This window comes from Noviherbaspirillum sp. (genome assembly GCF_035254865.1).
In the GTDB taxonomy this organism is placed as follows: Bacteria; Pseudomonadota; Gammaproteobacteria; order Burkholderiales; family Burkholderiaceae_D; genus Noviherbaspirillum.
On record NZ_DATFAF010000022.1, the window covers coordinates 1 to 57,671 of the forward strand.

Annotated in this window: 53 protein-coding genes; 34 read left to right on the top strand and 19 right to left on the bottom strand. The window is 62.7% G+C overall.

Going from position 1 to position 57,671, the window contains the following annotated elements; translation table 11 throughout:
• The 5 genes from VJ651_RS05940 to VJ651_RS05960 form a co-directional block, all read left to right on the top strand.
• On the top strand, positions 1–792 hold a 792-nt coding region (locus VJ651_RS05940), incomplete at its 5' end, for a LysR family transcriptional regulator (protein WP_324106550.1).
• A 70-nt stretch (positions 793–862) separates the two neighbouring features.
• Positions 863–2,155: an HD-GYP domain-containing protein gene (locus VJ651_RS05945; RefSeq protein ID WP_324106551.1), complete on the top strand. Its 1,293-nt coding sequence runs from the start codon at positions 863–865 to the stop codon at positions 2,153–2,155.
• A 247-nt stretch (positions 2,156–2,402) separates the two neighbouring features.
• The gene (locus VJ651_RS05950) at positions 2,403–2,687 is read left to right on the top strand and encodes a hypothetical protein (RefSeq protein WP_324106552.1); all 285 of its coding nucleotides are present in this window, start codon (positions 2,403–2,405) and stop codon (positions 2,685–2,687) included.
• Between the two features lie 324 nt (positions 2,688–3,011).
• A complete protein-coding gene (locus VJ651_RS05955; protein WP_324106553.1) occupies positions 3,012–4,022 on the top strand; it encodes a threonine ammonia-lyase in 1,011 nt (336 codons plus the stop codon).
• A 119-nt stretch (positions 4,023–4,141) separates the two neighbouring features.
• Positions 4,142–4,708 (top strand): NnrU family protein, encoded by a 567-nt coding sequence (locus VJ651_RS05960; RefSeq protein WP_324106554.1) that lies wholly within the window; start codon positions 4,142–4,144, stop codon positions 4,706–4,708.
• A 29-nt stretch (positions 4,709–4,737) separates the two neighbouring features.
• Here VJ651_RS05960 and VJ651_RS05965 read toward each other — a convergent pair whose 3' ends face one another.
• Positions 4,738–5,382, bottom strand: a complete 645-nt coding sequence (locus tag VJ651_RS05965; protein ID WP_324106555.1) for a dihydrofolate reductase family protein — start codon at positions 5,380–5,382, stop codon at positions 4,738–4,740.
• A 73-nt stretch (positions 5,383–5,455) separates the two neighbouring features.
• Positions 5,456–5,878, bottom strand: coding sequence for a VOC family protein (locus tag VJ651_RS05970; RefSeq protein ID WP_324106556.1), 423 nt, complete (start codon positions 5,876–5,878; stop codon positions 5,456–5,458).
• 230 nt (positions 5,879–6,108) lie between these two features.
• Between VJ651_RS05970 and VJ651_RS05975 the strand changes: the two genes are divergently transcribed.
• The 7 genes from VJ651_RS05975 to VJ651_RS06005 all read left to right on the top strand — a co-directional run bounded on the left by VJ651_RS05975 (position 6,109) and on the right by VJ651_RS06005 (position 12,360).
• Positions 6,109–6,495 carry a DUF2946 domain-containing protein gene (locus tag VJ651_RS05975; RefSeq protein WP_324106557.1) on the top strand — a complete coding sequence of 129 codons (387 nt, stop codon included), beginning with the start codon at positions 6,109–6,111 and terminating at the stop codon, positions 6,493–6,495.
• A gap of 156 nt (positions 6,496–6,651) precedes the next feature.
• The gene (locus VJ651_RS05980) at positions 6,652–7,326 is read left to right on the top strand and encodes a TonB family protein (RefSeq protein WP_324106558.1); all 675 of its coding nucleotides are present in this window, start codon (positions 6,652–6,654) and stop codon (positions 7,324–7,326) included.
• A 30-nt stretch (positions 7,327–7,356) separates the two neighbouring features.
• Positions 7,357–9,483, top strand: a complete 2,127-nt coding sequence (locus VJ651_RS05985) for a TonB-dependent receptor (RefSeq protein ID WP_324106559.1) — start codon at positions 7,357–7,359, stop codon at positions 9,481–9,483.
• 18 nt (positions 9,484–9,501) lie between these two features.
• Positions 9,502–10,224 (top strand): MotA/TolQ/ExbB proton channel family protein, encoded by a 723-nt coding sequence (locus VJ651_RS05990; RefSeq protein WP_324106560.1) that lies wholly within the window; start codon positions 9,502–9,504, stop codon positions 10,222–10,224.
• A gap of 9 nt (positions 10,225–10,233) precedes the next feature.
• Entirely contained in the window at positions 10,234–10,662 is a 429-nt protein-coding gene (locus tag VJ651_RS05995; RefSeq protein ID WP_324106561.1) for a biopolymer transporter ExbD, read from the top strand.
• Positions 10,655–11,875 (top strand): sialidase family protein, encoded by a 1,221-nt coding sequence (locus VJ651_RS06000; RefSeq protein ID WP_324106562.1) that lies wholly within the window; start codon positions 10,655–10,657, stop codon positions 11,873–11,875. Before VJ651_RS05995 ends, VJ651_RS06000 begins: the two co-directional genes overlap by 8 nt.
• Positions 11,876–11,877: 2 nt before the next feature.
• Positions 11,878–12,360 (top strand): hypothetical protein, encoded by a 483-nt coding sequence (locus VJ651_RS06005; protein WP_324106563.1) that lies wholly within the window; start codon positions 11,878–11,880, stop codon positions 12,358–12,360.
• Between the two features lie 11 nt (positions 12,361–12,371).
• On the opposite strand, the gene VJ651_RS06010 is transcribed toward VJ651_RS06005, so the two are convergent.
• From VJ651_RS06010 to VJ651_RS06030, 5 genes are all read right to left on the bottom strand, one after another.
• Positions 12,372–12,890, bottom strand: coding sequence for an SRPBCC family protein (locus VJ651_RS06010; protein ID WP_324106564.1), 519 nt, complete (start codon positions 12,888–12,890; stop codon positions 12,372–12,374).
• Between the two features lie 35 nt (positions 12,891–12,925).
• A complete protein-coding gene (locus VJ651_RS06015; protein WP_324106565.1) occupies positions 12,926–13,774 on the bottom strand; it encodes a helix-turn-helix transcriptional regulator in 849 nt (282 codons plus the stop codon).
• 190 nt (positions 13,775–13,964) lie between these two features.
• Complete coding sequence (locus VJ651_RS06020; protein WP_324106642.1) at positions 13,965–14,516, bottom strand: lysozyme inhibitor LprI family protein; 552 nt, start codon at positions 14,514–14,516, stop codon at positions 13,965–13,967.
• Positions 14,482–15,012 (bottom strand): hypothetical protein, encoded by a 531-nt coding sequence (locus VJ651_RS06025; RefSeq protein ID WP_324106566.1) that lies wholly within the window; start codon positions 15,010–15,012, stop codon positions 14,482–14,484. Before VJ651_RS06025 ends, VJ651_RS06020 begins: the two co-directional genes overlap by 35 nt.
• Positions 15,013–15,073: 61 nt before the next feature.
• Positions 15,074–15,271: a YqaE/Pmp3 family membrane protein gene (locus VJ651_RS06030; protein ID WP_324106567.1), complete on the bottom strand. Its 198-nt coding sequence runs from the start codon at positions 15,269–15,271 to the stop codon at positions 15,074–15,076.
• Between the two features lie 352 nt (positions 15,272–15,623).
• On the opposite strand from VJ651_RS06030, the gene VJ651_RS06035 reads away from it, so the two are divergent.
• On the top strand, positions 15,624–17,873 hold the full coding sequence (locus tag VJ651_RS06035; protein ID WP_324106568.1) for a diguanylate cyclase: 2,250 nt from the start codon (positions 15,624–15,626) through the stop codon (positions 17,871–17,873).
• Between the two features lie 15 nt (positions 17,874–17,888).
• Here the strand turns inward: VJ651_RS06035 and VJ651_RS06040 are convergent, their stop codons facing one another.
• Positions 17,889–18,800, bottom strand: a complete 912-nt coding sequence (locus VJ651_RS06040) for a LysR family transcriptional regulator (RefSeq protein ID WP_324106569.1) — start codon at positions 18,798–18,800, stop codon at positions 17,889–17,891.
• Between the two features lie 135 nt (positions 18,801–18,935).
• Here VJ651_RS06040 and VJ651_RS06045 point away from each other — a divergent pair, with 135 nt between their 5' ends.
• The 6 genes from VJ651_RS06045 to maiA all read left to right on the top strand — a co-directional run bounded on the left by VJ651_RS06045 (position 18,936) and on the right by maiA (position 24,183).
• Positions 18,936–19,478: a VOC family protein gene (locus VJ651_RS06045; RefSeq protein WP_324106570.1), complete on the top strand. Its 543-nt coding sequence runs from the start codon at positions 18,936–18,938 to the stop codon at positions 19,476–19,478.
• Positions 19,479–19,548: 70 nt separating this feature from the next.
• Positions 19,549–20,115, top strand: coding sequence for a TRAP transporter small permease (locus VJ651_RS06050; protein WP_324106571.1), 567 nt, complete (start codon positions 19,549–19,551; stop codon positions 20,113–20,115).
• Positions 20,112–21,389, top strand: a complete 1,278-nt coding sequence (locus tag VJ651_RS06055; protein ID WP_324106572.1) for a TRAP transporter large permease subunit — start codon at positions 20,112–20,114, stop codon at positions 21,387–21,389. Before VJ651_RS06050 ends, VJ651_RS06055 begins: the two co-directional genes overlap by 4 nt.
• Before the next feature lie 28 nt (positions 21,390–21,417).
• A complete protein-coding gene (locus VJ651_RS06060) occupies positions 21,418–22,404 on the top strand; it encodes a TRAP transporter substrate-binding protein (protein WP_324106573.1) in 987 nt (328 codons plus the stop codon).
• A 42-nt stretch (positions 22,405–22,446) separates the two neighbouring features.
• Positions 22,447–23,469 carry a fumarylacetoacetate hydrolase family protein gene (locus VJ651_RS06065; RefSeq protein WP_324106574.1) on the top strand — a complete coding sequence of 341 codons (1,023 nt, stop codon included), beginning with the start codon at positions 22,447–22,449 and terminating at the stop codon, positions 23,467–23,469.
• Between the two features lie 60 nt (positions 23,470–23,529).
• On the top strand, positions 23,530–24,183 hold the full coding sequence (gene maiA / locus VJ651_RS06070; RefSeq protein ID WP_324106643.1) for a maleylacetoacetate isomerase: 654 nt from the start codon (positions 23,530–23,532) through the stop codon (positions 24,181–24,183).
• An 11-nt stretch (positions 24,184–24,194) separates the two neighbouring features.
• Here the strand turns inward: maiA and VJ651_RS06075 are convergent, their stop codons facing one another.
• Positions 24,195–25,337 carry a GNAT family N-acetyltransferase gene (locus tag VJ651_RS06075; protein ID WP_324106575.1) on the bottom strand — a complete coding sequence of 381 codons (1,143 nt, stop codon included), beginning with the start codon at positions 25,335–25,337 and terminating at the stop codon, positions 24,195–24,197.
• Between the two features lie 505 nt (positions 25,338–25,842).
• Here VJ651_RS06075 and VJ651_RS06080 point away from each other — a divergent pair.
• The 6 genes from VJ651_RS06080 to VJ651_RS06105 all read left to right on the top strand — a co-directional run bounded on the left by VJ651_RS06080 (position 25,843) and on the right by VJ651_RS06105 (position 34,249).
• Complete coding sequence (locus tag VJ651_RS06080; RefSeq protein WP_324106576.1) at positions 25,843–26,190, top strand: hypothetical protein; 348 nt, start codon at positions 25,843–25,845, stop codon at positions 26,188–26,190.
• 62 nt (positions 26,191–26,252) lie between these two features.
• Positions 26,253–29,417: a PAS domain S-box protein gene (locus tag VJ651_RS06085; protein WP_324106577.1), complete on the top strand. Its 3,165-nt coding sequence runs from the start codon at positions 26,253–26,255 to the stop codon at positions 29,415–29,417.
• Positions 29,418–29,427: 10 nt separating this feature from the next.
• Positions 29,428–29,826 carry a response regulator gene (locus tag VJ651_RS06090; RefSeq protein WP_324106578.1) on the top strand — a complete coding sequence of 133 codons (399 nt, stop codon included), beginning with the start codon at positions 29,428–29,430 and terminating at the stop codon, positions 29,824–29,826.
• Positions 29,816–31,471 carry a diguanylate cyclase gene (locus VJ651_RS06095; RefSeq protein ID WP_324106579.1) on the top strand — a complete coding sequence of 552 codons (1,656 nt, stop codon included), beginning with the start codon at positions 29,816–29,818 and terminating at the stop codon, positions 31,469–31,471. Before VJ651_RS06090 ends, VJ651_RS06095 begins: the two co-directional genes overlap by 11 nt.
• A gap of 141 nt (positions 31,472–31,612) precedes the next feature.
• Positions 31,613–32,254 carry a response regulator gene (locus VJ651_RS06100; RefSeq protein WP_324106580.1) on the top strand — a complete coding sequence of 214 codons (642 nt, stop codon included), beginning with the start codon at positions 31,613–31,615 and terminating at the stop codon, positions 32,252–32,254.
• A gap of 303 nt (positions 32,255–32,557) precedes the next feature.
• Positions 32,558–34,249, top strand: a complete 1,692-nt coding sequence (locus VJ651_RS06105; RefSeq protein ID WP_324106581.1) for a methyl-accepting chemotaxis protein — start codon at positions 32,558–32,560, stop codon at positions 34,247–34,249.
• A 1-nt stretch (position 34,250) separates the two neighbouring features.
• Here VJ651_RS06105 and VJ651_RS06110 read toward each other — a convergent pair whose 3' ends face one another.
• The 5 genes from VJ651_RS06110 to VJ651_RS06130 all read right to left on the bottom strand — a co-directional run bounded on the left by VJ651_RS06110 (position 34,251) and on the right by VJ651_RS06130 (position 40,090).
• Complete coding sequence (locus VJ651_RS06110) at positions 34,251–34,976, bottom strand: hypothetical protein (protein WP_324106582.1); 726 nt, start codon at positions 34,974–34,976, stop codon at positions 34,251–34,253.
• Positions 34,976–35,899, bottom strand: coding sequence for an alpha/beta hydrolase (locus VJ651_RS06115; RefSeq protein ID WP_324106583.1), 924 nt, complete (start codon positions 35,897–35,899; stop codon positions 34,976–34,978). The genes VJ651_RS06110 and VJ651_RS06115 overlap by 1 nt, the downstream gene beginning before the upstream one ends.
• 196 nt (positions 35,900–36,095) lie before the next feature.
• Positions 36,096–36,485: a hypothetical protein gene (locus VJ651_RS06120; RefSeq protein ID WP_324106584.1), complete on the bottom strand. Its 390-nt coding sequence runs from the start codon at positions 36,483–36,485 to the stop codon at positions 36,096–36,098.
• Between the two features lie 288 nt (positions 36,486–36,773).
• Positions 36,774–38,411 carry an acyl-CoA synthetase gene (locus VJ651_RS06125; protein ID WP_324106585.1) on the bottom strand — a complete coding sequence of 546 codons (1,638 nt, stop codon included), beginning with the start codon at positions 38,409–38,411 and terminating at the stop codon, positions 36,774–36,776.
• A gap of 158 nt (positions 38,412–38,569) precedes the next feature.
• The gene (locus tag VJ651_RS06130) at positions 38,570–40,090 is read right to left on the bottom strand and encodes a tetratricopeptide repeat protein (RefSeq protein WP_324106586.1); all 1,521 of its coding nucleotides are present in this window, start codon (positions 40,088–40,090) and stop codon (positions 38,570–38,572) included.
• A 432-nt stretch (positions 40,091–40,522) separates the two neighbouring features.
• On the opposite strand from VJ651_RS06130, the gene VJ651_RS06135 reads away from it, so the two are divergent.
• Positions 40,523–42,196 carry a choline dehydrogenase gene (locus VJ651_RS06135; protein WP_324106587.1) on the top strand — a complete coding sequence of 558 codons (1,674 nt, stop codon included), beginning with the start codon at positions 40,523–40,525 and terminating at the stop codon, positions 42,194–42,196.
• Positions 42,197–42,253: 57 nt separating this feature from the next.
• Positions 42,254–44,959, top strand: a complete 2,706-nt coding sequence (locus tag VJ651_RS06140) for a LuxR C-terminal-related transcriptional regulator (RefSeq protein ID WP_324106588.1) — start codon at positions 42,254–42,256, stop codon at positions 44,957–44,959.
• Here VJ651_RS06140 and VJ651_RS06145 read toward each other — a convergent pair whose 3' ends face one another.
• Positions 44,960–46,279, bottom strand: coding sequence for a D-serine ammonia-lyase (locus VJ651_RS06145; protein WP_324106589.1), 1,320 nt, complete (start codon positions 46,277–46,279; stop codon positions 44,960–44,962).
• Between the two features lie 189 nt (positions 46,280–46,468).
• Between VJ651_RS06145 and VJ651_RS06150 the strand changes: the two genes are divergently transcribed.
• Positions 46,469–48,058, top strand: coding sequence for a CHASE domain-containing protein (locus VJ651_RS06150; protein WP_324106590.1), 1,590 nt, complete (start codon positions 46,469–46,471; stop codon positions 48,056–48,058).
• Between the two features lie 35 nt (positions 48,059–48,093).
• On the opposite strand, the gene VJ651_RS06155 is transcribed toward VJ651_RS06150, so the two are convergent.
• The 3 genes from VJ651_RS06155 to VJ651_RS06165 form a co-directional block, all read right to left on the bottom strand.
• Complete coding sequence (locus VJ651_RS06155) at positions 48,094–48,963, bottom strand: hypothetical protein (RefSeq protein ID WP_324106591.1); 870 nt, start codon at positions 48,961–48,963, stop codon at positions 48,094–48,096.
• Positions 48,964–49,224: 261 nt separating this feature from the next.
• A complete protein-coding gene (locus VJ651_RS06160) occupies positions 49,225–49,848 on the bottom strand; it encodes a DUF924 family protein (RefSeq protein ID WP_324106592.1) in 624 nt (207 codons plus the stop codon).
• Positions 49,812–50,042, bottom strand: coding sequence for a hypothetical protein (locus VJ651_RS06165; protein ID WP_324106593.1), 231 nt, complete (start codon positions 50,040–50,042; stop codon positions 49,812–49,814). The genes VJ651_RS06160 and VJ651_RS06165 overlap by 37 nt, the downstream gene beginning before the upstream one ends.
• A 222-nt stretch (positions 50,043–50,264) precedes the next feature.
• Between VJ651_RS06165 and VJ651_RS06170 the strand changes: the two genes are divergently transcribed.
• The 6 genes from VJ651_RS06170 to cysK all read left to right on the top strand — a co-directional run bounded on the left by VJ651_RS06170 (position 50,265) and on the right by cysK (position 56,743).
• Positions 50,265–51,836, top strand: coding sequence for a class I adenylate-forming enzyme family protein (locus VJ651_RS06170; RefSeq protein WP_324106594.1), 1,572 nt, complete (start codon positions 50,265–50,267; stop codon positions 51,834–51,836).
• A gap of 42 nt (positions 51,837–51,878) precedes the next feature.
• Positions 51,879–52,742: an acyl-CoA thioesterase II gene (locus VJ651_RS06175; protein ID WP_324106595.1), complete on the top strand. Its 864-nt coding sequence runs from the start codon at positions 51,879–51,881 to the stop codon at positions 52,740–52,742.
• Between the two features lie 43 nt (positions 52,743–52,785).
• A complete protein-coding gene (locus VJ651_RS06180; RefSeq protein ID WP_324106596.1) occupies positions 52,786–53,559 on the top strand; it encodes a TSUP family transporter in 774 nt (257 codons plus the stop codon).
• Positions 53,560–53,619: 60 nt separating this feature from the next.
• Entirely contained in the window at positions 53,620–53,856 is a 237-nt protein-coding gene (locus tag VJ651_RS06185; RefSeq protein WP_324106597.1) for a hypothetical protein, read from the top strand.
• A gap of 168 nt (positions 53,857–54,024) precedes the next feature.
• On the top strand, positions 54,025–55,746 hold the full coding sequence (locus VJ651_RS06190) for a cation:proton antiporter (protein WP_324106598.1): 1,722 nt from the start codon (positions 54,025–54,027) through the stop codon (positions 55,744–55,746).
• Between the two features lie 64 nt (positions 55,747–55,810).
• Positions 55,811–56,743, top strand: coding sequence for a cysteine synthase A (cysK, locus tag VJ651_RS06195; RefSeq protein WP_136419164.1), 933 nt, complete (start codon positions 55,811–55,813; stop codon positions 56,741–56,743).
• A 40-nt stretch (positions 56,744–56,783) separates the two neighbouring features.
• On the opposite strand, the gene VJ651_RS06200 is transcribed toward cysK, so the two are convergent.
• Positions 56,784–57,656 (bottom strand): response regulator transcription factor, encoded by an 873-nt coding sequence (locus VJ651_RS06200; RefSeq protein WP_324106599.1) that lies wholly within the window; start codon positions 57,654–57,656, stop codon positions 56,784–56,786.
• Positions 57,657–57,671: the final 15 nt, after the last annotated feature.

A 57,671-nucleotide genomic window follows, 5' to 3' on the forward strand; every position in this document is an offset into this window, starting at 1 on the left:
GCCGAGCTGGAAAGCAAGCTCGGCGTGCGCCTGTTCAACCGCACCACGCGGCGCATCCGCCTGACGGACGAAGGGCATCGCTACCTGACAATCTGCAAGACTGCGCTCGCGCAACTGGAGGAAGCGGAAGAAGCGCTGTTCGAAGCCAAGGCCAGGCCGTCCGGCAAGCTGGTGGTCACCGCGCCGGTGCTGTTCGGCCGCCTGCACGTGGCGCCGCTGGTGATGCGCTTTCTGCGCATGCATCCGGAACTGAACGTCGAGTTGCAGCTGCTCGATCGCAGCATCGACCTGATCGAGGAAGGCATTGACGTTGCGGTGCGCATCGGCCACCTGGCCGATTCCACCTTGCATGCGGTGCCTGCCGGGTTTCTGAACCGGGTGATCTGCGCCAGTCCCGCGTACCTGAAAGAACATGGCACGCCGAGGCATCCGTCGCAACTGACTGAACATGCGGCGATTCGCTTCACCGGTCGCAGCGTGCTGAGCGAATGGCAGTTCCGCGAGGATGGACACGACCTGAGCGTTCGCATCGCGCCGCGCATCACGACCAACTCGGTCGACGCCGCGCTGAATGCCTGCCGCGAGGGCATGGGTATCGGCGCCTTCCTGTCCTACATGGTGCAGGCGCCGATCAGGGCAGGCGAGCTCAAGCCCATCCTGCGCAAGTTCGAAGCTGAACCCTTGCCGATCACGATGCTGTATCCGCACTCGAAGCTGATGTCGGCACGGGTGCGCGCCTTCATCGACTTCGCCGCGCCGCTGCTGCGCGCGCAGGATTTCAGGAAATTGTGAAACGGGCTATTGGTTAACTGTTGTGCAAGTCCGGGTGCTAGAATGTTTGCTTACGTTTCGGGCGTCAAACATGAACGTCACCGCCAAGTCTTATCAAATCATCATCGAGCAGCTGCGTGTCGGAATGTTCGTCATTCTCGACCTGAGTTGGCTGCAGCATGATTTCCCGCGCAACAGCTTCAAGATAAAAAACGAAGAGCAGCTGGCCAAGATCCGCGCGCTCGGACTCAAGCGTATCCGTATCGATCCGCTGCGCAGCGACAGTGTGCCGGAACCGCTGGCGCCGGGCGAAACCATTTCCGCGGAGGCTCGTCCGACCGAAGCCGTCGACCTGCCGGAAAGCCCGATGGCCAAGGCCAAGCGCGAGCGCATCGAGCGCATCAACCAGCAGCGCGCGGCGGTGGTCGAATGCGAGTCGCAATTCGTGCGCACCGCGGCCACGCTCAAGCACATCAACAACAATCTCTTCGCCCGGCCGCAGGAAGCCTATCAGCGCGCCAACGAACTGGTCGATCACCTGGTGGATTCCGTGCTGACCGACCGCGACATCGCGATCCACCTGATGAAGGACAAGATCGGCGGCGAGGAAATGTATTTCCACTCGCTGAACGTGTCGGTGCTGGCGATGATGCTCGCCAAGCAGATGAAGCTGCCGAAGGAAGCGGTGAAGGAACTCGGCTTCGGCAGCCTGTTCCATGACATCGGCAAGCTCGACATCCCGGACCGGGTGCTGCACAAGACCACGCCGCTGACGCGCGCCGAGCAGAACCTGTTCGAGCTGCACTGCGCCTATGGCGAGCCGATCGCGAAGAAACTCGGCTTGTCGCGCGCAGCGACCGACATCATTCTCGAGCATCATGAATGCATGGACGGCAGCGGCTATCCGAAACGCCTCAAGGGCGACCAGATCTCGCCGCTGGCGCGCATCGTGGCCGTGGTCAACACCTACGACAATCTGTGCAACCGCCCGAACCCCGCCGACTCGCTGTCGCCGTACGCCGCGCTGGCGCACATGTTCGCGCGGCAGCGCAACCAGCTCGACGGCGACCCGCTCGGCATCTTCATCCGTTGCCTCGGCGTGTACCCGCCGGGAACCATCGTGCGCCTGTCGGACGGCACGCCGGGCATGGTGGTGGCGGTCAACTCGGCCCGGCCGCTGCGTCCCGCGGTGCTGATCTACGATCCGGAAGTGCCGAGCAGCGAAGCCATCATCCTCGACCTGGAACACGAGCCCGACGTCAACATCAGCGAAAGTCTCAAGCCGATGCAGTTGTCGCGCGAAGCGCATGCCTATCTGAATCCGCGCAAGCGCATGAGCTATTACTTCAACCTGCCGAATTCGCGGCCGAAGGCACGCTCCTGAATTGAGCGGCAGAAATGCGCGGCATCCGCGCCGCCGAAGTGCGATTGCATGAAGCGACTTCTCGGTCCACGGAAGTCACGAAACACACGGAAAGAACTTGTGTTGCATTTTTTCCGTGCTTTCCGTGGACGATGTATTGTCTTGCCCGCTCGGCACTAGCCTCCATGCAACTGCCCTGCGCCGCCACAAATCGCTTCTTCCCTCTCTGTGCACAGTCCCTATACTGGATGTTTGCGGAGCGTGCGGAATGAACAAGTACGAAATCATGTCCCTGATGATGCGCGGCGAGAACCAGCGCCTCAACGCCGATCTCTACAGCATCGCCGCCTTGCTCGCCGAGCAACTGGCCAGGGTGAGCGACAAGCTGAGCGCGCAGGAAGTCGATCGCTTCATTCAGATCGGCGGTGCCTTGTACCATGCCGGCGTGAATGAATTCGGCGCAGCCGTGCCGGTCGAAGATCTTTTCCCCGCCGAAGAAAACTGGCCCGACGGACCCTGCCCCGAACGCGGCGGCTTCCGCAAAAGAAACTGACAGCATGACGGCGATGCGCACCTGCACCGCGCAGTCCTTGTCAATTGCGCAAAGTTTCGGCATCATCCTCGCATGACCTCCCTGCGCCATTCCATTCCAACCCGTTCCCGTCGCGCCGCCCGGCGTGCGAACGCGTGCGCGGATGTCGGTGGCCGTCATTCGCGCATCGGCGCTCCTGTCTCCCTCTCCATCATTCGAATTATCCAGGGTCGTTAAGCTGCGGCAATGGCCGGTGCTTGGCGCCCCTCAACGAGATCGCTGCGCTTTCAAACGTTTGTGAACGTTTGCGAACGCACCCCTTTTCGACATTCACTGGAGAACCTCATGTCCTATCCCATGCCGAGCCTGGAGGCAGGCGCCTATCCGTCCCTGCGCGAGATCGCAGCCACCGCCGGACGCTTGTCCGGCAAGATCCTGCGCACGCCTGTATGGCGCTGGCAAACTGGGGCCGCCGACGCACTGCTCGGCGCCGACACGGAAGTCTGGCTCAAGCTGGAACTGTTCCAGGCCACCGGCAGTTTCAAATTGCGCGGCGCGCTCAATGCGCTGCTGGCACTCGACGCGCCGGCCAGGCAGCGCGGCGTGGTTGCGGTCAGCGCCGGCAACCACGCGATCGCGGCGGCGTACAGCGCCCGCGCCTGCAACGTCGATGCGAAAGTCGTGATGCCCGAGCAGGCCAGCCCCGCGCGCATCGCCGCCTGCAAGGCGCTCGGGGCGCAAGTGATCCTGATGCCGGACGTGCATGCCGCCTTCAGCCACGGACGGCAAATCGAGATGGACGAAGGACGCACAATGATCCACCCCTTCGACGGCCCGATGATCGCGCAGAGCACGGCGACGGTCGGCATGGAATTGATGGAACAGGTGCCGCGGCTGGATGCGGTCGTCGTGCCGATGGGCGGAGGCGGACTGTGCGCGGGCATCGCCTCTGCGGTCAAGCAGACTGCGCCGCATTGCGCGGTGATCGGCGTCGAACCGATGGGCGCGGATGCGTTGTATCGCAGCTTCCGGTCGGGCCGGCCGGAACGCCTGGAGCGCGTCGATACCGTGGCCGACAGCCTCGGCGCACCATATGCGCTGGACTACAGCTTCCAGGTGTGCCAACGCTTCGTCGACGATGTGGTGCGTGTGACAGATGACGAAATCTGCCGCGCCATGTTCTATCTCTACCGCGACATGAAGCTGGTGGCCGAACCGGCCGCCGCCACCGCGAGCGCGGCGCTGTTCGGCCCCTTGCGCGACAGGCTGCGCGGCAAGCGTATCGGCGTCATCGTGTGCGGCTCGAACATCGACCCGGCACGCTTTGCCGAACTGGTCCAGCGCGGCGCAGCTTGAGGAGCTCGGACAGCATCGTTGAGGCCGCGCAAACGGCAGCGCTGGACTTGGCGCAAAACACGAACGATCATGCGACATCATGACCAGACCCAGCCAACATCAATAACAAGGAGCGCCCCATGGAAATCTTGATTGCAGGACTCGCGTTGTTTCTCGGCATTCACGTTCTGCCCGCTGCGCCGGGCTTGCGCAATGCGCTGTTCAAGTCCCTGGGCGAGAAGAAGTACAAGGGCTTGTTCTCGCTCCTGTCGGCGATCGGCCTGGTGCTGATCGTGGTCGGCTACGGCCGCGCGCCGAGCGAGCCGAAGCTGTTCGACCCGTTTCCTGCCGCGATCCGGATCGCGCCGCTGGCAATGGTCATCAGCTTCATCCTGCTGGCCGCGGCCAACATGCGCACGCACATCCGCCGCGCGATCAGGCATCCGATGCTGATCGGCGTCGGCATCTGGTCCGCTGTCCACCTGCTGGCCAACGGCGAGCTGAAAGCGACCGTGCTGTTCGGCGCGTTCCTGGCGTATGCGGTGGTCGATCTGATCTCCGCCATGGCGCGCCATGCGACCAAGACCTTCACGCCGGTGGTGCGCCAGGATGTGATGGCGGTCGTGTCGGGCGTGGTGCTGGCGCTGATCGTGATGGCGTTTCATCGCCAGTTGTTCGGCGTGCTGGCGGTGCCGTGGGGACGGTAGGCTGACGCCACGCCGGCGTCAGCCAATGATCATTCTCGCGCAAAGACCACATGCATGGCATCGGGCGTGGTGACATGTTCCTGCCGTCGATACCCGAGCGCGGGTAGATCAATCCCGCTGAAAAGGGCTTCGCCCGCCCCGAGCAACACCGGCGAAAGCGCCAGGTGCATCTCGTCCACCAGTCTGGCTTGCAGATACTGACGGAGAGTGGCAACACCGCCGCCGAGACGAACATCCTTTCCTCCGGCGGCCTCACGCGCCAATGCCAGCGCAGCATGTATGCCGTCGCTCACAAAATGGAACACGGTCCCGCCCTCCATTTCGATGGACGGACGGGCGTGATGCGTGAGCACGAATACCGGCGTGTGATACGGCGGATTGTCGCCCCACCAGCCTTTCCACTGCTCATCCGGCCACGGCCCGCGAATCGGGCCGAACATGTTGCGCCCCAGTATCCAGGCGCCGATATTGTCGAAGCCGCGGACGACGAAATCATCGTCCACGCCACCCTGCCCATCGCCGTTGCCATGCATGCGCTGGAAGGAACGCGTCCCGAACATCCACTTGTGCAAAGCCATTCCGCCTGCGCCAAGCGGATTGTCGATGTCCTGGCCCGCTCCCGCTCCGTAGCCGTCGATCGACACGGCGAAACAGTGAACTCTCAGCTTGCTCATACGACCTCCCTTCTCCAGATCTCGCTGGAGCATAGTAAGGTGAAATTGATCCGTGACGAACCGGCACCCCGAATCAGACTGGAATGAGTTCCCCGTTGACAATCCACGGTGTGCCGAACCGGTCGACCAGCATACCCCATGTCTTTGCCCAAAACGCGGGCTGCATCGCCATGGTGATCGTGCCGCCTTCGGCCAGCGCGCCGAATATCTGCTGTGCCTGCTCGATGCTGTCATAGTTCAGGGTCAGCGACATGCCTTTGATGCCTTCATAAGGCAGGTGCGACGGGCAGTCGCCGGCGTAAAGAATGCCGTTGCCTTCGAGCACCAGACGCGCGTGCACGACGCGCTGAGCCTGATCGGGAGGAACCTGGTTCGCCCAGGGCGAGTCGGCATGGCGGACAATCGTCTCCAGCTTGCCGTGGAGGGCGCGCTCATAGAAGCGCATTGCTTCGGCGCAGTTGCCGTTGAAGGAGAGGTAGGCGATCGGTTGCGGCATGGTCGTTTCCTTGTGTTGGTTGTCCATCATCCCGGAGGCCGGAGGGCCCCCGCATCGACTCGACGTTTGAAGAGGACGGAAATCGACAATGTCTCGACAATTTTTTAGCCAGCCTTAGTTCCTGCAGGTAAGCAGAAACACGTCCGAATGACAGCGTCTCCTTTCGAGCTTGTCATTTGGCCATCATATTGCCCGGCAAGAATTTTGAATGTTAATATCATGCAATGGGAATGAATCTTTTCACGCGCCGGATTGCTGCCTGGATCGCCTGTTTTGCGGTTCTGCTGGCGGCGCTTGCGCCATCGATTTCCCATGCCGTCTCCGCAGCGAAGGAAACCGGTTCGATCTGGAGCGACATCTGCACCCAGACGGGCATCAAGCAGGTCCAGGCGGATGACGGGCACGATCACTCCACGCCCGCCCAGAATGGTCTGCACTTCGAACACTGCCCGTTCTGCTTCACCCATGCCGGTTCGGTCGGCCTTCCGCCGGTTGCAGGTTTTGTGCTGCCGCTGCTGATCGCCACTCAGGCCAAGCCTACCCTCTACTACCAGTCTCCGCGCCCGCTGTTCATCTGGGCCGCCGCGCAATCGCGCGCTCCTCCTGCCATTGCCTGATTTTTGCCCTTGCCGATAGCTCCGCGCACGCGGCGGCTATCGCTTGTTGCATCGGCTTGTCCGATTCCACCGGCGTGCGTCCGCTCGCCGCGGAGTCCGGGCTATTGATGCGTGCGGACTGACCCAGTCCATCCAACGTCTTTCAAAGGCATCGCCTTGAAGCACCTGTCCTACACCTCCGTCGCGGCATCGGCCACGACCAGTGGCGCACGAACGGCCACTTTCCTGCTCGTCCTGGGCCTGCATGTCACGCTCGTCGCATGGGTGTCGCGTGCACCACTCGACAAGCCATCCGAACCGGTTCCGATCCGGATGGCGGTGCGCACCCTTGCGTTGCCCGCGCAGAAGCCGCGGGAAATTCCCAGGCCCGTCGCCCAGCGCGCGAAAGCGCTGCCGCAAGCCGAACGGCCCGTTGTGCGACCTACTGCCCCATTGACGCCATCCGTACTCGCAGCAGTACCCCATGCCGAACAAGCACCGGCGACCGCGCCGCAGCCCTCGGCACCGGTAAAGGAAGAAGCGCCGCCGATGCCTGCGCCCGTGATAGCGACGGCGGCACGTTTCGATGCCGACTACCTGCAAAATACCGCGCCCGTTTTTCCAGCCCTGTCACGCAAGATGCATGAAGAGGGAAAGGTGCTGCTGCTGGTGCAGGTGTCCGCCAGCGGCGAAGCGGAGCACGTCCAGATCAAGCAGGGCAGCGGCTATATCCGCCTCGACGAAGCGGCCGTCAACGCGGTGCGCAAATGGCGATTCATCCCGGCCCGGCGCGGCAGCGAGCCGGTCGCCAGCAGCGTCGTGGTGCCGATCGCGTTCCGCCTCGATAACTAATGCAATGAATTCAAACCAGGGATCACAACAATGAAATCCAGCTACCAACCACTCTGTATCGCCCTGATTGCCGCATTCGCGGAATCGGGCCATGCCGCGCTTGCGGCGGATGACGCACCCGTTCTCGATGAGGTCGTCGTCAGCGGCTCGCGCGCCGCGACCAGACTCGTCGAAACGCCGCAGGCCATCGGCGTCGTGAAAGACGAAGCCCTCAAGCGCGACAAGCCCAAGACGATGGGCGAGGTCATCAACCGCATTCCGGGCGTCTACTGGAACGATCTCGGCAACGAGCAGCACAGCATGGGAATCCGCCAGCCCATCAGCACCAACGCGGTGTATCAGTATCTTGAAGACGGCATTCCGATTCGCCCGCTCGGCGTGTTCAACCACAACTCGCTGAACGAAATGAACCTCGCCGGCACCGAAAGTGTGGAAGTGGTGAAGGGGCCGGCATCCTCGCTGTACGGCAGCAATGCAGTGGGCGGAGCGATCAATTTCCTGACCGCCGCACCGTCGCGCATGCCGACTGCAAGCCTTGGCGTGCGCCATGACGACACCGCGGGCTTCACGCGCTACGACAGCTCGGCAAGCAATACCTGGGACAGGCTGGGCCTGCGCTTCTCGCATTACAGCTCGCGCCGCACGCGCGACAACTGGCAGGAGTACAGCAAGGGCAGCAAGGATTCCTTCTCGCTGCGCGGCGACTATGCCTTGAGCACTTCCTCCCAGCTGCGCGCGACGCTGGTGCATACCGACCTGGATGCCGCAATGACCGGCAGCCTGTTTGAAAACGACTACCGTACGACTCCCGGCAAGAGCCTCAACACCTTCGCCTATCGCAAGGACAAGACCACACGCGCCAACCTGGCATGGGAAGGCGAAACGACGCAGAACGGATTGACCACGGTCACGCTGTTCAGCCGCAGGAACGACCATGGGCAGATACCGAGCTACACGATCGGCAGTTGTGTGGGCGTCACCTGCAAGGGCAGCATCAACAACAACCATGTCGATTCGCTCGGTGTCGATGTGAAGCATCAGCAGGAATTCGACTGGCTGTCCTCACGCCTGATCGCCGGTGTGTATATCGACAAGAGCGACAACCCTTACGTCAGCGACAACCTGAGCATCACGCGCGATCCGGCGAGCGGAAAATATGTCAGCTACACGATGTCGAATGCCACCGATCCGAAGGGCGTGCGCGACTTCCAGGCGGACATCGACAATGTCGCGGCCTTCGCGCAATGGGAGTTCACGCCGCTGGCCAAGACGCGCGTGGTCGCCGGCGGGCGCATCGACACCATCCGCTACGACTATCACAACAAGCTCTCGCCCGCCGGCAGCATCAATTTCGGCGCGCCGGACGAATCGCGCAGCTTCTCGCACTTCAGCCCGAAAGTCGGCGCGACCTATGCGCTCAACAAGGACGCCAGCGTCTACACCAATCTCAGCGAAGGCTTCACGCCGCCCGAGGTGCTCCAGTTGTATGGCAAGACCGGCATTCCGAATCTGAAGCCATCGACCTACGACAACCTTGAGATCGGCCTGCGCATGGCCTTCCTCGACGGCGCGCTCAAGCTCGATTCGGCGCTGTATCGCCTCGACGGCCGCGACACCATCGTGAACTACACGGTCGCCCCGGGAAACACCGAATACCGCAACGCCGGCAGCACGCGCAGTCAGGGACTGGAACTCGGCCTGAGTTATGACGCGGGGGCGGTCGACATGCGCTTCGGCACCACGATTGCCTCGCATCGCTTCCACAAGTACCAGGTATCCGGCACGCTGGATTACAGCGGCAAGGACATGCCGCAGGCGCCGCGCGACATCACGACCGCGGAGATCGGCTACAAGCCGATGCAGGGCGCGCGCATCGCGCTGGAACTGGTGCACCAGGGCGAATACTGGATGGACAACGCCAACACGGTGAAATATCCCGGTCACACGCTGCTGAACCTGCGCGCCCGGTACCAGTTCGCCAAGGGCTGGGAGGCATGGCTGCAGGCGCGCAACTTGACGGACAAGCAGTATGCGGATTCCGCGTCGAGTTCCTATTCCGGCGTCGGCAGCTATTCGCCGAACACGCAAAACCAGTACACGCCCGGCGCACCGCGCAGCATCATGCTCGGTCTGGCCTATACCTTCGATGCACACTAAGCACACAAGGAATTCATCATGAATGAAAAACTCGGAATCGCCCACTTCTGGGCACAAGGCGATGCGGTATCGCACACCGTCGCCATGGCATTGCTGCTGATGTCGGCCTTCAGCTGGACCATCGTGATCGGCAAGCTCGTTGCGCACCTGCGCACCCGCAGCTCGACCATCGCCGCCATGCAGTCGTTCTGGAATGCGCCCTCGCGCACGCAGGCGCTGGACACCATTCGCAAGGAAGACCGCAGCGGCGTGTTTGCCATGGTCGCGACCGATGCGGTGCTGGCCGCGCAAGCCTGGGAAGAAAAGGCGGCCACGGGCGTCGATGCCAGCGAGTTCATCGGACGTACGCTGCAGCAATCGACCCTGCTTGCACAGGCGCGCGTGGAGCGCGGCCTGACCTTCCTCGCTTCGGTGGGATCGACCGCGCCGTTCGTGGGTTTGTTCGGCACCGTGTGGGGCATCTATCACGCGCTGGTCGGGCTCTCCGGTGCCACGCAAGTGGTGCTGGACAAGGTGGCCGGCCCGGTGGGCGAAGCGCTGATCATGACGGCCGCCGGCCTGTTTGTCGCGATTCCCGCCGTGCTTGCCTACAACGCCTTCACGCGCGCCAACCGGCTGGTGCTGGCGCAGCTCGACGGCTTCGCCCACAGCCTGCATGCCTGGCTGGCCGCCGGCGTGCGGCTCGACGGACAGGCACGCGCCGCAACCGTCACCGCGCTGCGTGCAGCGCAATCGCACTAAGGAGCAAGCATGGCATTCAACTACAAGCACAGCAACAGCGGAATGACGCAGCCGATGGCGGAAATCAACACCACGCCGCTGGTGGATGTGATGCTGGTACTGCTGGTGATCTTCATCATCACCGCGCCGCTCTTCAACCAGGCGGTGCCGATCGATCTGCCGAGGGTCGACGCCAGTCGCATGGACGACAAGCCGCGCACGGTGCAGGTGGCGCTGGACGCGCAGGGCAAGGTCTTCGTCGATGGCACGGAGGTGGCGTTCGAATCGCTGGATGCGCGACTGCGCGCCAGCATCAGCGCGGGCATGCCCGCGCCGGAAATGCAGCTGCGCGCCGATCGCGGCACGCGCTATGAGCGCGTCACCGCAGTCATGGCGGTGGCGCAGAAGAACGGGATCAGCAAGATTGCCTTCATGACCGGAGGAGAAGACCATGTTTAAAGTTCTTCATCGCAGCATCGCTGCATGCTGTCTTCTCATCGCAAGCGCCTTGTCGCTCGATGTCCGCGCCCAGGCAGGCCATGCGCAACACAACATGGCCGCAGGCAAACGGGTCGAGCTGGGCACCACGGTTGCGGTTGACGCCGACGGACGCTATTGGGCGGTCAGCAAGGAAAGCGCCGGCGACGCGCAGTACGTCGTCCTGCAGTCGTCGGACGACGGCGGCAAGAGCTGGACCTCGCCCAGGCGCATCCAGAAGGAGCCGGAAGCGATCTCGGCCGATGGAGAGAACCGCCCCAAGCTGGCATTCGGCACGCATGGCCAGCTCTACATCTCCTACACCAAGCCGCTCGCCAAGCCGTACACCGGCGAGATCCGCTTCGTGCGTTCAGATGATGGTGGAAAAACCTTTCTGCCGCCGCTGACGGTGCATGCGAACCGCGACGAGATTACGCATCGCTTCGATTCACTCATCGTCGACCGCAGCGGGCGCATCTACATCGCCTGGATCGACAAGCGCGATGGCGTGGCGGCAGCTGCGCGCAAGGAAAAGTACAGCGGCGCCGCGCTCTATTATGCCGTGTCGGAAGATGGCGGCGCGAGCTTCAAGGGCGACTTCAAGATCGCCGACCATAGCTGCGAATGCTGCCGCATTGCACTCGCGCTGCGCCCGGACGGGCAGCCGGTTGCCATGTGGCGCCATGTCTTTGCGCCAAATGTGCGCGATCACGCGATGGCCGCGTTGACGCCGGACGAAAAAGCACTGCATCTTGAACGTGCGTCGTTCGATCAGTGGCGCATCGACGCCTGTCCTCATCATGGCCCCAGTCTGGCATTCGGCGATGACGGTACCCGCCATCAGGTGTGGTTCAGCATGAAGGGTGAGGATGGCGGCATTTTCTACGCAAACACGAACCCGGCCGGGAAACTGAATACGCCCGTCAAGCTCGGCTCGGCCAATGCGGAACACGCGGACGTGGCGGTGGATGGAAGGCAGGTCGTGCTCGCATGGAAGCAGTTCGACGGGAAAGCGACGGCCATCTTCGGCAAGATCTCGAACGATGGCGGCGCGACGTGGCGCGACGGCGAACTTGCCCGCACCGAAGGCGCGTCGGATCAACCGCGTCTGCTGAAAACCGCATCCGATATCGTGCTGACATGGCGCACGCAGGCTGAGGGCATCCGCATCGTGCACGCGTTCGGGGAGAAGTAATCATGCGTCAATGGATCATATCGTTGCTGGTATCGCTGTCTGCGGTTTTCCCATGCATCGCGCATGCCGGCCAGACGCTTCAGGCCTTCGAGCCCGACAGCCTCGCGCAGATCGTCGAAAGGCAGAAGGGCAAGCCCTTCATTCTGGTCGTGTGGTCGCTGGACTGCGTGTATTGCCAGGCCAGCCTGAAAACGCTCTCGCAGGAAAAACGCAAGCACAAGGAGTTGAGGGTGGTGACAGTGTCCACGGACGCTGTCGATGACGCGGAAGCGACAACGCTCATGCAAGAGCGCCTTGGAGCGCTCGGCATGAAGAGCAATGCCTGGGCATTTGGCATGGCGCCGCCAGAACAATTGCGCTATGCCATCGATCCGAAGTGGCACGGCGAAAAGCCGCGCAGCTACTGGTTCGATGCAAGCGGCAACAGGACTGCGTATTCAGGCGTGATCACGGCCGAGATGATCGGCCGTTTCGTATCGCGCTGATCGGGCATGCCTTAACGCGTAGTTTCCAGCAACTGCTTCAAATTGCCGAGGCCAGCTGCGAATATGCCGCTGATCGTCTTCTTCACCGTGTCGTCATCCACGGGCGCGTCTTCCTTGCGACGGAAGCGCGCCTGCCAGGTCACCAATGAAGTGCCGCCTTCCATCGGGGTGACAGCGAGCGACGCATCGTAGTCGGTGACAGGCAGCGGAGATTCAAGCATGGTGTAATGCTGAACCCGGCGTGCATCATCGTGCACGCGCAGCTGCTCGGTCATCCCCGCCCCGTCTTTCAGCGTGAGCAGGCGGATCGCCTGCGGTTCGTTGTTGCGGCCGGCGGTCAGGCGGGTCGCGGCGACGGCCGGATGCCAGCGCATGTCGTCGAAGTCCTTCACCGCCTTCCAGACGACCTCCGGCACGGCGGCAATGGCGATGCTCTCACGGACATCAAGCAGGGTAGCCGATGCCGCGATGCCGTGAGCGAGCACGCCCATGCCAAGCACGGAAAACTGCAATAGTGCGCGAAACTTCATGAATACGTCCTTTCTCTGATATTGACCGGGCGCTTTCAATCCGGGTGAAAGCTGCCGTCGATTTTTTCAGAGGTGGAACGTGGCGTATTGTAAAAATGCGTCTTGGCGCGCGCCTGCGCGAGGTAGGCCAGCGGCGAGAGGGAAGTGAGCGACTTGAATTCGCGGATGAAATGCGATTGGTCGAAATAGCCGTGTGCGAGCGCGGAATCCGCGCAGCTGGCGGACGGATCCAGCAGGAGCGTCCGCGCGGTCTTCTGGAAGCGGCTCAAGCGCTTCACTTCGACTGGCGTCTGACCTGTTGCCTGCAGAAAGCGTCGCTCCAGCTGGCGCTTGCCGAGGTTCAGATGCGATGCCAATCGCGCGATCGACAGCGTGTCGCAATGGCGGTAGAGATGTGCTGTTGCGACGCTGATCAGCGTGTCGACCGTCTTGTGTTCCAGTTGCCGGAGCAGGAATGTCTGCAGCAATAAAACACGCTTTTCATTGGATCCGGCCTCGATCACACGACCCGCAAGTTCTTTTCCCGGCACACCCCATAAATCCTCCGCGCGCGGCAGCTGGTCGAGCATGTCATTGCCCGGCAGACGGGTAAAGTGATGGATGCCTCCCGCACGGAACCTGACCGCGAGAAACCCCAGCCCTGCTATTGCGCCCAGCTCCACCGGACGGCGGCGCACGCAAAACAGATGCTCATGTGGCAGAGAGAAAGTGCCATCTCCTTGCGAGCGCAGGAAGGGTGTGCGGTAGTGAAAATACATTTCCGCACCGGTGCCGGGCAAAATGGTCGGCAACGAGATCGTTTCACCGGCCTCGGCTTCCCAGCCCCAGAACCGGTCGATATAGGGACTCAGACTTGCGACAGGGAAGCGGGTGAAGACGCGCATGCGGGTTTGTTTATTGTGGGTGCTGCATCAATGTAGCGCAGTCCGGAGTTTGTCGCCGTGAGGGCAATGCGCTGATGCAAACCTGAGGCACAATGATCAAGAAAGGCTTTACGATAAAAATGCCCGGTCTTTACCTTGCGTCAGCGCATGCCGGTCAAAGCCCGCCGTCGCCGGAACTCAACGTCGCGAGTCAAAGTTTGCTGTTCTGACATCCAGAACTGACACATTCACGATATCGGTCTTGAAGGAATTGTGCTCTGTTAATGGTCTGGCCAGTCGCGCAGTCCAAATTTACGAAGAAACCATCACCTTCGCGCCGGCTGCAGCTCGAGTTACGCATGTTGAGCCATGCAAGTTGCCCTTTCTTGAGGGCCGCTGCACCGGCTGCGTCAAGTTTGCCTATCAGCTTTTTGTAGTTTGCGTTCAGTTCCGCGTCGGCCTCTTGATAGACCTTATTCAAGCAGTAAAGGCCGTCGAAATCGTTTCTCGGTTTATCGCATGCTGAGTTAGCAAAAGATGTCGCAGAGAACGTCATTGCTGCGAGAAAGAACCAACCTAATTTCATTTTTTCTCCCTTGTAAAAAACCATTTCGTAATCAATTGCAGCGATGTGCAGACAACGCTGACGGATTTCGACAGCAAGGTGCTGTCGGTATAACTCGGTGCCCCTCTGCAAGCGCTTCGCCCGCAGAGCTACCAGCACTCCCTCATTGAGTCGCAGCCGCCGCCTGTTCTGGCGCACCAAGCGCACAGCCTTGCGATGCACCGACGCCTTTGAGGAAAGCGCGGCGCGCGGAGCCGGCGGCAATCGCGGTGGCCACGTGTTTCGAATGGCGCTCGGCCCCGCTCAGTTTTCTTACCCAGCCTCTGAACGGTACAACGCCTTCGGCGGTGCGCTGGAGTGCGCCGAGCGCGGATTTCCTGACGGTTTCCGCGCCTCGGTCTGCGGTGTTCGGGTTGTCGTCTTCGCCCGGGGCGTCGAGATCGGCACCCAGGACTGCGTCGAGCTCGTGGACCCGCAATGCGATGACCGGGCAGCTGTGGTCTGCCGGCATTTCGTATGGCTTGTCCTGTGCGCTCTGCAGAATTTCCGGTATTTCCGAACGGACGATGTTCAGGTCGCTCAGGGGTGTGGTGGCGGCGGTGCCGATGCTCGATTGCGTCGATGTGGCACAGCCGCCGAGGGAGAAGGCGGCGACAAGGACGAACGCCGCGATGACGGAAGGTGAAGAATGCATGCTCTGGTTACTGGTGTGTGTTGTGACGGGAAATGGAACTTTATTCGCCAGGCGATGGACCTTAGCTTTTTGCAGTGGCCAATGCCTTTTCGATTTTCTGGTCGGTCTTGTACTGGCCCAGCGCATAGACCGCCCAGATCGCGGCAGGCAGCCAGCCGATCAGAGTGATTTGCAGGAAGAGGCAAATGATGCCGGCGACAGGCCGGCCGATGGTGAAGAAGGCGACGAATGGCAAAAAGATGGCGAGCAAAAGACGCATGGTGTTCTCCCTTGTTTGGTGTGGCAACGAATGTGACTTCGTGTGGCCGCCGGCCTGCGCAACCGATTAAACATTGTTTTCATGACAACGGTCGCAGTGTACGAACTATGTGGGCGCCTGTCCACCGGGCACGATGGTATATCCGCGGTCATGCCGTTCGCCATCCCATGGATATGGTGCTCCCGGGATCACGCCTGCGTTCCGGGCACAGTGACTTGCGCGTTTGTGCCGTGCGCCTGCATACCCGTAGTCAATGCCAACGCACGACAAATGGTCCATAATGAACTAATGACCTGTCGTTCATGGATCGTAAAAAAAGACAGGGGGCATCTTTCCTCTTTTTCTCTTGGCGATGCAGATCCGCGCAAAATCGGCCCCGTTCTTCGCGCACTGGCTCATCCTGGGTACGGCACTGCTTGTTCTTGGCGGTGCCGGCATCTTTTATTCCTTGCAGGAGCAACAGCGGACGCAACAGCGTGAAGAAGACCGCTTGCTGGCGCAGGCGCGCGTGGTCCAGGAAAACGTCGGCCAGAACCTGCTTGCCATCAACCAGGCGCTGCACGATGTGCGCGACGAGCTCCCCGCACTGCATGCCGGACGTGACTTCAACCTCTATCTCCGCACACTGACGGATGCCATGCCGGCGATCCGCACCCTGGCCGTGCTCGATGCCCATGGCGAGGTCATCGGCGCCAGCCGGCCGGAACTGATCGGCGGGAATTTCGGACAGCGAGCCTATTTTCAGGAAGGGCAACAACACCCGGATGCCGAGAGTCTCTATATCTCCGCGCCGTTCCGTACATCACTGGGTGTTTTCTCGATCAATGCGACCAAGGTTCTGCTCGACGCAAACGGGAAATTTGCCGGCGTGGCGACCGCGACCCTGGATCCGACGTATTTCGCACCGCTGCTCGAATCGGTGCGCTACACGCCGGACACGATGACTTCCATCGTGCATTGGAACGGGACGCGATTCCTGGTACGGCCGGACCAGCAGGATGCGGCCGGCATCAATCTCTTGCGGCCCGGTACATTTTTTTCCCGGCATCGCGACAGCGGCCGGGAGGCCACGGTGTTTTCCGGCCTGGTTTACGCCAGCGGCGAGGAGCGCATGATCGCGCAACGCACCATCATGCCGGGCGGGCTGAAGATGGACCAGCCGATGGTGATCGCGGTCAGCCGCCGGCTCGATCGCATTTACGCCATCCTGTATCGCGACACCAAGATCCTGGCCGTTATTTACGGAGCGATTGCGCTGCTGTCGGTTGCCGGCTTGTATGCATATCGGCGCAAGCACCTGGAATCCACTGCAAGGGAGGCCGAGGCCTTCAGGCGGGTGGAAGCAAGCGAGCGCTTCATGAAGATGATCGCGGATCATTTGCCGGGCATGGTCGCCTACTGGAACGATGAATTGCGCTGCCGCTTCTCCAATGCCGCCTATCTGGAATGGTTCGGCAAGACACCGGAACAAATGCGCAATATCCGCATTCAGGACCTGATGGGTCCGGAGTTGTTCGCGAAGAACGAGCCGTACATGCGCGCCGCGTTGCGCGGCGCGCCGCAGTTGTTCGAGCGCACGCTGTTCAAACCCGACGGCAGTGTCGGTTATACCTGGGCGCAATATATTCCGGACAAGGAGGGCGACACGGTAAAGGGTTTCGTGGTGCTGGTGTCGGATGTCACGAAACTCAAGCTAGTCGAATTCGCGCTGGCCGAAAGCGAGTCGAAACTGAAGACCATCATCGAGACCGAGCCGGAGTGCGTCACGCTCCTGTCGCTCGATGGCGGCGTGCAACAGATGAATCGCGCCGGGCTCGATATGATCGGCGTCGATGCCGAGGAGCAGATTGCGGGATCGCGGCTATGCGACATGGCCGTTCCCCAATATCAGTCCGCATTGCGCGAACTGAATACGAGTGTCGTCAGCGGCGAGCGCGGCCGGTTCGCTTTCGAGCTGATCGGACGCAAGGGGGCGCATCGCTGGCTCGAAGCGCATGCGGTGCCGATGCGGGACAAGGACGGCAGCATCAACGGATCGCTGTGGGTGATCCGTGACATTAGCGACCGCAAGAAAGCGGAACAGGAGCTGGAGAGGCTGGCCCAAACCGACTTCCTGACCGGCCTTGCCAACCGCCGCCAGTTCCTGTTACTGGCGGGGCAAGAGCTGTCCCACGCCGCGCGCTATGGCGGCCCGCTGTCGGTACTGATGATGGACATCGACCACTTCAAGAAGATCAATGACACCTATGGCCACCAGTGCGGCGATATTGTTCTTCAAACCTTTGCCACCGTGTTTCATGACACCATGAGGACCGTCGATATTACCGGTCGCCTTGGCGGCGAGGAGTTCGCGGCCGTATTGCCGCAGACCGATGGGGAACACGCATTGGAGGTGGCGATGCGCCTGCTGGAAGTTGTCTCGACCACCGAAGTGCGACTCGACGATGGGCGATCGATCCGCTTCACAGTATCGATCGGTCTGGCAAGCCGGGTTGGTACGATCGACAGTGTGGATAGCTTGCTGGCGTGCGCCGACGCCGCGCTCTACGACGCGAAGAATACCGGCCGCAACAAGGTTTGCGTGTACCGGGCCCAGGCATAGTTTCCTCGTGAGGATCTATTTGTAGCTCGCCATGCCTTCCCGCTCCACGAACGCCAGCAGAAACTCCACGAAGCTTTCCGCCGCCGGCAAGGGCGAACGGCCGTGGCGCGAGAACACGAAGAACTTGCGCGTCACTTCCGGTTCATGCAGGCGGCGCATCTGCAACTGGTACAGCTTCACCAGCGATTCCGCATAGGGCAGGCAGGCCGCGACGCCCAGATCGGCGCTCACCATCGACAGCGCCGTCGTCATGAAAGTCACTTCATTGCTCGGGCTGAGCGTCAGGTCGCGGAAGGATGCATGCAGGTCGAGCGCGAGCTTCTCGGAAAACTGTCCCTGCAGGGCGATGAAGGGATAGCGCATGGCGTCCGCCCAGCTCACGCGCCGCTTCTTTTCCAGCGGATGCTTCTTCGGGAAAACCAGCATGAAGGGCATTTCGAACAGGGGCATGGCGTCGACGCCCGACACCAGGTCGCGCTCCGGTCCGACGCCGATATCCACCTCGCCGCTCAGCACGCGCGACACCACGCTTTCCACGCCGCAATCGACCAGCTTCACCTGCACGTTCGGATATTGCAGCCGGTAAGCCTTGATCACCTCGGGCAGCAGCGTGCAGGCCATCAGTTGCGGCACGGCCACGCGCACCAGGCCTTTCTTCAGGGCCTTGAGGTTGTTGATTTCGCCCAGCGCGCCGTCGAGGTCCAGCACCAGCTTGTCGACCAGCGGATAGAACTCCTTGCCGACGTCCGACAGCCCGAGGCGGCGCGTGGTGCGGTCAAAAACCTGCACGCCGAGCGTCTGCTCGAGTTCCTTGATCAGGCCGCTGAGTGCGGATTGGGTCACGTGCAGGCTGTCGGCGGCGCTGGTAAAGCTGCCGGTCCGGACGACGGCGATAAATGCCCGCAATTGGCGCAGGGTCACACTCATCAGATTTGCTGATAAATCCAGTAGAAAATCCCGTTTGAATGATAAACCGGTTTGGACTTTAATGCTCCATGTACATGTTGCGTTCAACGCGGCACTGCACCGCAGGCTTCCGCAAACCACTCAAAGGAGACAGGAATGAAGGTCAAGAAGATTCACCACGTCGCATACCGTTGCAAGGACACCAAGCAGACCATCGAGTGGTATCGCAAATACCTCAACATGGAACTGGTGCTCGCCATCGCCGAAGACCAGGTGCCCTCGACGGGCGCGCCCGATCCCTACATGCACATCTTCCTCGATGCGGGCAACGGCAACATCCTCGCCTTCTTCGAACTGCCGAACCAGGCGCCGATGGGCCGCGACGCGAATACGCCGATCTGGACCCAGCATCTGGCGATGGAAGTCGACACGATGGAAGAAATGCTGGAAGCCAAGAAACGTCTCGAAGCGGACGGCATCGAAGTCATCGGGCCGACCGACCACACCATCTTCAAGTCGATCTATTTCTTCGACCCCAGCGGCCACCGCCTGGAACTCGCCGTCAATACCGGCACGCCGGAGATGATGAAGAAACTCGACGAGGTGAAGTGGGCCATGATCGAGGAATGGGATCGCACCAAGAAGGCGCCCAAGCATGCCGCGTGGATGCATGACGGCAGCTACGCTGCCAAGCAGTAAGAGCACGGCCTTTCCTTCCCGCATGGGCAAGGAAAGGCGCACAAGCATAACAAGCAAAGGAGCAGGAGACATGTTCAGCCGCCTCGGAAGATGGGCGTCACGCGGACTCGAAATCGCGATCGTCGCGTGTTTGTCCATCATGGCCATTCTGGTATTCGGCAACGTCGTGTTGCGTTATGCCTTCAATTCCGGCATTGCGGTATCGGAAGAGCTGGCGAGGCTGCTGTTCGTCTGGCTGATCTTTCTCGGCGCAATTCTCGCGTCGGCGCAGCATGCGCACATCGGCTTCGACACGCTGGTGACCAGACTGCCGACCGCTTGGAAAAAGATCCTGATCGTCGCCACCGGGTCCTTGATGCTGATCGCCTGCGTGATCTTCATCGTCGGCGGCTGGCAACAGGCGGTGATCAATCTCGACAACACGTACCCGGTGCTCGGCATTTCGTATGCGTGGCTGTATGCGGTGGCGATTGCATTCGGCGCCGGCATGGTCCTGACCATCGGCGCCAATCTCTGGAAGGCGCTGGCGCACCGCGACAGTGATGAGGATCTGGTCCTGATCAAGGACATCGGCACGCGCATCGAGGAGAAAATCGGCGACGTGGCCGCGCGCGACAGGCAGGAGAAATCCGAATGAGCGCGTTCATCTTCCTCGGCATCCTGCTGGCGCTGATTACCATCGGCATGCCGATTGCCTTTGCCTTGCTGTTCGCGGGCGTCGGCATCATGCTGCAGCTCGACCAGTTCGATTCGCAGATCGTGGTGCAGAACGCGATCGGCGGCGCCGACAACTTCGTCCTGATGGCCGTGCCCTTCTTCATTCTTGCCGGCGAGTTCATGAATGCCGGCGGCTTGTCCAAGCGCATCGTCGACCTGGCCGGCGCCTTTGTCGGCCACCTGCGCGGCGGGCTCGGTTATGTGGCGATCTTCGCAGCGGTGCTGCTGGCCAGCCTGTCCGGCTCGGCGGTGGCCGACACCGCGGCGCTGGCGGCGATCCTGGTGCCGATGATGCGCCAGGCCGGTTACGACCCGGCGCGCGCATGCGGGCTGATGGCGGCCGGCGGCATCATCGCGCCGGTGATTCCGCCGTCCATCGGCTTCCTGCTGTTTGGCGTGGTGGCCAACATTTCGATCACCCGCCTGTTCCTGGCGGGCATCATGCCGGGCGTGATGATGGGGCTGGCGCTGGTGTTCGCCTGGTGGCTGGTGTCGCGCAAGGCCGATACCAAGCTGGCGCCGAAGATGCCGCTGCGCGAACGCCTGGCCTTGCTGGGCAAGGGCTTCTGGGCGCTGATGCTGCCGGTGATCATCATCGGCGGCTTGAAGTTCGGCATCTTCACGCCGACCGAAGCGGCCGTGGTCGCCGCCGTCTATGCGCTCTTCGTCGGCCTCGTGGTCTACCGCGAGCTGACGCTGGCCACGGTCTACCACTGCCTGCTGGTCACCGCGCGCACCACGGCGGTGGTGCTGCTGCTGGCGGCGCTGGCGATGGTGGCGTCCTACATGATCACCGTCGCCGACATCCCCGGCCAGGTCGGCGCATGGATGCAGGCCTTCGCCGGCAGCCAGTTGCTGCTGGTGATCGCGATGATGGTGGTGGTGTTCTTCGCCGGTATGGTGCTCGACTTCATCCCCATCGTGCTGATCTTCACGCCGGTATTCCTGCCGATCGTGCAGCAGGCCGGCATCGATCCGGTGTATTTCGGCGTGGTGTTTGTGATGAATTGCTCGATCGGCATGATCACCCCGCCGGTCGGCGTCGTGCTGAATGTCGTGAGTTCGATCGGGAAAGTGTCGATGTCCGAAGCGGTGCGCGGCGTCCTGCCCTTCCTGATTGCTGAAACGGTAGTACTGGTTGCCCTGATTGTCGCGCCGTCGCTGGTGACGGTGCCGGCATCGTGGTGGCATTGAAAATAAACGAGAGAAGGAGAAACAAGTCATGAAACCAATGCACACACTGATGGCGTTCGCGATCGCAAGCCTGCTGGCCGGCTCGGCGCTGGCGCAGACGACCGCCAAGTTCGCCGTGACGCTGCCCGAAAAATCGCATCAGGGGCAGGGCGTGGCCAAGTTCGTCGAACTGGTGGAAGCCAAGAGCAAGGGCAAGATCAAGATCAAGCCCTTCTATAACGGCGCGCTCGGCAACGACGTGCAGGTCACGTCCGCGCTGCAGGGCGGCACCATCGAATTCACTGTGCCGCAGACCACCACGCTGACCGGCATGGTGAAGGAATTCGAGATCCTCGATTTCCCCTTCCTCTTCAGCAACGAGCAGGAAGCGGAGAAAGTGCTGGACGGCGCAACCGGCCAAAAACTGCTCGACAAGCTGCCGGCCAAGGGACTGGTCGGCCTCGCGTATTGGGAGAACGGTTTCTTCAATGCGACCAACAGCAAGCATCCGATCGCCAAGGTGGAGGACTTCCAGGGTCTGAAGTTCCGCGCGATCCAGGCCAAGATTTCGCAGGAAACCATCAAGGCGCTGGGCGCCAATCCGGTGCCGCTCGCGGTGCCCGAGCTATACACCGCGCTGGAAACACGCACGGTCGATGGACAGGGCACACCGACCGCGGTGATTGCCGCGCTGAAGCTGAACGAGGTGCAGAAGTACCTGTCGCTGACCAAACATGCCTACGGCGCATTCGTGCCGCTGGTGTCGAAGAAGTTCTGGGACAAGCTGTCCGAGGCCGACCGTGCGGTCCTGCGCGACGCTGCGCTGGAGGCGCGCACTTACCAGCGCAAGGTGGCGCGCGAGCAAGCTGCGTCCGCACAGGCGCAGATGGCTGCGAAGGGCCTGCTGGTCAACGAGGTCGCGCCGGCCGAGCGCGCGCGCATGCGCGACAAGGTCAAGCCGGTGTGGGACATGTTCTCGAAGGAAGTCGGACAGGACATGTTCGCGGAGGTGACCCGTCAGCTCGACACGAAGTGATCTTTCACCAACCCTCCGCCTGAACAAGAAAGACAAGGAACCATGAAACTCGCCACACTCAAGACCGGCGGCCGCGACGGCACGCTGGTGGTGGTCAGCCGCGACCTCACGCAATGCCAGCCCGTGCCGCACATCGCACGCACACTGCAGGCCGCGCTCGACGACTGGGAACGCACCGCGCCGCAATTGCGGGAGGTCTATCTTGCATTGAACAACGGCGCCGCCCGCCACGCGCAGCCCTTCGATGAGACGCAATGCCATTCGCCGCTGCCGCGCGCTTATCAGTGGGCGGACGGATCGGCCTATCTGAATCACGTGGAGCTGGTGCGCCGGGCGCGCAACAGCGAAGTGCCGGCCTCGTTCTGGACCGATCCCCTGATGTACCAGGGCGGCTCCGATTCCTTCGTCGGTCCGCGCGATCCGATGTATGCGCTGAGCGAGGAATGGGGCATCGACCTGGAGGCGGAAGTCGCGGTCATCACCGGCGATGTGCCGATGGGTGCGACGCCCGAACAGTGCGCCAAGGCGATCCGACTGGTCATGCTGGTCAACGATGTGTCCTTGCGCAACCTGATCCCGGCGGAGCTGGCGAAGGGTTTCGGCTTCTTCCAGTCGAAGCCGGCCAGCGCGTTTTCCCCGGTGGCAGTCACGCCGGACGAGCTGGGAGATGACTGGCGCGACAGCAAGCTGCATCTGCCGCTGCTGGTGCAGGTGAATGCCCGGCCCTTCGGCAAGCCGAACGCCGGAGTCGACATGACGTTCAACTTCAGTCAGCTCGTCGCCCATCTCGCGAAAACGCGCGAAATCGAAGCTGGCTCTATCGTCGGTTCCGGCACGGTCTCGAACAAGCACGACAGCCTGCACGGGTCGAGCATCGGCAAGGGCGGCGTCGGCTACTGCTGTATCGCGGAAGTGCGCATGGTCGAGACGATTGAAAGCGGCGCGCCGAAAACCGGTTTTCTGCAGTTCGGCGACACGGTGCGCATCGAAATGGAGGATGCGCGAGGCAACAGCATTTTCGGGGCGATCGAGCAGACGGTGGCGAAATATCCAAAGCCGGCATAGCCCACGCTGTTTATCGCATGGCGATATTTCACATCATTACTTTGAATCATCTCAACAATGCTGAAACTCCATACCTACTTTCGCAGCTCGGCCGCTTACCGCGTGCGCATCGCGCTGAACCTCAAGGGCCTGGCTTATGAGGCGATCCCGGTGCATCTGCTGAAAAACGGCGGTGAGCAGTTGCAGGAATCCTATCTCGCGATCAACCCGGCGGGCCTGGTTCCCAGCCTGGAGGATGGCGGGCACATCCTGACGCAGTCGCTGGCCATCCTGGAATACCTGGACGAAGCCTACCCGGAAGTACCGCTGCTGCCGCGCGATCCCTTCGCGCGGGCCAGGGTCCGGGCATTGGCGCAGACCATCGCGTGCGAAATCCATCCGCTCAACAACCTGCGCGTGCTGAAGTACCTGACAGGGCCCCTGCAGCAGACCGAAGAAGCCAAGACGCAGTGGTACCGGCACTGGACGGAACAGGGTTTGCGCACGCTCGAAGCGCATCTGGCGCGCAATTCGGACCAAGCGGAAACCGCTGCCTTTTGCCATGGCGACACACCGACGATGGCCGATTGCTTTCTGGTACCGCAGGTGTTCAATGCACAACGCTTTCAGGTCGACATGTCGGCCTACCCGACCGTGATGGCCATCCATGCCCGCTGCAGCGCGCTGAAGGCCTTCGCGGCGGCACATCCGTCGCAACAGCAAGACGCAGAGTAAATACCCCGCCCTCAGGAGCGCACCGGCAGCAGGCTGCGTACGCCGCGCAACAAGGCGACAGCCAGCCTGGAGCCGGGATTGCCGCTGCGCCGCACCCTGCGCGCCCACAACCTTGCCCGCCGCAAACCGCGGGCAAGCGCATTGCGCAACAAGGTGTCGGGATGGCCGAACATGTGCAGGCGCGAACGATACAGGACGAGGTCGTCGAGGTTGCGCTGCGTTGCCCGCAAACGGGCCTTGTACTCGTCCTGCCCCCACAGCAGATGGTATTCATTGCCGCCCTTCGCGATGCATTCGCAGGCGGTCAGGTAGCAGCACAGGGTGCCGAGCCGGTAATCGTTGTAGGCCGGTTCATGGGCCAGCACTTCCAGGAAGTAGTTCTCGCCGGCGCGGTAATTGATGGTGCCCGCGCAAACGCGCCCGTCGATGGTGATGACGGCCACCATGCCGCACTCCATCGCAAGCTGGATGATGCGCTGCGTCGCGTCGTCGTCGTTGATCGACACCTTGCCTTTTCCGGCCATGCGGCTGCGATTGAATTGGACGATGGCGCGGATGTGATCGGGGTCGATATGACGCCCTTCGGCCACCTGAAAATGGAAGGTGGGGAAGTCGCGCTTGAGCTTGTTCAGATAGCGGTGGATATAGCTGCGGGTCGCCTTGCCCATGCCGGCAAGGTAATCCTCCGTGCTGGACGGCAGCGTGATCACCATGTCTTCCAGGCAGTTGAAGCGCTCGAAGGGCAAGGGCAGGCGGCTTACCATGGCCTGCACCGCATGGAAGGCAATGACGTCCACTTCGGGGTAGGTGGCAAGAATGTGGCGCGCAAACCGGCTGACCTCGTGATCGTCGAGCAGAATGCCTTCGTTCAGCACCTGCACATGGTTTTTTTCCCGGCGGAACAGCCAGACGGTGACCAGCACGCCATCGTCAAACACCGCGTAGGTGCTGATATTGCTGCTGCGGCCATAGACCCTCAGGTGCGACAGCGACGAGAACAGGTTGCCGTACAGGCGCAGCAGCGCCGCTTCCGCGAAAGGTGGAACCTGGCCTTCATGGCATTGAATGGTAATGCCATACTCCGCCACCGCCCCGAGGGCGGCGCGAGGCTGGTCGGCGTCGATGGCCGTAGCAATGGAACCGCGTGCGCTCATCTTCTTGTCTCCGTATTTTTGTGGCGATTCGTTGTTCGTCATTGATTGAAGGTGCTGTGCTTGCTGGACAGTACCGCGACGTGCATGCCTGCCATCACGCCTTCATGCCATTCATCGCATGCGGCTGGTGCAGGGCTCGTCTAGATTGAACGGTCAGGGGAGGAAGAGTTCATCGCGCTTGCCGATTGCAATGCGCTTGTTTGTGTGAGCGCAAAAGTGCGGGCAGAATCCGCAACCGACGGTAGTCCTGCTCCTATATTTATTGGGATTGCCCGCACACGGCGCCGCTATCGGACCATCAGGCAAGCTCGTCCTCAGGGCCGCCCGCTTTCTGCCCGCGCGATGGCCAACACCCTGCCATTTTCCATGCGGGAATCGGGTCTGCGGCTGTTCCGACAGCGCAAAAACCACATCACCTGTAGGGCTTAATCCGGCGCATCGAAGAGTCGCGTAGAATCTGACCAAAAGAACAGCATTCCTCATCGCCTCCAATCAGAAGAATAAATTGATTCGCCGCCTACACACAGCACTGTGCTCGCCCGCGCACCTCACGCGCCGCTCCGTCCGCGGCCTGTGGGCATTGCAGAACCGGGAACGCGTGCGGCTCTGGGCAGAAATGTCCCAGGTGCGGGGCTTGATGCAGCTGCTGATGAAGCAGCGGAATGGCTATCGATGGGACGACGCGGACCGCCGCACCATCCGCGCGCAGTTGCGCAAGCTGGCGTCGCTCAGTCCCTACATGCTGCTGTTCGTCTCGCCGGGCGGATTTCTGGCTTTGCCGTTGCTGGCCTGGTGGCTGGACCGACGCAGGCAAAGGCGGCATGACGGTGTGCAGCAGCCGACACTCGAATAATTGAATTGAATCCGAAATCATTGCGCCGCAGCGCCGGCGCAATGCGTGTGCCAGGACCCAGCATGCTCGAACAACACAGACCAACGGACCAGACGGCGCAGGCGACAGCGGGCCCCCTCCCCAAGAGCGCCGAGATCGCCGAGATCGAAGAACGGTTCAACCGCATCACGCGCCTCACGCAGCGCGCATTCAACGCGCCGATCGCCTTCGTGCTGCTGGACGAAGCCGGCCAGCGACGGTTCCAGTCGTGCCAGGGATTGGCGGCCGACGACTTGCCCTACTGCCTGCCGTTTTGCGAGAGCGCTTCTTCGGACGGCGGGCCCGGCGTGATCGACGATGCCGTCGCCGATCCGCGCTTCGCGACCAACCCGCTGGTAACGGGTCCGACCCAGGTCCGGTTCTATGCCGGATGGGCGCTGCAGGACCGGGCCGGCAAGCGGATTGGCACGCTCGGCCTGTTCGACCGTGCTCCGCGCCGGCTGAATGCGGGCGATGTCGACGCCTTGCGCGACCTGGCGCAGTGGGCCGAATCGGAAATGAACAACCGTGCCCTGCTGCGCGCGCTGACGGTTGCGGAAGAGAGTGAATCGCGCCTGCATGCGGTGGTCGACAGCGTGGCCGACGGCATCATCACGCTCGACCAGTTCGGCAAGATCGTGTCGATCAATCCGGCCGCCGTGCGCATCTTCGGCTACCAGCCGGAGGAAGTGATCGGGCAGAACATCAAGGTGCTGATGCCGACCGATTATCATCACGCGCACGACGGCTACCTGCGGAATTTCCGCGACACCGGCAGGACCCGCATCATCGGCCAGGACCGCGAAGTGACCGGTCGCCGCAAGGACGGCTCGCTGTTCGCGATGGAACTGACGGTCAATGAAATGTGGCTGGGCGGCCGGCGCGGCTTTGCCGGCATCATCCGCGACATCACCGTGCGCCGCGACAACGAGCGAAAGCTGCGCGAAAGCAGCGCGCTGCTGCAGACGGTGATGAGCAGCACCTCGTCCTTCGTGTACGGGCGCGACATGCATGGCCGCTTCCTGTTCGCCAACAAGGAATACAAGAAGGTGTTCGGCTTCGCGCCCGGCCAGCTGGTGGGCAAGTCCGTGGAAGACGTCTATCCTCCCGAGCTGGCGCGCTACAACCGCGAGAAGGATCAGGCAGTGCTGCAAGGCGGCCCCGGCACGCGGCTGGAAGACGAAATACAGGTCAACGGAGACGGGCCGATCTTCCTGGTGGTGCGTTCGCCGCTGATCAACGAGAAGGGCGAGGTGTATGGCGTGTGCGGCGTCGGCACCGATATCAGCCAGCGCAAGGCAGCCGAAGAGGCCATGTCAGCATTGAATCGGCAGTTGGCCGAGACCACCGGGCTGCAGCAGGCCATCCTCAACAGCGCTAATTTCTCGATCATCGCCACCGACCTGCATGGCACGATCCGGCTGTTCAACATCGGCGCACAGCGCATGCTCGGCTACGAGCCGGACGAACTGATTGGCAAGAGCACGCCGGATGTCTTCCACGATCCGGAGGAAATCGTCGCCCGCGCGCATCTGCTGAGCATCGAGACCGGACGGCATGTCGCGCCCGGCTTCGAAGCGCTGGTGGCGCGCACCCGGCGCGGTCTCGCCGACGAGCATGAGTGGACCTATATCCGCAAGGACGGCAGCCACCTGCCGGTGATGCTGTCGGTGACGGCGGTGCGCGACGAGCACCAGCGCATCACGGGCTTTCTCGGCATCGCCTACGACCTAACCGAACGCAAGCGCGCCGAACACATCAAGGATGAATTCATCTCCACCGTGTCGCATGAATTGCGCACGCCGCTGACCTCGATCCGCGGCTCGCTGGGGCTCCTGACCGGCGGCGTGGCGGGCGACATCCCGGAGCGCGCCCGTCACCTGCTGCAGATCGCGAACAACAATTGCGAACGCCTGGTGCGGCTGATCAACGACATCCTCGACGTCGAAAAGATCGAGTCGGGCAATATGCGCTTCGAGATCGTGCCGCAGCCCATCCTGCCGCTGATCGAGCAGGCACTCGATGCGATGCAGGATTACGCCGCGCAGTACCAGGTCAGCTTCGAGCTGCAGGTGCAGGCGGCGGACGTGCGGGTGGCGGTGGACGCCGACCGCATGGTGCAGGTGATGATCAACCTGCTGTCCAATGCCGCCAAGTTTTCGCCGCAGGGCAGCCATGTGCAGGTGCGCCTGACGCGCCTGCCCAACTGCATGCGCCTGTCGGTGATCGACCAGGGGCCGGGCATCGTGGGGGAATTCCGCGAACGCATCTTCCAGAAATTCGCGCAGGCCGATTCCTCGGATTCGCGCCAGAAGGGCGGCACCGGCCTCGGCTTGAGCATTTCGCGCGCCATCGTGGAAAGGCATCACGGCCGCATCGATTTCGACGGCGTACCGGGCGGAGGCACCGAATTCTTTGTGGAATTGCCGCTGATCGCCGGCGATGGCGAACACTCCGCCATGCGCGCCGGCCATGGCCGCATCCTCATTTGCGAAGACGATCCGGACGTGGCGCAATTGCTCGGCATGATGCTGGCGCAAGCCGGCCTCCGCAGCGATATCGCCTATGACGCGGCACAGGCGCGGCGCCTGCTGGCGGAAGGAAGCTACGAGGCGATGACGCTGGACCTGGCCTTGCCGGGCGAGGACGGCGTTGCGCTGCTGCGCTGGATGCGCCAGCACGAAAGCACGCGCCATCTGCCGGTGGTGGTGGTGTCGGCGCGCGCGGAAGAGGGACGCCGCAGGCTGACCGGCGGCGCGATCGGCATTGTCGACTGGATTCCCAAGCCGATCGACCAGGCGCGCCTGATCGCGGCCTTGCAGAGCGTGATGCACAACTGCAGGAGCGATGCGCCGGCGGTGCTGCATGTGGAAGACGACCATGACCTGGTGAAGGTGGTGACCGCCCTGTTGCATCCCGACGTCGCGGTCCGGCATGCGCGCACGCTGGCCGACGCGCGCGACCATCTCGCGGCCGAGTGCTTCAAGGCGATCCTGCTCGACCTGCAACTGCCCGACGGCCACGGCTCCGAATTGCTCGGCACGCTGCCGCCGCTGAACGCGGCGACGCCGGTCGTGGTGTTCGCAGCCGAAGATGTCGATCAGCCAACCATCGACAATGTGCATGCCGCGCTGGTAAAGTCGCGCACGCCCAATGAACAACTGCTTGCCATCCTGCACGAACTGATTCGTCAGTCGCGCGGAGAATAAAGGACGATCAATGCCGCGTGGATCGCTCAACCAGATTCTTTACGTCGAGGACGACCCGGACATCCGTGTCGTGGCCGGGATCGCGCTCGAACTCCTGGGCGGATTCAAGGTGACCGAATGCACGTCCGGCCGCGAAGCGCTGGACGCGGTGGCCGGCGGCCTGGCGCCGGACCTGATCCTGCTGGACGTGATGATGCCGGACATGGACGGGCCGGCCACGCTGGCAAGATTGCGCGCGCTGCCGCCGGTGGCCGCCACCCCGGTCATCTTCATGACGGCCAAGGTGCAAGCCGGCGAAATCGCGCAGTACCAATCGCTTGGCGCCATCGGCGTGGTCGCCAAGCCCTTCGATCCTATGCAACTGGCGCAGCAGATACGGCGCCTGTGGGAGCAGGCCGATGCCGAATAAGGACGACCCCGAACTGAACGAAGCGCTGCGCGCCATCGAACAGACCTACAGCGCGCGGCTGCCGGAGCGCTTGCGCGAGCTCGGCGACTGCCTGCAGCATTGCCTGGAGGAGCCGGGCGACAACAACCATGTGCAGCAACTGCTGGTGAAGCTGCACAGCCTGGCCGGATCGGCGGGCACCTTCGGTTTTTCCGAACTGGGCCTGCGTGCGACGGAACTGGAGCTGCTGCTGGGCAGCTTCATCGCCGGTACCGCGCCGGGCGGCAAGGATTTTGTGCCGGTCGCCGTGCGTTTGAAGGAATTGCTGCGCTGGGCCGCCGCCAATCCGAAAGGCGACAGACCGGTGCGCTTGTTGCCGCACGCAGCTGCCGCGCCGCACCCGGACAGCAAGGATAGCGAGGACAGGCTGATCTACCTGGTGCATGACAATGCCGAACTCGCACGCGATATCGCCGGCCAGCTGCAGGTGTTCGGCTATCCGGTGACCATCATCAGCGAGCTGCCCAGCCTGGACGCGGCGATTGCGCAACGCGTGCCGGCCGCGGTCGTGATGGACCTCGGCTTTCCTGCCGGGATCCTGGCCGGCGCAGCGGAGGCCGCGCGCATCCGCCGGCGCGGCGAACGGCATTTCGCCTTGATCTTCATCTCCACCCGCAGCAATTTCGCGGCGCGGCTGGCGACGGTGCGCGCCGGCGCCGATGGTTATTTCGCCAAGCCGCTCGACATCGTGGCATTGATCGACCGTCTGGACCGCCTGCTGGCACGCGACGAGTCGCGGCCGTACCGGGTACTGCTGATCGACGAGGACCCGGAAACGGCCAACTACCATGCGACCGTCCTGCGCGGCGCGGGCATGGAAACGCGGGTACTGGAAAGAGCGGACGAAACCCTGCATGCGCTCGGCGAATACCGGCCCGAACTGATCCTGATGGATTTGTACATGTCGACCTGCAGCGGCGTCGAACTGGCAAAGCTGATCCGCCAGGACAACATGTATCTCGACGTGCCGATCGTGTTCCTGTCGAGCGAAGCGGACGTCGACAAGCAGCTCCATGCGATTGAATCCGGCGCGGACGATTTCCTGACCAAGCCGATCAAGCCGGTCCATCTGGTGTCCGCGCTGTCGAGCCGCGCGCAGCGCTATCGCGAGCTGCGCGGCCTGATCATGCGCGACAGCCTGACCGGCCTGCTCAACCACTCCGCGCTGAAGGAACACCTGATGCGCGAAGTGGCACGCGCACGGCGCAGCGGCGCACCGCTGACGCTGGCCATGCTCGACCTGGATCATTTCAAGCGCGTCAACGACACCTACGGCCATCCGGTCGGCGACCAGGTGATCCGCGCGGTGTCCCGCCTGTTGCAGCAACGCCTGCGGCGCGGCGACATCATCGGCCGCTACGGCGGCGAAGAGTTTGCGCTGATCATGCCCGCCACCCCGGCTTCCACCGCAGCGGTGGTGGTGGACCAGATTCGCGCATCGTTTTCGCATATCCGTCACCACTCGGAACTGGAAGACTTCACCACGACCTTCTCGGCCGGCGTGGCGCAGCTGAAGGGCGACGAGGATGCCGACGCCTTGCTGTGCAATGCCGACGCGGCGCTCTACCGCGCCAAAAACAACGGACGCAATCGCGTGGCGAGTTGAACCATGCGGTTTTGATTCAAGTCAAAGTTTTTCGCGGCGCCGACCGCGAAGATGCCTTACTCCTGCCTTGCCCGCGTAATACATGACCCTGGCCGACATCGGCCCGGGCGGGCGGCTGCATTTCTCACGCAGGACATTTTCTTGGACAAATCACTCATCACCGCAAAACCCGCCAGGCGGCGCATCCTCCTGGTCGACGACGATGTCGTCACGCTCGATCTGCTGAGCCACTTGATCCAGCATGACGGATATATCACGGAACGCGCCGCCTCCGGCGAGGAAGCGCTGGAGAGAATCGCCTTGCAGGAACCGGATCTTGCGCTGCTGGATGTTGTTCTGCCCGGCATGAGCGGGCTTGAGCTGGCAAAGCGCCTGCAGGCCGAGACGACGGTGCCGTTCATGTTCCTGTCCTGCCGCGACGATCTGGCGCTGGTACGGGAAGCGACCGAATACGGTGCGCTCGGCTATCTGGTCAAACCGTTCACCCGTGAGCAGATGATCCCCGCCATCGAAGCCGCGCTCGCCAGTGCCGAAGAGATTCGCCAGTTGCGGCGCACCGAATTCAACCTCACCGCCGCACTGGCAGCCGGGCGCGAAACCAGCATGGCGGTCGGTCTGCTGATGGCGAAGTTTCAGACCGATCGCAACACCGCATTCGAAGTGCTGCGCGATTTCGCCCGCTCGAACCGTCGCCGCTTGAACGAGGTTGCACAGAATCTGCTGGCGGCCGAGGAAACCTTGAACGCGCTCAAGCCGATGATGACGAAAGCGCGCATCAGGTGAATTCGTTCATTTGAGAAATTATTTTGATCTGCCCGATTTACAACAACGATGTTGCCATGCAGAATGTCCAGGTATTCTTGTTTTGCCGCGCGTCGTTGACGACGGTTTGACGTCTGCCCCACAGACTGGAACCTCTATCCCGTTCCCGAAAACCGTCGAAGCCCGACGCCACACCTCCCGCCGCCCATTCCCTGCGGCACCTTGCACATAATTCGGCCCGCACTCCGCCGAAATCATTCGCCGTCTGCGCCACCGCGCCGCTGGCACGCTACGTCATTGTCCCGGTCTCCTGAAAGGAAACTCATGAGTTTTGCAAATTTGAAAATTGGAACGCGGCTCGCGCTGGCATTTGCGTCGGTCCTGACCCTGCTGGTCATGATCACGGTACTCGGCATCACGCGCATGGGTCAGATCCAGGACCGTCTATCTGAAATCGTCAACGTCAACAATGTGGAATTGAAACTGGCCTCCGCGATGCGCCTGACGGTTCACGATCGAGCGATTGCCGTGCGCAATGTGGTATTGCTGACGACGCCGGCTGAAATGAAACCCGAGGTCGAACGCATCAAGGAACAGGGCCGTGCCTACATGGAGGCAGAACAGAAGCTGGCGAAAATATTTGCCGATACGCCGGGCACGACGGCAGAAGAGAAGGCGTCGCTTCTGCGCATCAAGGAGATCGAAAGCGCCATTCTGCCCTTGATCGCCAAAACCACCGAGATCGGCCTGAACAATGACACGGTCGGCGCCGTCAAGATGCTCATGCAAGATATTCGTCCCGTCCAAAGGAAATGGCTGGACGCGCTGGATGATCTGGTTGCGCTCGAAGAGAAGCTCAACACTCAGGCCGCACGCAATGCCGAAGAGGCTTTCCACACCGCGCGCATGCTGATGGCGCTATTGAGCCTGACTGCAATTGCCTGCGGCGCGTTCATCGCCTGGTATGTGACGCGCGGCGTGACGCGGCCGATCACGACTGCCGTCAAGGTAGCGCAGACGGTTGCAGGCGGCGATCTGACGAGCCGCATCGAGGTCACCACAAAGGATGAAACCGGCGCGCTGCTGCAATCGCTGAAGGACATGAACGGCAGTCTGGTCAACATCGTCGCCGAGGTACGGCAAGGCACCGATGCCATTGCGACCGCCTCCGGACAGATCGCATCCGGCAACCTCGACCTGTCTTCGCGCACCGAGCAGCAAGCCAGTTCGCTGGAGGAAACCGCGTCCTCCATGGAAGAGCTGACCGGCACCGTCAAGCAGAACGCCGACAATGCGCGCCAGGCCAACATGCTGGCCGAGTCGGCATCCGAAATCGCGCTGAAGGGCGGCAACGTCGTATCGCAGGTGGTCGATACGATGGGCGCGATCAACGATTCGGCAAAGAAGATCGTGGATATCATCGGCGTCATCGACGGCATTGCATTCCAGACCAATATCCTGGCCCTGAATGCAGCCGTGGAAGCAGCCCGCGCCGGCGAGCAGGGTCGCGGCTTCGCGGTGGTGGCAAGCGAAGTGCGCAACCTGGCGCAGCGCTCGGCGGCCGCGGCCAAGGAGATCAAGACCCTGATCAGCGATTCGGTGGAAAAGGTCGACACCGGCGCGAAACTGGTCGACGAAGCGGGCAGCACGATGAACGAGATCGTCGCCAGCGTCAGGCGCGTGACCGACATCATCGGCGAAATCACCGCCGCCAGCCTGGAGCAGACCGCGGGCATCGAACAGATCAACCAGGCGATCGCCCAGATGGATCAGGTCACGCAGCAGAACGCGGCGCTGGTGGAAGAGGCAGCCGCGGCATCGGAATCATTGCAGGGCCAGGCCGGCAAGCTGACCGAGGTCGTCGGCGTATTCAAGCTGGACGGCATGCAGACGCCGGCGCTCCCGTCCGGCGCTCGCAAAGTCCTGACGCGAAGCGCTGCGCCAAGCGTGCCACGAATCAGGCAATCTTCGGCGAAAACGCACGCTGCCGTCGCCGGGGATTGGGAGGAATTCTAGTTCAGCGATGCAGAGGGCGCAGTACGATGGTGGTGCCGGTGAGGTCGATGTCGCGGATATGGATGCTGCCGAAACTCGCCCCCGATGTGCCGCGGATGCGGATGTTCTCGAAATTGATTTCACCGATCGAGCTCGGCAGGCTCAGCATGATCGCACCATCCTTGGTGATCGTCGCGCCGGCATTGGCCGGGTCGTAGACGACATCCTTGATCGTGGTGTCGGCCTGCAGAAAGCCGAGCAGGGGATTGAGCATCACCGCCATGTCGCCCAGCACCCGGATGCCGTTGTCGCGCGTCCCGCGTTTGGTCGCATGCTCGATCAGCTGGTCCGTCAGTCCTTGCGCCGAGACGCGGTCGAGGTCGTCTTCCGTCATCGGGCGCAAGCCGGCGTGCGTGTCGTGCACCGAGGCGCTTGCCGTCACCCGGACCGGCGGCACCGGGTCCATCGCATAGGCCCGCAGCGGCCCCATCAGGACCGCCGCAATGGCGGCCGCCAGGCGCAGGTTGCGCTGCTTGCGCAGCACGTCCTGCACATGCCGGTGCGTTACCAGGTTCCACTCGGCGACGATATCGCCGAGGCGCTGGCCGGTCTTGCGCTGATGCTCGATCGCCCTCGCCAGTTGTTCTTCGGAGATCAGGCCATGCTTGAGCAGCAGTTGGCCCAGCAGCGACTTCTCGCGGTGTTGTTGCAACCATGCCATCGCATCGGCCCTTTCTTCAGAGTTCATCACTGATTACCCGCCAGGGACGCGCGGAACCGCAGGTAATCCTGCGCGCTTTGCTGCGGCTTTTCCAGCATCGGCATGTGGCCCGTTGCAGGCATGAGGATCACTTCGGAACGCGGCAGCAAGGTGTGCAGGACTTCGGCGGTGCCGGGATGAATCACGCGGTCCTCGGCGCCCCACACGACCAGCGAGGGAATGCGGAGTCCCTTGATCTGCTGCTCGACGGAAGTGCCTGCAATCTGCTGGAAGATGCGCTCTTCCAGGTCGGCGTTGCGGATGCGCTCCTGCGCCAGCACGTTGAGGAAGGGACGCGGTACGAAGGGCGGATCGCTCATCGCGAAGCTGAACAGGTCGGCGAATTGGTCTTCATTGCGCACGATCAGCCGGTTGCGTCCGCCGCCCAGAATGGTTTCAGCGAGCTCGCTTTTCGGGCCGCTCCAGACGCCGGCCGCGTCGATCAGCCAGAGGCTGGCGACTTCGTCCGGATGCAGCGCGGCATAGGCCAGCGCAATCTGTCCGCCCATCGAATTGCCGCCGAGATGCAGCCTTGGCACGCCCAGCGCCCGTGCCAGTTCGCGCAGGTTCGCCACTTGCGCGGCCGGCGTGTAATCGGCCTGCGGCGGATGCGAGGATTCGCCGAAGCCGATATGGTCGGGAATGATGACGCGGTAATGCGGCGTCAGCGCGCGCGCGACGCGCACGAAGTTGTCCTTGTTGCCGCCGAAGCCGTGCAGCAGCATCAACGGTTCGCCTTGGCCACCTTCCAGATAGACATAATGCAGGCCGTGCGGCAGATCGATTTCCTTGCGCTCCAGTCCGGCGCGCTCGCGCTCGGCATTGAGCGCAAGCTGCGCAGTCCGCTGGAACACGCCGGCGCAGCCGGCCAGGTTGAACAGCAGGACGAGTAGGAGAAGATGCCATCGCAAACGGAAGATCATGATGAAAATGGTAAGCGGCCGCAAGGCGGGCGGCGGACTCTTTCAGCTGACGTGCGAAGCCAAATCCTTGGCCGGCCAAGCCAAAGGCGTAGACGAAACGGCATGTTTCGCAAGATCGTTCCTGCGGGAAAAGGATAGTCGGGCCGCGCGAGCGTGCCCGACCGGCCTTCCGATAGCGCCAAGCTTACCCCGCCGCGACGCGGTAGGCGGGATATTCCGTGCATTGCACCGGCTGATCATCCTTGACCGCGCGTCGCGCGTTGGCGAGATGCAAGCGGCGCGGCTGGTAGACCGCGACCGCCTCATGCATCGCGGAAATGACGGCAATCGCCTGCGACACCTGCGTGTCGCTGAGCGAAAGCACCTCGGTCTTCACTTCACGCGGAATGTTCTTCGCCGGATAGCGCGGAATGTTTCCGACCAGGCGGTCGAAATCGGCCGCCACTTCCGATGGCAAATCCTTCGGCTTGAGCTTGACCAGTTTGTTGTATGCGGTGACCAGGCGATCGCGCTGCTCGCTGCTACCTGCGAGCGCCTTTACCGCGCATTGAAGTTGTTGCCAGGCATAGGACATGGTTGTCTCCTCCTTCCCAGGAATGGTCCGGTCCGTCGGCGGCGCGAAGTCCTGCCCGACCGAATCCTTTTTTGTGCATCTCGTTCCACAAAAAATCCGCACCGCTTACCGCCTCCCTCGGTCCTCCCGCGAGCAAGCACGTTGATTTTTTGTTATCGCATCATAGGATGACAAACCCGTCCCGCAATCGTCCGAAGGGATGAGTTCATGCTGCACTGAACAACGAAAAGGGCGGTTTCCGCCGGAGCGGAAACCGGATCCGGATGGCGCGTATGGTCTTGGGTGTGCTTACTTGAGCGCGTCGACCGACTTGACTTGCTGGCGCAAGGCGAACTTCTGGATCTTGCCGGTGGAAGTCTTCGGCACCTCGGCGAAGATCACGGTGCGCGGCACCTTGAATCCCGCCAGATGCTGCTTGCAGTGCGCGATGATGTCGTCGGCCGACACTTGCGCGCCAGGCTTGAGTTCGATGAAGGCGCAGGGCGTTTCGCCCCACTTCGGATCCGGTTTGGCCACCACGGCGGCGGCAACGATCGCCGGATGGCGGTACAGCACATCCTCGACTTCGATGCTGGAAATGTTTTCGCCGCCGGAAATGATGATGTCCTTGCTGCGGTCCTTGATCTTCACGTAGCCGTCGGGATTGAGCACCGCCAGGTCGCCGGTATGGAACCAGCCGCCGGCGAAGGCTTCCTCGGTGGCTTTTTCATTCTTCAGGTAACCCTTCATGGTGATATTGCCGCGGAACATGATCTCCCCCATGGTTTCGCCATCGGCCGGCACCGGCTGCATGGTTTCCGGATTCATCACCGTCACCGCCTGCTGCAGGTGATAGCGCACGCCCTGCCGCGCATTCAGCCGCGCGCGTTCGCCGATGTCGAGCGCATCCCAGGCTTCATGCTTGACGCACACAGCCGCCGGGCCATACACCTCGGTCAGGCCGTACACATGGGTGATGTCGAAGCCGAGCTTTTCCATGCCTTCGATCATGGCGGCAGGCGGCGCGGCGCCGGCAACCATCGCGTTGACCCGGTGCTGGATGCCGGCCTTCATTTCGTCCGGCGCATTGATCAGCAGGCTGTGCACGATGGGTGCGCCGCAGTAATGCGAGACCTTGTGTTCCTTGATGGCGCTGAAGATCGCTTGCGCGTCGACCTTGCGCAGGCAGACATTGATGCCGGCACGCGCGGCAATGGTCCAGGGGAAGCACCAGCCGTTGCAGTGGAACATGGGCAGCGTCCAGAGGTAGACCGCGTGCTTGGGCAGATCCCATTCGAGGATGTTGGAGATGCTGTTGAGGAAGGCGCCGCGATGATGATAGACCACGCCCTTCGGATTGCCGGTAGTGCCCGAGGTGTAGTTCAGGCAGATCGCCTGCCATTCATCGGCCGGCAGTTGCCACGCATAAGCCGGATCGCCGGCGGCGATGAAGTCTTCATACTCGATGCTGCCGATGCGTTCGCCCGCGCCGGTGTATTCGGGATCGTCGGCATCGATGACCAGCGGCTTGCGGCTCGACAAGGCGAGCGCGGCTTTCATCACGGAGGCGAATTCGCGGTCGACGATCACGGCCTTCGCTTCGCCATGGTCGAGCATGAAGGCGATCGATTCCGCGTCGAGACGGGTATTGAGCGTATTGAGCACGGCGCCGGTCATCGGCACGCCGAAATGCGCTTCCACCATCGCAGGAATATTGGGCAGCATGGCGGCAACGGTATCGCCCAGGCCGATGCCGCGCGCCGCGAGCGCCGATGCCAGCTGCCGGCAACGGCGATAGGTCTGGCTCCAGGTGCGGCGGATGCCGCCATGAATGACGGCAAGCCGTTCCGGGTAAATGTCGGCTGCGCGCTCGATGAAGCTCAGCGGCGATACCGGGGTGTAGTTGGCGGGATTGCGGTCGAGGCCGACCTCGTACATATTCGGCATAGTGTTCTCCGTGCGTGAAGCGTTAAACGAGCACGTACTCTAGCCGAAACAGCGCCTCGCGCAGTCATGTCGCCGACAATCCCTTGCATCCTGCTTGCGGACGATCAAAATTCTCCGAAAAAATGCGGGATCGTCCGGCACGGCCGTTGCGCAGTGATTCAGCGGTCCAGCATGGTGACCGCCGTCGGGCCGCGGGTATACATCAGGCCCAGCTTGTACTGCGCGCCGGCGTGCCCGGCTTCGGCGGCCTTCTTGTACCATTTCGCGGCTTGCACCGGATCCTGCTTCACGCCTTCGCCGCCGTGGTACATCAGGCCGAGGTTGAACTGCGCGTTGGTGTCGCCTTGCTCGGCCGCCATCTGGTACCAGTGGGCCGCCTGCGCCAGGTCCTGTTTCACGCCGACGCCGCGCCGATACATGTTGGCAAGATTGACCTGCGCGCTCGGATAGCCTTGCTCGGCCGCCTTGCGATACCACTGGATGGCTTGCGCATAATCCTTGGGCACGCCATGCCCCTGCGCAATCAGCAGGTTGGCCATGTGATTTTCCGCGTAGGCATCGCCCTGGTAGCCGGCCTTGCGATGCCAGTAGATCGCCTTCTCGACATCCTGTTCGACGCCCAGGCCGCTGATGTACATGTTGCCCAGCGTGTGCTGCGCCAGCGTGTGTCCCTGCTCGGCGGCCTTGCGGAACCACTCGACCGCGCGCTCGTCATCCTTCAGCACGCCTTCGCCGTTGCCGTACATCAGGCCGAGGTGATACTGCGCGCCGGCATCGCCCTGCTCGGCGGCCCTGAGATACCAGTGCAGCGCTTCATCGAAATCCTGCTTCACGCCTTCGCCGCTGGCGTACAGCAGGCCGAGGTTGACCTGCGCGCCGGCGTCGCCCTGCTCGGCGGCCTTGCGGTACCACTGCACCGCCTGCGCGTAATCCTGCTTCACGCCGCGGCCATCCTTGTACATGTTGCCCATGTTGTTCTGCGCGTAGGCATTGCCCTGCTCGGCCGCCTTGCGGTACCAGTAGAGCGCCTGCCGGTAGTTCTGCGGCACGCCCTGGCCGTAGGTATACATGTTGCCGAGATTGATCTGCGCCAGCGCATGGCCTTGCTCGGCGGCCCGCGCATACCACTGCAGCGCCTGGCTGTAGTCCTGCGGCACGCCTTGGCCCTTGTTGTAGAGCAGGTTGGCGAGGTTGAACTGCAGCACCGCGTAATCCGGCTCGGCCGTGCGGCGATACTGCGGCAATTCCTGCTCGTCGTCCTGCGCCGTGCCTTCGCCGTTGTCGTAACGAATGCCCTGGTTGACCGGCGCGCTGGTATAGCCCTGGTCCGCCGCCTTGCGGTACCAGTACACCGCCAGCTTCTGGTTGTGCGACACGCCTTGCCCCAGCGTGTACAGGTTGCCGAGGTTGATCTGCGCGATCGGATATCCTTGCTCGGCCGACTTGCGATACCACTTCACCGCCTGCACGTAATCCTGGCTCACGCCTTCGCCGCGCTCGTACATCCAGGCGAGGTGATACTGCGCGCGCGGATCGCCCTGTTCGGCGAGCAACTTCCACTCGGTCGCAGCGGTATTGAAATCGCTCCTGTTGTAGGCGGCGAGGCCCTCGGAAAATCCGGCGTGGGCCGAGACGGAGAACACGGCACTGACGAAAAAGGGAATGAGGTATTGGCGCATGATTGAAAGGGTTGTCGTTGAGTCGTTGCCTGATATTAAAACGACAATGTGGCAAGCACCGTCCCGATGCCCTGACCACCGAGGCCAAATGCTTGGCTTGATAAGCCAGCAAATGAACCTTCGACCGGCCGCAATCCCGCATGGCGCCTTGCGTTTGACAAATATCAAAGAAACGCTGCGCGCATTCCGGTGGCGATTGCATGAAGAGCTGAATTGAGCAAGGCAAAACACATATGGTCCACGGAAGGCACGGAAAACACGGAAAAATATTGCTGAAGTTCTTTCCGTGTGTTCCGTGCTTTCCGTGGACTGCGTAGTTGCTTCATGCAAATCGCCCTGCGATTCCATCCTTTTTGATGGTGACGATCGGGCCTGCTGTTTCTAGTATGGGATCGACGCTGCATGCGCATTACATCAACAAGAGGAGACAACATGTTCGACTATGTCATCGTCGGTGGAGGCTCGGCCGGCTGCGTGCTGGCGTCGCGCCTGAGCGAAGACCCGGATGTCAGCGTATGCCTGCTGGAAGCCGGTCCGCGCGATACGCATCCCATGATTCACATGCCGCTCGGCATACTCTGGATGATGCGCAGCAAGGTGCTGAACTGGCATTACCGCACGCGCAACGAACCGGCGCTGGCCGGCCGCGCACTGTACTGGCCGTCGGGACGCACGCTGGGCGGCAGCAGTTCCAGCAACGCGATGATCTACATGCGCGGGCATCCGAGCGACTATGATGCGTGGGCGGCGCTGGGCAATCCCGGCTGGTCATTCAAGGAGGTCCTGCCTTACTTCAAGCGCGCGCAGCATCAGGAGCGCGGCGCTTCCGAACTGCACGGCGTCGGCGGCCCGCTGAATGTGGCGGACGTCCGCACGCCGAACGTGTTGTCGCGCACCTTCATCCAGGCCGGCATCCAGGCCGGCATTCCCTACAACGAGGATTTCAACGGCAAGGAACAGGAAGGCATCGGCCTGTACCAGCTGACGCAAATCAGGGGCCGCCGCTGCAGCGCCGCGCGCGCCTATCTGCGCCCCGCCCGCAGCCGTCCCAACCTGAGCGTGATCACCGAGGCGCACGCCTGTCGCGTGCTGTTTCGCGGCGCCACCGCCATCGGCGTCGAATACCGCCGGCACGAGCAACTCAAGCAGGTGCACGCCAGGCGCGAAGTGATCCTGAGCGCCGGCGCGATCCAGAGTCCGAAGCTGCTCATGCTGTCGGGCATCGGCGATGCCGCGGACCTGGCATCGGCCGGCATCACGGTGCGCAAGCATCTGCCGGGCGTCGGCAAGAATCTGCAGGACCATCTCGACGTGATCGTCGTGCACACCTGCACCAAGGCGGTGTCCTGGGGCATCACCTTGCGCAACAGTCTGCGCGGCGCGTGGGACGCGCTGCGTTACCTGGTCGCGGGCCGCGGCATGTACACCACCAACGGTGCCGAGGGCTGCGCCTTTGCCAGAAGCTCGCCACAGGAAGCGATCCCCGACCTGCAGTTCCATTTCACGCCGGCGCGCCTGTCGCAGCATGGTCGCGATTTTCGCTTTCTGCTGGGCGAAGGCTATTCGCTGCACGTCTGCAATCTGCGTCCGAAGAGTCGCGGCGAGATTCGCCTTGCCGGCAGCGACCCGCTGGCCAAGCCGGATATCGTCGCCAACTACCTGTCCGACCCGGAGGACATGGAACACATGGTGAAAGGCGTGAAGCTCGCGCGCAAGATTCTTACCGCGCCCGCCTTCGACCGCTTTCGCGGCGTCGAGCTGATTCCGGATGCGCCCCTGGCAAGCGATGACGACATACGCGACTTCATCCGGCGCCGCGCGGAAACCATCTACCACCCGGTCGGCACCTGCAAGATGGGCAACGATCCGATGTCGGTAGTGGATGCCGAACTGCGCGTGCACGGCATGCAAGGCCTGCGCGTGGTCGATGCGTCGATCATGCCGCTTTTGATCGGGGGCAATACCAACGCGCCTACAATGATGATCGCGGAAAAGGCGAGCGACATGATCAGGCAGGCGCGCAAGACAGTCGTCCGCGAAAGCCTTGCGCAGCTGCAAACACAGGAAACGGAAGCCGTGATTTCCCGCATGCGCACATCCCATTGAGAGGAAGGGTGGTGATATGCTCTTCGCGTCACCACCAACATTGCGCGCGTGTTACCCATGAGCGAGCCGGCTCCCACCACGCACCTGAACCCGACCAAGTTCCATCCGCCTCCGCCGAGCGGGACAGGGGTGCCGCGCGCACGCCTGCTGGCACAGCTGGAGCAGGCGGTGAATGTGCATCTGGTCCTGCTGCTGGCGCCGGCCGGCTATGGCAAGACCACGCTGATGGGGCAATGGATGGAGCGCATTCTGCGCAGCGGCGGGCAGGCGAGCTGGCTGACGCTGGATGCCGCCGACAACGACCCGGCCCGCCTGCTGTGCTACCTGCAGGGCACCCTGCGTGAATGGATGACGCTCGCGCTCGGCGCGGACGAGCCGGCGCATGCCGCGTCTGCCGACTGGATGTCGCTGCTGGACCGCATCGGCCCGGACGCGCCGCAGCTCACGCTGTTTATCGATGAGTTCGAACACCTGAACGCCGGGCCGACGCAGCGCATGGTGCGCCTGCTGGCCGAGCGCCTGCCGCGCCGCGTGCGGCTGGTGATTTCCAGCCGCGACAAGCCGCCCGGGCTGGAGCGTTTCCGCCTGCGCGGCGAATTGCTCGAACTGACCGCCGCAACGCTCAGCTTCGACGCCGCCGAAACCCAGCACTTCTTCAGCAGCCGCATCGCCGAGCCGCTGGGCAACTGGGTGATCGACAAGATGCAGTCGGTCACCAACGGCTGGCCGGCCGCATTGCAGCTGACGGCCCTGGCGGCGCGCACGCGCGACGACGTCGAGCGCTACGCCAGCGACTTGTCCGGCAGCCTGGCGAACATCGCCGATTACCTCGCCGAGGATGTGTTGCATGCGCAAGCCGAGGACATCCGGAATTTCCTGCTGGAGACCTGCTGCTTTCCGCGCCTGAGCGCGGCGGTGTGCGATGCCGCGACCGGGCGCACCGACAGCCAGCGCATGCTGCGCTACCTGGAGCGGCACGGCCTGTTCACTGCGCCACTCGACACCGGCGGCACCTGGTATCGCTACCACCCCTTGTTTGCGGCCTTCCTGCAGAACCAGCAGGCGCATGCGCTGGCGGCCGAGCAGATCGTGGCGATCCATCGCGGCGCGGCGCGCTGGTTTTCGCGCCATGGCATGGCGATCGAAGCGGTCGACCTGTGGCTGCTGGCCGGCGACAGCGCCGCCGCGATTCGCGAAATGAGTGCCTGTGCCTACGAACTCGTGATGCAGGCGCAGTTCAGCACCATCCTGCGCTGGATCGAACGGCTGGATGATGCGGCGCTGGCGGCGGCCGGTCCGCAACTGGCGCTCGCGGTCGCCTGGGCCTATGGCTTCGCCGGCGAGCCGGAGGCGGCAACGCAATGGCTGGAATCGCTGCGGCAGGCGGTGCAGGCAGATGGTGCGGACTCGCCCTTGCAGCAGGAAGTGGTCGCCCTGGAAGCGGCGCTCCTGGCTTTGCGCGGCGAGGTGCAATCGGCACTGGCGCTGGGCCTGCGGCATTGGGACAAGGCCGGAGCACGACGCGGCTTTGCGGCCGGCGCGCTGGCCAATGTCGTTTCCTATTGCTTGATGCTGCAGGGCGAGTTTGCCCGCGCGCGCCAATTTTCCGACGAGGCGCGCCTGTGCAACGAAGAGATCGGCAGCGCGCTCGGGCTTGGTTACGCCTTGTCGATGTCCGGCCTGATCGAAGCCAGCCAGGGCAAGCTGGATCAGGCTCTGCAGCAGTTCCGCGAAGTCGACCGCGTGGCGGCCATCAAGCTGCGCCATCCCTGGTTCGAACCGACCCACATGAGCGTGGCCTCGGTCGGACTGATCGCCAGCGTGCTGTACGAGAAGGACCGGCTGGACGAAGCGGACGAACTGTTGCAGCGCTATTTTCCGCTGGTCGCGCGCCAGCCGTCGATCGACATGCTGCTGCTCAGCCACGTGGTGCGCACGCGCATCAAGATGGCGCAGGGCGATGTCGATGCGGCGCTCGAAACGCTGCAACTGGCCGAGCGCAATTGCAGCGCGAGCTGGCGGCTCGGCCCGGCGCGCCGCATCATCGAGTGGGAGCGCATCCGCATCGACCTGCTCACCGGGCGCAGCGAACGCGCCTTGTCGCGCGCCGCCATTGCCGAGCGCGCCGAAGCGGAGCAGCCCGCGCAGCAGGGCGCCAGCTATGTGGAAGAATTGTTCGGGCGCGGCATCGAAGCCATGCGTTGTGCGATCGCGGCCGGCCGGCATGAGGATGCGCTGGTGCGGCTGGCGCCGGAAATCGCACGCGCCTCGGCCAGCGGCCGGCGCTGGCGCCAGCTCAAGCTGACGCTGCTGCAGACACTGGCGCTCGATGCGCAGGGTGCGCGCAGGCAAGCGCAGGCGACGCTGGTGCATGCCTTGCAGCTCGGTACGCAGATCGGCGCACGGCGCAGTTTCATCGACGAGGGAAAACGAATCGACGCGCTGCTGCGCGAACTCCCGGCGCAAGAGCTGGCAAGCCTGCCCGACGCCGAGAACCTCCTGCGCTACTGGCGCGACCTGCGCGGCGACGTCGGTGCGGCGGGCAGCACGCATGCCTTGCTGCAGGCGAACCTGAGCGATCGCGAGCTGGCCATCCTGCGTCTGCTCGCGGTCGGCATGGGCAATGAGCAAGTGGCGAAAAGCGTCTTCCTGTCGGTCAACACCGTCAAATGGCATATCCGCCGCATTCTGGAAAAACTCGACGCGCGCAATCGCAGCGAAGCCGTGTTCATCGCGCGCCGCCACGGCATGATCGACGTCTGATCACGTGCCGGCAAGCTGCCTGCCGCGTGCGAGGAAGCGCTGATACTCTTCCTCGGGCACAAACAATCCGCCGGTGGTCCACAACAGATGCACCGCCTGCGCCATCCGGTGCTCCAGGTTGTTTTGCTGCAGGTAATGCCGGCCGGCCTCGGTGTTCAGCAACATCCGCGGTCCGCCGATGCCGGCGGCGGCCGACGGTTCGATGCGCATGCCTTCGCTGTCGTGCAGCAGGGCAAGCTGGCGGTACAGGCTGTCATCGTCGACCGTGAAAATGCCGGACAGGAGCGGCGTCATCATCTGCACCGCCAGTTCCGATGCCTTCGCCACTGCCAGTCCATCCGCATCGGTGCGATTGTCGAGGCCGAGATCATAGACGGTGATGCCTGGGCGTTCGGGATGACTCATTTGCGCCAGCACACAGGGCGAGGCCGTCGGTTCGGCAAAGAAGCAATGCACATCGTCGCCGAACACATGCTTGAGTCCGAAGCTGATACCGGAAGGCGCGCCGCCCACGCCGCAGGGCAGGTACACGAACAAGGGCGTGTCGCGCCCGACGGCGATGCCGGCCTGATGCAACTGTTGGCGCAAGCGCAGCGCCGCCACGCTATAGCCAAGAAACAGCGACAGCGAGCGCTCGTCGTCCACGAAATAACTGAAGGCATCACCTTGCGCCGCACGGCGTCCTGCCTCGACCGCTTCACCGTAGTCGCCCGCATGTTCGATCACTTCGACACCGCGCTGCCGCAGGCGTTCCTTCTTCCACTGCTTGGCATCGGCCGACATGTGCACCTGCGCCCGAAAGCCGAGCGCCGAGGCGATCACACCGATGCTCAGGCCGAGATTGCCGGTGGAGCCGACCGACACGGTGTAACGCGCGAAGACCTGGTGCGCGGGCGGCGCCGCCAGTACGGCGTAATCGCCCGCCATGTCGACCAGGCCGTGTTCGAGCGCGATGCGTTCGGCGAACTCCAGCACTTCGTGGATGCCGCCGCGCGCCTTGATCGATCCGGCTATCGGCAGCGTATGATCGCCCTTGACGAACCACTTGCCGGTGGCCGTGTTCATCATGGCGCGCTGCAGATGCGGAACCGGAGTCAGACTGGATTCGACCAGGCCGGCGCTTGCCGCGGTTTCCGGAAAAAGTTTGAGCAGCAGCGGCGCAAAGCGATGCCAGCGCGCCTCGGCGGCCTCGATTGCGCCGAGCCCGATCGGCATGGCGCGCAGCGCGTCGGCCGCCCGCTGCCGCGCGGGATTCAGCCAGAGGCAGGGCTTCTTTGCGCTGAGCGCGCGATCGACTTCATCAACAGGCGTGGTCGGCATCGTTCATCCTTGTAAAGAAGTGTCAGGATAATTGATCCAGGTCCAGCCTGCCCGCGCCCTTTCTTCCTCTCCTTTAAACCCCCGGCGGTTTTGCTGGTCTTAATTCGGTGGGACGCCAACAGGCTTGCCGGAGGCAACCGGCTTGCTGCCGGGACAGAGAGTTCCCATCAACGCGCATCGGAATGCGGCATGAGACAAATTGAAGAACGAAAACAAGAGGTGTCGGACCTGTTTCGCGCGCGCGAATTGCTTACTGCCATTGCGCTGATTGTTTCTCTTGTCATCACTTATAACCTCTGGACAACAGCAAGCCATGTTGCCGAGCAAACATTGCATACCAATTTCGATTTTCGGGTGCGCGAGTCGAATGAGCGGATTCGGCAACGGGTCAGCATCTATGAACAAGTGCTGCGGGCAACAGTCGGCCTGTTCAATGCCACGCACCCGGTCACGCGCCGGAGCTTTCGTGTCTTCGTCGATACGCTGCAGCTCGCGGACAACTTTCCGGGGATACAGGGAATCGGCTTTGCCGAAGCCATACCGCCGGGCAAACTGGAGCGGCACATCGCGTCGGTGCGCTCGGAGGGCTTTCCGAATTACACCGTCTGGCCGCAGGGAAACCGGGAAATCTATACCTCGATTGTGTTTCTTGAACCTTTCAGCGGCAGGAATCTGCGCGCCTTCGGTTACGACATGTTTTCCGACCCGATCCGCCACGCGGCAATGATGCAGGCGCGCGACAGCGGCGCAGCGGCCGTGTCGGGCAAGGTTGTCCTGGTGCAGGAAGCGGGAGGCAATGTGCAGTTCGGTTTTCTGATGTACTTGCCGGTTTTTCGGCCCGGCGCGCGGACGGACACAATCGAACAGCGGCGCACGAATCTGCTCGGCTGGGTGTATGCCCCGTTTCGCATGGACGACTTGATGCGCAGCCTGAACGGCGAACAGCCCGATGACCTCGATATCGAAATCTACGACAATACCAATCTGGTGGAACAGGCCAGGATGCACGACTCCGTCAAGTCGAGCAATGCTCTTTCCCCGGAGCACAAGTTCAGGAGCATCAACCGCCTCGAAGCGGGCAATCGTACCTGGACGGTCGTCACCAGCGCCTTGCCGATTTTCGAGGGGAAAATGGAATCGGACCGGCCGATGATCATTTTGCAGGCAGGCATCAGCATCAGCCTGCTGATCACCTTGCTGATCTGGCTTTTCCTGGACGATCGCGCCCGCGCGCTGCAGGCGGCCGAGCAGGCAATGCAACTGGCGCTGTACGATACGCTGACCGGTCTGCCCAACCGCAAGCTGCTGGACGAGCGCATCGAGCAGGCGCTGGTCAAGGCAAAGCGTAACAAGAGCCATGTCGCGCTGCTCTTCATCGACCTCGACCGCTTCAAGCCGGTCAACGACCACTATGGCCATGCCTACGGCGACTTGCTGCTTAAAGAAGTCGCGCTGCGCTTGCGAAGTTGCGTGCGCGAATCGGACACCGCCTCGCGCCTGGGCGGCGACGAGTTCGTCGCCTTGCTGGCGGACACCGAAGGCACCCATGCCGTGCAAACCGTCGCCGACAAGATTCTGGAGCGGCTGACCGAACCCTACGAAATCGCCGGTCACACCTTCGACATCTCCGCCAGCATCGGCGCAGCGCTCTACCCCAACAACGGCCTTGACGCCAAATCCCTGATGAAAAGCGCCGACCTCGCGATGTACGATGCCAAGAACAGCGGCCGCAGCAATGTGAAAATGGCGCGTTCCGTTCTCAAAAGTATGCCGGATTGAGCTTGCCCGGGATTGCGGACAAGCGGCATCGGCCTTCATTCAAACAAATAGCGTACCGCTGCATCCGACATCTCGGCATTGCTGTGTCCAACCCGAGGAACACTGAGCAACTTCCAGCGGAACGGAACCCGGCGCGCCGCGGCCTCGCGCTGCGCGAGCCGGAAGAAGGCCTGCCCACGTTCGTAGCGGTTTTTCCCTTGCTCCATGGCCTCCGGCGAGCGCGGCAATCCTTCGCTCTCGGGGTCGATGTCCTCTTCGCCGAGCATCACCACCAGGCGGCGCGCAAACACCGCCTCCCGCTGCTGTTCGCTCACCAGCGCCGGATCCAGGCGCATCGGGAACGCCGATGCGGGCGATGAAGCATAAACCGGCATGGTGTAGGCGCCGGCATTGGCAGCAAATGCGATATCGACGCGCGAGGTCGGCATGAACAGCATGAAGCGATGCACGAACTGGGCGCCGGCCGAGTGGCCGAACAGATAATACTTGCCGACCGCCAGCCCGTCGCGCCGCCGCAGATCGTCGAACAAATGCTCGATGGTCCGGAACAGCCAGTGCTCCCGGCGCGGGTCGGTCAGGTTGCCGAACTGGTATTCGTCGATCGAAAAATACTTGTCCGCGAACTCCGGCACCACCACCAGAAGCTTGTGCTTCTCCGCATGGCCTATCCATTGGTCGCGATACTGGTCGCCCCTGCGGTCGGCGCCGGGCATCACGATCATGACCTTCACCCTGCTGTCGAGCGAAGCCGGCTTGTAGTACCAGACTGAAACCGGCCTGCCGGGACTGACGGCATCATCGGCGAACAGAAAGTGACCGCTGCCGGCCGGCAGCGCGGCGGCATGCGTAAGCGGCGAAGCCAGAAAAAAGTAGATCGCCGAGCGGGCAAGAAATGATTTCAGCAAGCGCAACATCGGTCCTCGCTGTCCAGAATGATCGAAGCTCTATTTAATCTCCGGCGGCGACTTGCGGCTTGGTGTCGATCAAGCATTGCGCAAAAGTCATGTCGCACGTCACTCTGATTTAAATGTGTCTATTTGTGACATCTGTCACATTTCGTATCGTGCAAGCGACCTATATTGGAGCCGTAACATGAATTCTCCAAACGAGCTTTTGGCCCGCTGACCGCAAGTCGGCGGGCCTTTTCTTTTTGGGCACTCGGAACATCAGAACGACGAGCCGGGCTGCTGCAGAAAGGCGAGTTCCTCCAGCGTGGAGGCGCGGCCGAGGATGCGGTTGCGATGCGGGAATCGGCCGAAGCGGGCAATAACCTCGCGATGCCGCAGCGCGAAGTCCAGGAAACCGGAAAACGCAGCGGCATCTCCCGCCGCCAATTCCTGAAACAATGCCACGCATCGCTCCTGGTCCTGCATGGATTCGGAATGCTCCAGCGGCAGATAGAAGAACACACGCTCGATCGGGCGCAGCGCCTGGTGCAAGCCTTCCTGCAAGCCCTGCCTGCACCGGGCCTGCGCCAGCGTATCGAAGGCAAAGGCCTGCGGTGTATCGCGATACATATTGCGCGGGAACTGATCGGTGAGAACGATGAGCGCCAGGCATCCGGCCGCGCTCGACGACCACGCGTCCAGTTGCCTGCCAGCCGCCGCCCGCACGCTCGCCTCGAAGCGTTGACGGATCTGCTCGTCGGTGCGCGGATCCTTGCGCCACCACAGCGCCGCGCGTTGCTGCGCGACGGCTGCGTCATCCGCGCTGTCGCCGAACCAGAACTGGTGAATCGATGCCGGGGTTTCGATCATGGGAACGACGTCCGGCCTTCTTTCCTCAGCCATTCGTCATCGCTCCTGACCGCCTCGTCCACCTGGCCGGCGAGCTTGATGGCGACCTCGACCGATTTCCGGATGTAGGCCTCTTCATTGTTTTCGCTGATCTGCCGGCTCTGCAGATACCCGGCAAAGATGGTGGCCGCCATGCCGGCCACGACCGACTCGCTGTGTTGCAGGTGGAGATAAACCTCGTTGCTCATGATGCGGCCTCCCGTTGGCAGGAAATGGATAACGACGCGATGTCCTTGCAGGATTGACAAGGACAGTCTAGCGCGCCGATGCCGAAGCTGCAAAACCAGGCGGATGTGCCTTTCCGCGAAAAAATCGAAAGTGGAATAGTATTGAGGGAATTGGTATGCCAAATCAGGCCGCTTATTAAGCCGACTATCCTGCCGTTTTTCCGATAATTCCGACAATTCAGTATGACCACTCAATCGACTATCGATGCCGTACTTGAAGAGAACTTCAACACGCTTCCGCACCTCGTCCACCTGCACGCGACCGCCAATCCGGCGCGCGATGCCTTCATCCAGGACGGCCAGCGCCTGAGCTTCGCGCAGCTCGATACCCTGATGGACCGGATCGCGGCAGCCTTGCAACGCGACGGCGTGCAGCCGCGCGACGCCATCGCGATTTGTGCCGGCACATCGATTCCCTATGCCGCGGTGTTCCTCGGCAGCCTGCGCGCCGGCGTCGCGGTCGCCCCGCTGGCGCCTTCGTCTTCGCCGCAAAGCCTGGCCTCCATGGCCAGGGATGCGGACGCGCGCGTGCTGTTCGTCGACCAGGCCGTCGCCCAGGCGCTGGAGCCGGTGCGCGACAGCCTGCCGGCGACGATCGTCGCATTGGACGACAGCGCGGCGGGCATCCCGTTCCGCGACTGGCTGGCCGCGCCCGGCGCCCAGCCCAAACCGGTCGACATCCAGCCGGACTGGCCGTTCAACATCATCTATTCCTCCGGCACCACCGGCGCGCCCAAGGGCATCGTGCAGCCGCACTCCATGCGCTGGACGCACATCCAGCGCGCGCGGATCAACAGCTACGACGCGACCGCCGTCACGCTGGTGTCGACGCCGCTGTATTCGAATACCACGCTGGTGAGCTTCCTGCCGACCGTCGGACTGGGCGGCACCACGGTCATGATGGCCAAGTTCGATGCCGGCGCCTTCCTCGCATTGGCGCAACAGCATCGCGTCACGCACGCCATGCTGGTGCCGGTACAATACCAGCGCATCATGGCGCGCGAGGATTTCGGCTCCCATGACCTGTCGCCCTTCCGGATGAAGTTCTGCACCAGCGCGCCTTTTTCGGCGGCGCTCAAGGCCGACATCCTGCAGCGCTGGCCCGGCGGCCTGATCGAGTATTACGGCATGACCGAAGGCGGCGGCACCTGCATGCTGGCCGCGCACGAGTTCCCGCACAAGCTGCACACCGTCGGCAAGCCGGCACCGGGACATGACATCCGCCTGATCGACGACGCCGGCAAGGAAGTCGCGCCGGGCGAACTGGGGGAAGTCGTCGGTCACTCGCCGGCGATGATGGCGGGCTATCACGAGCAGCCCGAAAAGACTGCGGAAGCCGAATGGTACGACCCGAGCGGCAAGCGCTTCATCCGCACCGGCGACGTCGGCCGCTTCGACGAGGACGGCTTCCTGACCCTGATGGACCGCAAGAAGGACATGATCATTTCGGGCGGCTTCAATGTGTATCCGAGCGATCTGGAAGCCGTGCTGATGCAGCATCCGGACGTGGCCGAAGCGGCCGTGGTGGGCGCCCCCTCCACGCGCTGGGGCGAAACGCCGGTTGCGGTCGTGGTGCCGAAGAAGGGTGCGGCGCTGCCGGAACAGGCACTGCTCGAGTGGGCCAACGAGCGCCTCGGCAAGACGCAGCGGCTGGCCGCGGTGCGCATCGCGCCGGTGCTGCCGCGCAGCGCGATCGGCAAGGTATTGAAGCGCGAACTGCGCGACAGTCTCGCCGCCACGCTCGGCCCGCTGTAATCGCAGGGACGACATTCACGTTTTTAGGGACAGTCAACAAACATGCTGGACGATTCACTTTTCAATACCGACGAGATCCTGGGCCTGCTGAAACCTGAGCAGACCGGCGTCGACTGCTTTCGCGGGCAGAGCCATTTCATGGGCAGCCCGAACGTCTTTGGCGGCCAGGTGCTGGGGCAGTCGCTGTATGCCGCTTCCATGACGGTGGAGGGACGGCGGCCGCACTCGCTGCACTCGATGTTCATCCTGCCCGGCAACCACGGCCTGCCGATCGATTACGAGGTCGAGCGCGTGCGCGACGGCGGCTCGTTCAGCACGCGCCGCGTGGTCGCTTCCCAGGAAGGACGCCGCATCTTCGTGATGTCGACGTCGTTCCAGACCGTGGAAGAGGGCTTGTCGCATCAGAAGGACGCGCCGCCGCATCATGCGCCGGAGTCGCTGGCGTCGAGCATCGAATTCTGGAAAAAGCACGCGCTCAACGCGAAACGGCCGTTCCGCCCGGTGCCGGTCGATTTCCGCGCCGACCATGAGGGCGACATCTACAGCGGCCACAAGGGCAAGCCGAGCAAGCAGGTGTGGACCCGCTCGCCGGTCGCGCTGCCGGACGACGTGCTGGTGCATGAGACGCTGTTCGCCTACGTGTCCGACTACGGGTTGTTGTGGACATCCTTGCAGCCGCATAACGTGACCATGGGCGACCCGCGCCTGCAGATCGCCAGCCTCGATCACACCATCTGGTTCCACCGCCCATTCCGCATGGACGAATGGCTGCTGTTCGCGATGGAAAGCCCGAATGCCTCCGGCGGACGCGGATTGTGCCTGGCCCATGTGTACCAGCGCGACGGCACGCTGGTGGCGACGCTGGCGCAGGAGGGCCTGATCCGGCTGCGCGAAAAAACGCAGTAATATTGCGCGCTTGCGCCGTTTTCTCTTCATTACTGGATTCAACATGGATGTTGTCTTGTCGCCGGATGTGCTGGCGATGCTCTTTGCCGCGGCCATGGTCGCCGGCTTCATCGATGCGATCGCCGGCGGCGGCGGTCTGATCACGATTCCGGCGCTGCTGCTGGCGCAGGTTCCGCCGCTGCACACGCTGGCCACCAACAAGCTGCAAGGCAGCTTCGGCTCGCTGACCGCTTCGCTGATGGCGCTGCGCCGCGGACTGGTGACCTGGTCCGACATGCGCATCCTGTTTGCCGCTTCACTGATCGGCGCCGGCTTCGGCGCGTATGCGGTGCAATTCGTCAACGCCAAGACGCTCGATGTCATCATCCCGGTGGTGCTGCTCAGCATCGGCCTGTATTTCATGCTGGCGCCGGGTGCAGGCAGCATCGACGGCCAGCCGCGCATGAACAGCGCCGCCTATCAGGGCGTGGTGGTGCCGGGCATCGGTTTTTACGACGGCATGTTCGGCCCCGGCACCGGCTCGTTCTTCTCGATGGCCGGCGTCGCATTGCGCGGACACAACCTGGTGACCGCAACCGCGCAGGCAAAAGTGCTCAACTTCGCCAGCAACATCGCCTCGCTCGCGGTGTTCATTGCCGGCGGCAAGGTCATGTGGACGGTCGGCGCCACCATGATCGGCGGGCAGGTGATCGGATCATGGGCCGGTTCGCATGCAATGGTGCGCGGCGGCACCAGGCTGATCCGGCCGATGATCGTGACGGTGTGCTGCGTGATGCTGGGACGCTATGCGTGGCAGAAGGGCTGGTTGCTGTTCTGAGCGGAATGGCTTGCGACGGCCAGGGTCGAACGCGGTTCGCGATTGCAGCGGGAGAATGCCATGTACATGGTGTATTGGACGCAAGTTGAAAACCAGCAGGCCATGCCGCACAGTCAGAGTTTCCCGTCGGACGACATGAGCGCGGCGCTGAAATTCATGGAAGCCCTGCGCTCGCGGCAACGTGCCGGCGAGCCGGTCTGCTTCGTCACCATGTGCAGCGAGCACCCCGACTCGGTGGGTTTTCCCGGCGTCGCCGAACCGCATCCGGATTACAACTGGAAGAAGCGCAGAAAATAGCCGCCTTCGCGGCTTGATCCAGATAACGCCACTCCGCAATTTTCTGCCGGAAGTGTCGTTTTTTTCACCAAAATCCACGACAATCGTGCCTTCCTGCGCAGCACGCATCAAAACAGGTCTTTTCTCGTGGAAGCACATCAAGCCTTACCTTATTTGCGCGAGACGCTCATGTTTCTCGTGCTCACCGGCATTCTGATTCCGCTGCTGCAGCGCTGGCGCGTCAACCAGGTGCTGGGTTTTCTCGCGGTCGGCACCGTGGTCGGTCCTTTCGGCCTCGGCCTGCTGGCGCAAGGGGTGCCCTGGCTCGCCTACTTCACCTTCCCGCAGCGCGAAGGCATCAATGTGCTGGCCGACCTCGGCGTCCTTTTCCTGATGTTCATGATCGGCCTGGAGCTGTCGGCCGAGCGGCTGTGGGCCTTGCGCCGCTGGGTATTCGGGGCGGGCAGCGTGCAGGTGGTGTTCAGTGCCACGCTCATCGGCGGCCTGGCCTATGCGTTCGGCAATCCGGTCGACGCGGCGGTCGTCCTCGGCTGCGTGCTGTCGCTCTCGTCCACTGCGGTGGTGATGCAATTGATGACCGAGCGGCGCACGCTCGGCACACCGCTCGGTCAGGCCGGATTCTCGATCCTGATGCTGCAGGATCTGGCCGTGGTCCCGCTGCTGATGCTGATCGATGTCCTGGCCAAGGGCGGCAGCACCGGTGTGTTCGGCCTGGCGGGCTTCACCATGCTGAAATCGGTCGGCGCCATCGTCCTGATCTATTTCCTCGGCCGCCGGGTGATCCGCCCGCTGTTCCATTCCTTCATCCAGCAACGCCAGCCGGATGTGTTCATGGCGCTGACCCTGCTGAGCTCGCTCGGCATCGCCGGACTCACCGCGGCCGCCGGGCTGTCGATGGCCCTTGGTGCATTCCTGGCCGGCCTGTTGCTGGCGGAAACCGAATTCAGGCATGAAGTGGAAGTGACCGTCGAACCCTTCAAGGGCTTGCTGATGGGCTTGTTCTTCATGTCGGTCGGCATGGAAATCGACGTGCGCGAAGTGCTGAAGACACCGCTGCTGCTGCCGCTGTCGGTAGTCGGCCTGTTTCTCATCAAGTCGCTGGTGCTGGCCGTGATTTTCCGCATTGGCGGATTCAGCTGGGGACGCGCGGTCGAAGGCGGGACGCTGCTCGGACAGGGCGGCGAGTTCACCTTTATCGTGGTCGGCACTGCCACCGCTTTGCAACTGCTGAATCCGGCGACCGGCAAATTCATCCTGCTGGTGGTCAGCTTGAGCCTGTTCGCCACGCCCTTCGTGGCCAAGGCCGGACGCGCATTCGGCGATTGGTGGGAGAAACGCCACCCGGACGATATGCCCCACCTGGAGGGCGCCGGACTGGAGCTTGCCGGCGGGCATGTCATCCTCGCGGGATACGGGCGCGTCGGCCAGCTGGTGGCGCAATTGCTGTCGGCGCAAGGCATTCCCTTTGTCGCGGTGGAGTCGAATCCGCGTCTGGTGGCGAAGCTGCATCCGCTCGGCGTGCCGGTATTTTTCGGCGACGCGGCGCGCATCGAACTGCTGCGCAAGGTGCATGCGGATTCGGCGGCGGCGATCGTGTTGACCATGGACCATCCCGCCTCGGCATTGCATGCGGTCAAGGCCATCCGCCGCCTGTATCCGAGGCTGCCGCTGCTGGCGCGTTCGCGCGACGAAAAGCATGCGCAGGCGCTGAAGCAGGCGGGCGCGACGTTCGTGATTCCGGAAACGCTCGAAACCGGGCTGCAACTCTCTGCCTTCGTGCTGCAAACGCTGGGCGTGGAAGAAGGCGCCGCCGCGCACACGATCCAGCTCGAACGCGAACGCCGCATCGCCGACCTGCTCGTTGCCCCTACTATCACCGAGGCAAAATAGGCGCTCATACGGTGTATGCTATGCACTGCATTCATCCCGAACAGGCAAGAAGAAAAGGAGCCCCATGAACATCGCAAATGACGTGACACAACTCATCGGCAACACGCCGCTCGTCCGTATCCGCAAATTGACCAAGGACTGCGTGGCCGACGTGGTCGCGAAGCTGGAGTTCTACAATCCCGCCCACAGCGTGAAGGACCGCATCGGCCTGGCGATGATCGACGCCGCCGAGGCGGCCGGCCAGATCAAGCCGGACACCATCTTCGTCGAGCCGACCAGCGGCAACACCGGCATCGCGCTGGCGATGGTGTGCGCGGCGCGCGGCTACAAATGCGTGCTCACCATGCCCGAGACCATGAGCAAGGAACGCCGCATGCTGTTGCGCGCCTACGGGGCGGAGCTGATTCTCACGCCGGGGCCGGAAGGCATGAACGGCGCGATCAAGAAGGCCGAGGAACTGGTTGCGTCCGATCCGCGCTACGTGATGCCGCAGCAGTTCAAGAATCCGGCCAACCCGGAGATCCATCGCAAGACCACGGCCGAGGAAATCTGGCGCGACACCGACGGCAAGGTCGATATCGTGATTTCCGGCGTCGGCACCGGCGGCACCATCACCGGTGTGGGCGAAGTGATCAAGGCGCGCAAGCCGTCCTTCCAGTGCATCGCGGTGGAACCGGACGCCTCGCCGGTGCTGTCGGGCGGAGCCAAGGGCCCGCACCCGATCCAGGGCCTGGGCGCGGGCTTTGTGCCGGACGTGTTGAACACGAAGATTTACGATGAAGTGGTGCGCGTGAAGAACGACGATGCGTTCGATTTCGCACGCCGCGCGGCGCGCGAGGAAGGCCTGCTGGTCGGCATTTCATCGGGCGCGGCGCTGTGGGCCGCGGTGCAGGTGGCGCGCCGCCCGGAAAACAAGGGCAAGCTGATCGTGACGATCATTCCGTCCTTCGGCGAGCGTTATCTGAGCACGCCTTTGTTCGCCAATCTGGCGGACTGAAGCAGATCGGAAAGCGGGGCGGGAAGTTCCGCTTTCCGAATCAGGATGTTCTTGTCAGGATCGATTGCGCGACGCGGCGCGCGCTCGGCAAAAAGCGCGCGATGGTCGCCAGCAGTTCGTCCTCTCCCACCGGCTTGCCGAGATAGGCATCGCATCCGGCCCAGGTACCACGAAACTTGTCGAACGCCGATGACTTGCTGCTCAGCATCACCACCGCCGCTTCTTTCGTCGCCGGGCTGGCCTTGATGCGCTTGCACACCTGGTAGCCGTCCATGCCGGGCATCAGGATATCGAGGAAGATGCAGGTATAGCGCTTGGCCTGCGCCATGTCGATGGCCATCTCGCCGTTCTCCGCATAGTCGACGTCGAAGCGAAAGGGCGCGAGCCGGGTCCGCATGAAGGCGCGCACGGTCGCGCTGTCGTCGACCACCAGTACCGATTCCATCGGATTGGTTTCGAGAAAAACCGGAGGCGGCACCACGATCTTGTCGGTCGCACGGCGGAAGGTACGGCCATCCCACTGCCCCTCCTCGTCGCGCTGCGCGCGCCGCTGCAAGGCTTCCTGCATCTGGCGGTCGAGCTGCTCGAACAGGCGCATCCAGTGAATCGGCTTTTCCACTACCGGCCATGCGCCTTCGGAAGCAACGCGCCCGATCAAAACCGCCGGCGCGACCATGCTGGGCGAACGCTGCTGCATCAGCCTGATGGCATCGGGATTGTCTGCATTGACGAGGTAAATGTCGGCGCGTTCATTCGGCGCGGCCGGTTCCGCATAACAGTAGCTGCGGCGCCCGGTCAGCCGGAAGGTGGATGCCAGCATGGTCTTTTCCGCGGCCGAGAAGCCGAGCATCTCAAGCACGAAACGGCGGGTGCCGGTTTGAACAGCCTCAGATTGGAGTGCGAGGTTCATCATGGTTAGCGGCCTGTG

Coding starts and splice junctions, on each gene's coding strand:
- VJ651_RS06105 (WP_324106581.1), top strand. CDS start 32,558: ATGAGTTTTGCAAATTTGAAAATTGGAACGCGGCTCGCGCTGGCATTT.
- cysK (WP_136419164.1), top strand. CDS start 55,811: ATGAACATCGCAAATGACGTGACACAACTCATCGGCAACACGCCGCTC.
- VJ651_RS06010 (WP_324106564.1), bottom strand. CDS start 12,890: ATGAAGTTTCGCGCACTATTGCAGTTTTCCGTGCTTGGCATGGGCGTG.
- VJ651_RS06005 (WP_324106563.1), top strand. CDS start 11,878: ATGCGTCAATGGATCATATCGTTGCTGGTATCGCTGTCTGCGGTTTTC.
- VJ651_RS06145 (WP_324106589.1), bottom strand. CDS start 46,279: ATGCCGACCACGCCTGTTGATGAAGTCGATCGCGCGCTCAGCGCAAAG.
- VJ651_RS05945 (WP_324106551.1), top strand. CDS start 863: ATGAACGTCACCGCCAAGTCTTATCAAATCATCATCGAGCAGCTGCGT.
- VJ651_RS06175 (WP_324106595.1), top strand. CDS start 51,879: ATGCTGGACGATTCACTTTTCAATACCGACGAGATCCTGGGCCTGCTG.
- VJ651_RS05975 (WP_324106557.1), top strand. CDS start 6,109: ATGAATCTTTTCACGCGCCGGATTGCTGCCTGGATCGCCTGTTTTGCG.
- VJ651_RS06125 (WP_324106585.1), bottom strand. CDS start 38,411: ATGCCGAATATGTACGAGGTCGGCCTCGACCGCAATCCCGCCAACTAC.
- VJ651_RS06035 (WP_324106568.1), top strand. CDS start 15,624: ATGCAGATCCGCGCAAAATCGGCCCCGTTCTTCGCGCACTGGCTCATC.
- VJ651_RS06120 (WP_324106584.1), bottom strand. CDS start 36,485: ATGTCCTATGCCTGGCAACAACTTCAATGCGCGGTAAAGGCGCTCGCA.
- VJ651_RS06030 (WP_324106567.1), bottom strand. CDS start 15,271: ATGCGTCTTTTGCTCGCCATCTTTTTGCCATTCGTCGCCTTCTTCACC.
- VJ651_RS06015 (WP_324106565.1), bottom strand. CDS start 13,774: ATGCGCGTCTTCACCCGCTTCCCTGTCGCAAGTCTGAGTCCCTATATC.
- VJ651_RS06185 (WP_324106597.1), top strand. CDS start 53,620: ATGTACATGGTGTATTGGACGCAAGTTGAAAACCAGCAGGCCATGCCG.
- VJ651_RS05950 (WP_324106552.1), top strand. CDS start 2,403: ATGAACAAGTACGAAATCATGTCCCTGATGATGCGCGGCGAGAACCAG.
- VJ651_RS06130 (WP_324106586.1), bottom strand. CDS start 40,090: ATGCGCCAATACCTCATTCCCTTTTTCGTCAGTGCCGTGTTCTCCGTC.
- VJ651_RS06160 (WP_324106592.1), bottom strand. CDS start 49,848: ATGGCTGAGGAAAGAAGGCCGGACGTCGTTCCCATGATCGAAACCCCG.
- VJ651_RS05985 (WP_324106559.1), top strand. CDS start 7,357: ATGAAATCCAGCTACCAACCACTCTGTATCGCCCTGATTGCCGCATTC.
- VJ651_RS06190 (WP_324106598.1), top strand. CDS start 54,025: ATGTTTCTCGTGCTCACCGGCATTCTGATTCCGCTGCTGCAGCGCTGG.
- VJ651_RS06095 (WP_324106579.1), top strand. CDS start 29,816: ATGCCGAATAAGGACGACCCCGAACTGAACGAAGCGCTGCGCGCCATC.
- VJ651_RS06165 (WP_324106593.1), bottom strand. CDS start 50,042: ATGAGCAACGAGGTTTATCTCCACCTGCAACACAGCGAGTCGGTCGTG.
- VJ651_RS06090 (WP_324106578.1), top strand. CDS start 29,428: ATGCCGCGTGGATCGCTCAACCAGATTCTTTACGTCGAGGACGACCCG.
- VJ651_RS06085 (WP_324106577.1), top strand. CDS start 26,253: ATGCTCGAACAACACAGACCAACGGACCAGACGGCGCAGGCGACAGCG.
- VJ651_RS06170 (WP_324106594.1), top strand. CDS start 50,265: ATGACCACTCAATCGACTATCGATGCCGTACTTGAAGAGAACTTCAAC.
- VJ651_RS06000 (WP_324106562.1), top strand. CDS start 10,655: ATGTTTAAAGTTCTTCATCGCAGCATCGCTGCATGCTGTCTTCTCATC.
- VJ651_RS06055 (WP_324106572.1), top strand. CDS start 20,112: ATGAGCGCGTTCATCTTCCTCGGCATCCTGCTGGCGCTGATTACCATC.
- VJ651_RS06040 (WP_324106569.1), bottom strand. CDS start 18,800: ATGAGTGTGACCCTGCGCCAATTGCGGGCATTTATCGCCGTCGTCCGG.
- VJ651_RS05990 (WP_324106560.1), top strand. CDS start 9,502: ATGAATGAAAAACTCGGAATCGCCCACTTCTGGGCACAAGGCGATGCG.
- VJ651_RS05995 (WP_324106561.1), top strand. CDS start 10,234: ATGGCATTCAACTACAAGCACAGCAACAGCGGAATGACGCAGCCGATG.
- VJ651_RS05970 (WP_324106556.1), bottom strand. CDS start 5,878: ATGCCGCAACCGATCGCCTACCTCTCCTTCAACGGCAACTGCGCCGAA.
- VJ651_RS05965 (WP_324106555.1), bottom strand. CDS start 5,382: ATGAGCAAGCTGAGAGTTCACTGTTTCGCCGTGTCGATCGACGGCTAC.
- VJ651_RS06140 (WP_324106588.1), top strand. CDS start 42,254: ATGAGCGAGCCGGCTCCCACCACGCACCTGAACCCGACCAAGTTCCAT.
- VJ651_RS06110 (WP_324106582.1), bottom strand. CDS start 34,976: ATGAACTCTGAAGAAAGGGCCGATGCGATGGCATGGTTGCAACAACAC.
- VJ651_RS06065 (WP_324106574.1), top strand. CDS start 22,447: ATGAAACTCGCCACACTCAAGACCGGCGGCCGCGACGGCACGCTGGTG.
- VJ651_RS06050 (WP_324106571.1), top strand. CDS start 19,549: ATGTTCAGCCGCCTCGGAAGATGGGCGTCACGCGGACTCGAAATCGCG.
- VJ651_RS06045 (WP_324106570.1), top strand. CDS start 18,936: ATGAAGGTCAAGAAGATTCACCACGTCGCATACCGTTGCAAGGACACC.
- VJ651_RS06075 (WP_324106575.1), bottom strand. CDS start 25,337: ATGAGCGCACGCGGTTCCATTGCTACGGCCATCGACGCCGACCAGCCT.
- VJ651_RS06135 (WP_324106587.1), top strand. CDS start 40,523: ATGTTCGACTATGTCATCGTCGGTGGAGGCTCGGCCGGCTGCGTGCTG.
- VJ651_RS06150 (WP_324106590.1), top strand. CDS start 46,469: ATGAGACAAATTGAAGAACGAAAACAAGAGGTGTCGGACCTGTTTCGC.
- VJ651_RS06180 (WP_324106596.1), top strand. CDS start 52,786: ATGGATGTTGTCTTGTCGCCGGATGTGCTGGCGATGCTCTTTGCCGCG.
- VJ651_RS05960 (WP_324106554.1), top strand. CDS start 4,142: ATGGAAATCTTGATTGCAGGACTCGCGTTGTTTCTCGGCATTCACGTT.
- VJ651_RS05955 (WP_324106553.1), top strand. CDS start 3,012: ATGTCCTATCCCATGCCGAGCCTGGAGGCAGGCGCCTATCCGTCCCTG.
- VJ651_RS06025 (WP_324106566.1), bottom strand. CDS start 15,012: ATGCATTCTTCACCTTCCGTCATCGCGGCGTTCGTCCTTGTCGCCGCC.
- VJ651_RS06060 (WP_324106573.1), top strand. CDS start 21,418: ATGAAACCAATGCACACACTGATGGCGTTCGCGATCGCAAGCCTGCTG.
- VJ651_RS06200 (WP_324106599.1), bottom strand. CDS start 57,656: ATGATGAACCTCGCACTCCAATCTGAGGCTGTTCAAACCGGCACCCGC.